Below are 56,382 nucleotides of genomic sequence, written 5' to 3' on the forward strand. Positions count from 1 at the left end.
GAACGCGATTCCTCGACCGACTCGGTGTCGGACCACATGCAAGGAGCCTGTCATGACCGAAACCCTGTGGTACACCCGCTGCCCTGTGCCCACCGCGAGTGGGCTCGCGCACAGCCTCGGCTGGCTCGGTGAGACCGCCGCGAACGCGGGCCTCGAGTTCGGCGTGCTGCAGGACGCGGGCCCCGAACTCGCCGGACACCACTTCCTGCACGATCTGTCCGGCCTGATCCGCGAGGGCGGAAACGTGCCGGCCCTCGCCGCACGCGCACAGGGTTCACCGACCCGCCTGATCGGTCTCACCTGGATCGACGAGTCCCAGGCGATCCTGGTCGGCCCCGATTCGTCGGTCACCGACGCCGCCGGGCTGGCCGGGCTGCGCATCGGCGTCCCCGCCTGGGCGCAGGACCAGGCCCGCAGCTTCCCGCGAGCGATGGCGCTGCACGGTTTCGCCAACGCCCTGCGCCCGGCCGGGCTGACCCTGGCCGATGTGCGCGTCGTCGAGCTGGCGGTCGAGCGAGACCCGCAGGTGCGCACCGAGATCCAGAGCACTCGTCGCTCGACGACCTGGGGTGTGGACGAACTCCTCGACGGCAAGGTCGACGCGATCTACGTCAAGGGCGCTCGGGCCAAGGAGGTGGCGGCCGAGAACGGTCTGCGCGTGGCGGTCGACCTCGATGCCTCGGCCACCAAGCACCTACGGGTCAACAACGGCACCCCGCGCCCGATCACGGTCCACGCCGACCTGCTCGAATCCCGGCCCGAGGTCGTCGTCGGTTTCCTCGCGCAGAGCCTGCGCGCCGCCGACTGGGCCGCCGGTGACCTCGATGGCGTCCGCGCGGTGCTCCAGCGCGAAACGCTGTCCGGCCCGGCCGGTGTCGTCGCTGCCTACGGCGCCGAGTTCCACCGCGGCCTGCATCCCTCGCTCACCGACGAACGGGTGGAACTGCTCGGTGTGCAGAAGCAGTTCCTCTACACCTACGGCTTCCTGGCCGCCGATTTCGATCTCGAATCCTGGGTCGACGCTGAGCCGTTGGCCCGTGCGCGCGAGATCGTCGCTGCCGAGCGGGTGCCGGCATGACCGATTTCCTGTGGCGGCTGCCCAGCCGTGGTGACGGACGACGCGCCGCTCCGGCGCTGCGCGGGCGCGGCGGGTTCGGACCGCCGAATCCGGTCGTCGAGACCACCGATCTGCGGCCCGGTCGCTTCGGCCCGTTCGACGACCTCGCCCAGATCGTCGGCGCCGCCGAACTCACCGGCTTCGACGGCGTGCTCGCACCCTACGACCCGCTCGGCGAGGAATCCTGGATCGTGGCGGCCGCGGCCCTGCGCGCCACCCGCCACACGCGCGTCACGGTCGAATTCCAGCCCGCGTTCGGCACCCCGGTATACGCGGCCAAGGTGTCGGCGACCCTGCAGCGGCACTCGGCGGGGCGGCTGAACTGGCGGCTGGCGGTCGACACCGATGCAGCCGAGGCGCGCACGCGCGGCGACCGGGTCACCGGTGACGAGCGCTACGACCGTGCCGCGGAATTCCTCACCGTGGCGCGCGGAGTCTGGAACGAGAACGAGGTCGGCGCAGCGGGATTCGCGGGCACCGGTTTCGATTACGCGGGTCGCTACTACGACGTGGTCGACGGTGGCTTCCGTGGCATCCTGTCCGGCCTGCCGTTTCCGGCAGTGCAGCTGAGCGGGACCACACCCGCCGCGCTGGCGCTCTCCGCCGCACACGGTGATGTCCACCTGTTCACCGAACACGAGGACGGAATCACCGGCGCGGTCACCGAACTGGGGGAGCGGGCCGTCGCGGCCGGGCGCCGCGTGCGAGTCGGTCTCGAGCTGCCGATCATCGCCAGGGAGACCGAGGCCGAAGCCTGGGCCAGGGTGCGTCGTCAGTGGGCCGAACTCGACCGCCCCGAGACAGTCGCCGACCACACCCTCGGTGATGGTCGCTGGTCCGGGTTCCAGGCGTTCGGCTACGACCAGCGGATCGGCCTCGTCGGCAGCTACGAGCAGGTGGCACAACACCTCTCGGATTACGCGGCCGCGGGCGTGCAGACCTTCGTGCTGTCGGGCCACCCCGGTATCGAGGAAATCCACCGCGCGGGCGAGCATCTGCTGTTCCTCGCCGACCCGGCCACCCGCACCCTCGCTCAGGAGGTCACCACATGACCATCGACGTCTACTGGCGCATCGGCATGGAAGGCGATCACGCCTCGCTGCGGACCCCGCGCCGCTACAACCGGGGCAACGCGGGCGGCTACGGCCCGGGCAATATCGCCCCGGCCGTCCGGAACGGCGCGCTCGACGACTACACCTACCTCGATCACGTCGCCGCGGTCGCCAAGGCCACGGAATCGGCGGGGTTCCTCGGCGGCTTGCTGCCGTCGTTCCCGGTGACCGACGACCCGTGGGCCTTCGCCGCCGCGCTGGCCGCCGAGACGACCACCTACCGCTTCATGGTCGCCTTCCAGCCCGGCTTCCTGCATCCGGTACAGGCGGCGCGCATGTCGGCGAGCCTGCAACGCGCCACGGGTGGGCGGCTGGTCTACAACATCATCAGCGGCGGTGGCGGTCCGGCCCAATTGTGGTGGGGCGACAAGGTGTCCCACGACGACCGCTACGCGCGGACGAGCGAGTTCCTCGACGTGCTGCGCGGGGTCTGGGATGGTGAGCCCTTCGATCACGACGGCCGCTTCTTCCGCACCGAAGGCGCCGCATTGCCCCCTGGACTGGCCGGTCAGCCCTTCCCGGAGGTGTACTTCTCCGGTTCGTCGAGCGCCGCCGTGGCCGCCGCGGGTCGCCACGCCGACTACTACCTGTCCTGGCTCGAGCCCTACGCCGACCTGCGCGCCAAGTTCGACGGTGTCCGGCGCAATGCCGAAACCACCGGACGCACACCGAAGTTCGCCGTCCGCATCGACATCGTCGCCCGCCACACCGAGGAAGCCGCGTGGGCCGAGATCGAGCAGGGCTGGGCTTTCGTCGACCGCGACGCCGCCAACCGTGCGGCCCAGGGCGACTCGGTCGGCGCCGCCCGAATCAAGGGCTGGGTGCCCGAGAACATCACCGGCTACCGCGATCTGGAAGTCCAGCCCAATGTCTGGTGCGGTTTCAGCCTGATCCGGGGCGGCCCGGCCTTCGGCCTGGTCGGCAGCTACGAACAGGTCGCCCAGCGGCTCGACGAATTGATCGACCTCGGCGTCGACGCCTTCATCCTCGCGGGCAACCCGCACCTGGAGGAGGCCTACCGGGTCGGCGAGGAAGTTCTGCCGCTGCTCGGCCGCTCCCGGCTCACCACCCCACCCACCGACACCGTCCTGGCGACGGCCCGATAACCACAGGAGTCCCCATGACCACCACCGAAACCCTGCTGCCGGAGACCGTGACAGCCTTCGTCGCGGCGGCCACCCACGACGCCGCGACCGCCTTCCGGGTGTTCCGCGAGACCGGAACCGTCACCGGCAACGGCACCGTCAACTTCGTCGAGCGCGTGCCAGGTACCGAGATCGCCGTCGCCCTCAACGAACCCGGCCCCTGGGCCACCGACCGCACGGTCGAACCCGTTGTGGCGACCTTCGACGGAGAAGTGCTGTCCGGCAAGGGATCCGCCGGATTCGTCACCGGCTACGCGAAGGTCTTCCGCGCGCATCCGGAGATCACCTCGGTCGTACACATCCACACGCCCTGGCTGGGTGGCTGGGCCCAGACCCACCGCACCCTGCCCATCCGCTACGCCGCCTCCCAGCGGCTCACCCTGTCGCGCGAGATCCCGCCGCACATCGACCGCACCATCGGCGCGGGCGACTTCATCCTGAGCAAGCTCGAGACCGACCCGCATCTGGCGGCCATCTTCGAGGCGAACGGCGGGGCCAATGTGATCGGCCGTGCCGGTCTGCTGGAACTGGCGAAATTCGTGGTGCTGCTCGAAGAGGGTGCGCAGTATCAGGCGATCGCCGAAACCCTCGGCGGTTCGGTGGAATTCGACCCCTCGAACCTGGCGGTGCAGTGGCAGCGCAGCGGGCTCGCCGACGAAGCCCGCCGCCTCGGCCTGATCGGAGACGCGCGATGAGCATCCGGGTCGGCTACTTCCCGCACAACAACTCCCTGTTCGTCCTGCGCCACCGTGGCATTCTCGAACGGCTGCTGCCCGAGGTCGACTGGGTCGACCTGCGCGAGCTGCCCCGGCCCGCCCGGGTCGACCCGAAAACCGCACTGCCAGGAGAACATTCGGACTGGCTGTTCACCGAAGGTGGTTACGACATCATCGGCACCGGCTTCACCCCACCGCTCACCGCGCTCGCCAAATGCCGCGACATCGTCTACCTCGGCATCTCGGGCCCGCGCGTGGAGAACGGCAGGCTGGTCGCGACCGCCACGAGTGGCATCACCTCCGCCGCCGATCTGCGGGGCAAACGGGTCGGCATCGCCCACGGTTCGTGGCAGACGACGCTGCTGCTGTTCGCCCTCGACAAGGTCGGTCTGACCTGGGCGGATGTCGAGCCGGTCGACGTGGACGTGCGCGGCGGCGGTGCGGCACTGTTGGCCGGTGAGCTCGACGCCTGGGTCGGCACCTACCCCGGTCTGCACGAGATCGAGGCCGCCACCGAACTCACCACGCTGGTCGACACCGCCTCGGTCTTCAGCCATCCGTCCCTGTGGTTCACCCGCCGCGACCTGGCCGAAGATGATCCCGACACCGTGGAGGCGGTGCTGGCGGCGCTGCGGGAATCCGATGCCTGGATTGTCGAGAATCCGCGGGCCGCGGCGCAGTATTTCGTCGACGACGCACTGCGCCACGGCATCCCGGCCGATCTCGACGCGTGGGAGGCGGCACTGCGCGGGCGTCCGTTCGGCGTGCACCCGGTGAACGAGGGCTTCCTCGACGAACAGCAGCGCGCCGCCGACCTCCTCGCCGCGAACGGACTGCTCCCGCGCGCGATCAACGTGCGATCGGCAGTGCTGCCGTGGGTCGGTGAGCTGATCGGCGAACAGGCCACTTCCACGGTCTGAGCCGGCGAATCCGCGGCCCCGGACGGCCCGATTCCTGCCCGGGACCGCGCCGCACGACGTTGTGGTCGGCGCCGTGGACCCGGCCGGGTATCGCCCCGCCGGACACGCCGCTGGGGTATCACCCCCGCTGGGCACGCGGCTGGGGTATCGCCCCCGCCGAGCACGCGGCTGAGGGGTTCCGCCCGGATCAACTTCGCCGCGACCCTGTCACCCACACCGGTCCGGTGAGCAACCAGATCACCGTGATCACGCCGAGCGAACCGAAGATCCCCATCAGCTGTTCGCGCTGCTCGGCGTCGGCCACCGTGTAGCTCAGTGCCAGCGTGAGCGCCCCCGCGATGGCGGCCGCGCCGAGCCAGCGGGCGAAATCGGTCCACTCCTTGCGGGTGCGTTCGGGCCCGTATTTCGGGACCCGAACCGGTGCGGGTCCGCCGGCGAAGCGGTGGGCGAAGCGCTCGTCCAGCCACCGGATCATGCGCGGTCCGAACATCACCGTGCACCCGAGATAGATACCGGCGATCCGGTGCGCGAACGTCACTTCGCCGCCCCGGTGCAGGTCGATCGCGACGGCGACCACCAACACCACGTCCAGCGCGGGAACCAGCGCGAGGGTGACGGTGCTGGCGCGTCGCAACCGCAGCAGGTAGCGCAGGGCCAACCCGCCCACCACCAGCACCCAGAAGCCGATCTCACACCCCGCGATCGTCAGCAGTACCGGATTCGTCAGTTCGTTCATGTGCCTCAGAGTGCCGAACGGGGTGCGGCGAGCACATCCGGCTTCCGGTCGCGGGCGGGTCCGTCCTTCGGGGGACGTCTACCACCGCCCGATGTGCTGGAATGAGCAGATGCCCACCGTCCGCGCGCCCATGGACCGGCTCGTGGAAGCGTTCGACAGCGCCACCTCCGCGGCCGTCGGGGTCTTCCTCGTCGGGTTGCTGCTGTGGGGGGTCGGTGGCTGGTCCATCGTCGCCGATCGCGATCTCTATCCGCCCGCCGCGAAACTGGCCCTGCTGTTCGCCGCCCTCGCCATCCAGCTCACCGCGCAGCGCAGGCCCGCGCTCGCGTTCGGCCTGATGATCGTGTTGCTGGCGGGCGACTTCGTCTTCGGGCCCTCGCTGCCGCTGTGGATAGCGCTGACCGACGTGATCTTCCTGGCGGTGAGCAAGGGGTCGGCCCGCCTGTCGGTGGTGGTCGGCTGGTTCGCGTTCCTGGTGACCGTCGGCGGAGCGTTGCTCGCGTTGGCCCTGCTCGGAGTGCGTGCCGCGCTCTACGCCGGTCTGATCGGAGTAGCGCTCACCTGGTCGCCCCTCGGCTACGGCCGGGCCGTGCGTGCCTCCCGGCGGATGGTCGACGCCGAACGCGACGCGGGTCGCGCCGAACTCGCCGCGCGCGACGCCGAACGATCCGCCGCCATCGGGGAGGAGCGCAGGCGCCTGGCCCGCGACCTGCACGACGCGGTCGCCGGTCACGTCTCGGCCGTCGCCATCCTGGCCGAGGTCGCGCAGCGCGACCCGGGCAATATCGGTGTGCTGCAAACGATCCGGTCGAGCAGCCTGGCCGCCATGGAGGAGATGCGGACCACGATCGAACTGCTCACCGGACCCGACGACAGTGCCGTCACGACCCGGCTGGCCTCGCTGGACGGCCTGATCGAGGCGGCCGAGGCGGCGGGCGGGTCGGTATCGCTGCGGCGGCCCGCCGATCTGTCGATGCCGCTGGCTGTCGAGGCCGTGGTCACCCGGATCCTCGGTGAGACCATCACCAACGCGACCAAACACGCACCGGGCGCACCCTTGGACATCGAGCTGCGCCGGGAGGGCGCGGGGTTGGTGGTCGAGGCGAGCAATCCCCTCGGTTCCGAGGTGGCGACAGGCCACGGAAACGGGTTGCGCAACATGATGTTCCGCGCCGAATCGTTGGACGGCACCGCGACGGCGGGCGCCCGCGACGGCCGATGGCACGTTCGGGTCCGGATTCCCCTGGAGGCCAGATGACGGTGACCGTGCTGGTGGCCGACGATCACGCCGCGATCCGCGCGGGCCTGAAGATGTTGCTCGAGGCCACCGGGGAGGTGCGGGTGATCGGGGAAGCGGCCGACGGTGCCGCGGCTGTCCGCCAGGCCAAAGCGCTGAGCCCCGACGTCGTCCTGATGGACGTGCGCATGCCCCGCGTCGACGGCCTGGCGGCCACGGCGGCCGTCGTCGCGGAGACCAGCGCGAAAGTCCTGGTCCTCACCACGTTCGCCATCGACGACTACGTGCTCGGCGCGCTGGCGGCAGGCGCGAGCGGGTTCCTGCTGAAATCGGTGGGCGGTGACGACCTGGTCCGCGCCGTCCGGGCGGTCGCCGACGGTGACGCGGTGCTCGACCCGAAGGTGACCCGCGCGGTGATCGCCGCCCTCCCACGCACGGAGGAAACCGCCCCGCCCGACCTCTCGGCCCTCACCGACCGCGAACGGCAGGTGCTGGCCGGGCTCGGCGCCGGCCTGTCCAATATGCAGATCGGCACCCGCCTGCGAATCGGTGAGGCGACGGTGAAAACGCACGTCTCGCGGGTGCTGAGCAAGCTCGGCGTGCAGTCACGCGTGCAGGCCGCTGTCATCGCGGCACAGGTCGGTCTCGAATTTCCGTGACGCCAATTCGTGCCGTTTGAAACGGGCACGCCGGTTCAATACCCATGTCAGGGCGCGGAGGTGGCCTGCGGAGTGTCGTGCACGCCACCCGACCCGCCTGAGGTTGAATATTCAATAGATCTGGCTCTACCGCGTCACGCGTTCTCGACATCGGCGTCACAACGAACAACCGACGAAGGAGCAACGATCGTGAGCATGATCCTGGCCGCTGTGCACGACACTTATGGCATCGTTCTCGCGCAGGTGGGCAACCCGACGCCGGAGGCGCCGCCCATGGCCGACAAGGTGCTGCAGCTCGGCCGGTACTTCACCTGGATGATCCTGCTGTCCGGCGTCACCGCCATCACCTACGGCGGCGGCCGCTTCGCGTGGGAGAAGTGGAACGGCGGCGGCCTGCAGTCACCCAAGATGATCGCCAGCGCGATGGCGGGCGGCGCGGTCGCCACCAGCGCGGGCACCATCATGAACGCGGTCATCGGAGCCTGACACAGCTGCGAAGGTCGGAAGCCTCTGTTTCCGGAGAAGAGACCGACCTGCTGATTCAGGGCCGGAAGAGTCGCTCGTTCGGAGCGAGCGGGCGCAGAGTCTTCGATACCTGGGCGACCAGCTGCCACGGCCGGTCGGTGTCGGTGGAGGCTTTGCCACTGGTGAGAATCGCGCCGGACAGGCCGCGATCGGGGTCTGCCCACCCGTACTGGGTGGTCAGCCCGCTGCGGCCGAAATGATGGGTGGTGTCCGGCCCGAATTTGGAACGGCGAGCGCCCAATTCGAAACCGGCCCGGCTCACCCGGCCCGCGAGACCCGGCATCCGGTCGGCCGGCCCGATCGCGGTGCGCACGGTGTCGGGATCCATGATCCGCACACCGTCCAATTCGCCGCCGCGAGCGAGGATCTCGTAGAACCGTGACAGCTCGTACGCGGTGGTCACGAGATTGCCCGACGGCAGTTCGGCGGTGAGGAAGGCGTCGTTGGTCGCCTTGGACGCCTTGTCCATCCGCCCGCCGACCGCTTTGTTCGTCAGGAACAGCATCAGCCGGGACGGCGGGGGACCGGTTTTCACGCTCGGCACCACCTTGTCGACATCGGCCGGGTCGACGCCGAAGTTGTTCCACCGGAAACCCAGCGGTTCGAGCACCTGCTCGGCGAGATGCTCGCCCATCCGCTTGCCCGTCGCCCGCTGCACGAGCAACCGCTGGACGAGTCCGCTGGTCAGCGCGTGGTAGACACGGAAGCGCCGCGGCGGCCAGCTGGGAACCAGCGCGGTGAGTGCCTCGAGCGCGAGATCCTCGTCGATCACCAGCTCGGCCCCCTGGTACGGCGGGGTGATGAACGGGATACCCGCCGAATGCGAGAGCACGTCACCGATGGTGATCGCACCCTTGCGGTGCGCGGCGAACTCCGGGATGTAGTCGCACACCGCGTCGTCCGCCGCGAACGCACCTTGCTCGATGAGCATCGACATGACCGTCGCGGCCACACCCTTGGCGGTCGAGAAGCCACAGAACGGGGTCTCGGGGGTGACGAGGATCTTCTCCGCGTCCGGCTGGTCTCGCGGGGTATTGCCCCAGCCGTGCCCGATGGCCCGATTCAGCACGACCTTGCCGTTGCGGCGTAGACACACCTGGATCGCCGGGGTGGTCCCCATCGAATACCAGGACCGCACCGACGACCACAGTGCCTCGACATCGGCCCGCGAGGACCCCGCGTCGGCCGGATCGTCCTCGTGCCCGACCGTCGTCACCGAGTCCAGATCATCGGCAACCTGCACCAATGTGCCAGCGAGTGCGCTCATCGGGCCAGCCTACCGACACCGGCTGCGCGGTTTCCCGACGTCCGGTCGGCTGACACCACCCGCGGTGAGCGGGCAGCGTCGGCCGAGGAGTTGTCAGGCGACCGCATCGGCCGGCTGTGGGTCCGAGGCGGGAGTCCGGCCCGCCGCTGTGACCGCCCGACGGGCGTAGGCGCGGACGTCGGCATCAGGGTCGGTGACCGCCGACTCTAGGGCGTCGAGCGCAGTACTACTGTCCGGCCACGTGGACAGTGACAGGACCGCTGTCTTGCGGACATCGAGGTGGCGATCGGACAACGTCGTGCGCAGCGGTTCCACCGCCAGGTCCGGGCTCGCACCCGCCAAGCCCTTGGCCGCACCGACGCGCACCTGCCAGGCCGAGTGGCCCAGAGCCGCGACGAGTTCGGTGATGTCGTCGGTGCCGAGCGCGGCGTAGGCGGTGAGCGCTGCGGCACGGACCAGGGGGTCGGGGTCGGCGACCAATATCCGGATCACCTCGTGTCCACCCGTGCCGATCGATGCCAGCCCTTGGGCGACCGCGATACGCACCTCCCGATTGGCGTCACCGGCGATCGAGGCCACGGCTTCGGCATCGTCGAGCGAGACCAGCGCCCGCACCGCCTCGATCCGCACCCGATGATGCGAGTCACCCAGTGCCGCACGAAATTCCGGCGCCGTGCCCGCCCGCAACGCGCGCAGCAGATCGATGACCGTGGCGCGGACCAGTGGATCCGGGGAGCCGAGGTACCGCGCCAGCGCACCGGGCCCCGGTAACACCTCCACCAGCTCCCGCAGGCTCTCGGTGGCGGCCCGACGCACCGAGGCACTCTCGTCACCGAGCGCACGCACCAGCTCGTCGGCGAAACCGTCGGGGGTGTTCTCGGTGAGCACCGAAAGCGCCGCCACCCGGACGACCGGATCAGGATCGGTCAGGTAGCTCGAAACATCGTCGAGTACAGGCGAATCCAGCGCGAGCAGGCCGACCAGCCGGGGCGAGGACGGCGACACCGGCGCGGCTTCGGCGCGGACAGGCGCCGCACGCTGAGGTGCCCGGGTGCCGACCAGCTCCGGCTGGGCGATCACCTCGACGATCGGCTCGGCCGACGGCACGTCGTCGAGGCCGGGCACCGGCACCAGATAGGGCGCCACCGACCGTTTGACGAACTCCATCTCCCCATCGGCGGTCTTGCGCAGATTCAGGTGGAAATTCCACGACTCGTCGTCGCGGTCGGGCAGGTCGGCGCGATCGTGGTAGAGCCCCCACCGCGATTCGGTGCGCGTCAGCGAACTGCGCGAGGCCATCTCGGCGCAGTCCCGGATGAACTGCACCTCCACCGCGCGCATCAGCTCGTGCGGTGTGGTCGCACCGATCCCGTCGACCTCGGCGCGCATCCGCTCGAAGGTCTCCACCGCGATCGACAGTTTCGCCGCCGTCTTCGGCGGCGCCACATAGTCGTTCACGAACCGGCGCAGCTTGTATTCGACCTGGGTCTGCGGCGGACCCTCGGGCTGCCGCAGCGGACGGTAGATCAGTTCGTGTGCCTCGGCGAGCTGATCGGCGGGCAGCGAACCCGGCGCCTCGACCTCGGCCAGCGTCGACGCCGCGTGCGCACCCGCGAGGTCGCCGTAGACGAACGCGCCGATCATGTAGTTGTGCGGCACGCACGCCAGGTCACCTGCCGCGTACAACCCGGGCACCGTGGTGCGCGCGTTCTCGTCCACCCACACACCCGAGGCCGAATGCCCACTGCACAAACCGATCTCGGAGATGTGCATCTCGATGTCGTGGGTGCGGTAGTCGTGACCGCGGTTGGCGTGGAACGTCCCGCGAGTCGGGCGTTCGGTCGTGTGCAGGATCGATTCGAGGGTGGACAGCGTCTCGTCGGGCAGATGCGACACCTTGAGATAGATGGGACCGCGCGCGGATTCGATCTCCTGCTTCACCTCGGCCATCATCTGGCCCGACCAGTAGTCCGAATCCACGAACCGTTCACCCTCGGCATTGACCTGATAGCCGCCGAACGGGTTGGCCACATACGCGCAGGCCGGGCCGTTGTAATCCTTGATCAGCGGGTTGATCTGAAAGCACTCGATGCCCGAGAGTTCGGCGCCTGCGTGATAGGCCATCGAGTACCCGTCACCGGCGTTGGTCGGGTTCTCGTAGGTGCCGTAGAGGTACCCCGAGGCGGGCAGCCCGAGCCTGCCGCACGGACCCGTCGCCAGGATCACCGCTTTCGCGGCCACCTCGACGAATTCTCCGGTGCGCGTGTTCAACGCGGCAGCACCGACCGCACGGCCCTCGGCGGTGAGCACCCGCACCGGCATGAGCCGGTTCTCGATCCGGATCCGCTCGCGCATCGTGCGCTGACGCAGCACCCGGTACAGTGCCTTCTTCACGTCCTTGCCCTCGGGCATCGGCAGCACATACGAGCCCGAGCGGTGCACCCGGCGCACCGCGTACTCGCCGTACTCGTCCTTCTCGAACTTCACCCCGTAGCGTTCGAGTCGCTGCACCATGGCGAAACCTCTTGTCGCCGTTTGGTACACGGTGCGCTGGTCGACGATGCCATCGTTGGCGCGGGTGATCTCGGCGACATAGTCCTCCGGTTCGGCCTTGCCGGGGATGACGGCGTTGTTCACACCGTCCATTCCCATGGCCAGCGCACCGGAGTGGCGCACATGCGCCTTCTCGAGCAGCAGCACGTTCGCCCCGGCCTCGGCGGCGGTGAGCGCGGCCATCGTGCCCGCCGTTCCGCCGCCGATCACGAGCACATCGCAGTCGAGGCGGACGCGGTCGTCCAGATCGGGAATGTTCACAGCGACTCCAGGATTCGGGCCCGCAGCGCGCTCCGGTCGACCGGTTCGCGCGGGTCGGGCACCTCGACGACCGCGTGCAGCGTGCCGGCGCCGAGCACGGCGATCCGGTCGCCGAGCCGCAGCGCTTCGTCGAGGTCGTGGGTGACGAAAACGATGGTGGTGGGGTGTGCGCGCCAGGTGTCGACGAGCAGGCGCTGCATCTCGGTGCGGGTCTGGCTGTCGAGCGCGCCGAAGGGTTCGTCCATCAGCACCGCGCGCGGCGAACCGGCCAGGCTGCGGGCGAGTTGCACCCGCTGGCGCATTCCGCCCGACAGATCGCGAGGCAGGTAGTCGGCGTATCCGGTGAGGCCGACCTCGCCGAGCCAGCGCAGCGCCTGTTCCCGGCGCTCCGCTCGCGCGACACCGCGAAGACGCAGCGCCAGTTCGACATTGGCGCGAGCCGTGCGCCACGGCAGCAGCGCGTCGTCCTGGAACACCAGTGCCCGATCCGCCGACGGCCGGGTGACGACATCACCGTCGGCTCGGATCGTCCCACCGCTCGGCTCGCGCAGTCCGGCGATCGCACGCAACAGGGTGGACTTGCCGCAGCCGGACTTGCCGACCAGGACGAGGATCTCCCCGGCACCGATCGACAGATCCAGGTCACGGACAACGGTTCTGGTGCCGTAGCCGACGCGCACCGATTCCAGATCGAGGCGCATGCCGGTCGAGACGGCGGTGGCGATGGTCATGACGCGACCTCTCTCGGCAGCCAGCGGGTGGCCCGCCGACCGGCCAGTTCGACGATTCCGGAGGTGAGGAAACCGAGCACGCCGATGGTGATCATGCCGACGAACACGGCCGGGTAGTCCACGATGGTGTAGGACTGCCAGGTGCGGTAGCCGATCCCGAGGCGACCGGAGATCATCTCCGCGGAGATGAGGCAGATCCAGGCCACCCCCATGCCCACCGACAACCCGCTGAACACCCCGGGCAGGATCCCGGGCACCACCACCCTGGTGAGCACCTCACGTCGCGACGCACCGAGGGTGCGGACGGCGTCCTCCCAGATGGTCGGCAGCGCGCGCGTCGCGTGCCGGGTGCTCACCAGCACGGGAAACAGCGAGGCGGTGAAGGTGATGAAGACGATGCCCGACTCGTCGCTGGGGAACAGCAGGATCGCCACCGGGACCAGCGCGATCGCCGGAATCGGGCGGACCAGTTCGGCCAGCGGACCGAACACATCCGCCAGCAATCGCGACCGGCCGAGTCCGATGCCCGCCAGCACCCCGACGACCGCTGCCAGCCCGAACCCGGTGACGATCCGGATCAGCGACTGCGCCACATCCAGGTAGTACTGTCCGCTGCCCAGGTGCTCCCCGAATTCGGCGACGATCTCGGTCACCGTCGGCAGGGTGTCGAACCGTAGTCCGGCCCGCACATCGTTGGCGGTGAGCACCTGCCACAGCCCGATCGCCGCCACCACGGACCCGACCCGGATCAACCGCGACGTCCACCCCGAGGAGCCGGCGGTGGTTGCGTCGCTTCCAGTGGTGGACAGTGCGCCGACCGGCGTTTCCGGAGACGCGGGAGCTGTCGCGGCCTCGACTGTCGGGGTGGTTGCCGCGGCAGCGCGGGCGGTGGGGGTCATCCGCGGACCTCCGTGACCGCCCGGTCGTAGGTGACAGCGGTGGCCGACGGGTGGGTGCTCCGGTATCGGTCGGCTGCGGCCTGCGTGGTGAACGGCAGGTACCGGGTGCCGTCACGCAACCAGATCGCCTTGTCCGCGAACCAGCGGGTGCCGAGCTCCGCATCGGGAACGTAGGCCGCGCGAACGGTCTTGCCCTGCGCCTGGGCGGCCTGCACCGCCCGCAGCAGGCATTCGGGGTTCGCGGCGGGCTGCGGTTTGTCGGCGCCCTCGACCCACACCTCACCGGCCAGTGCTGGAGCAGTCACGGGCACAGCGCACACCGGGTCGGTGCCGGTGACCTTGCTGGGGTTCGTCGACTCGGCCAGGGTCGCTTCGTAATCGCGGCCGGTCTCGGCGAACGCCTGCCGCAGCGGCCCGTCCTCGACGAACGCGTCGATATCGAGGTCGGCGAAGTCACCGATCGACTTCAGATAGTTCACATCGCCTTTGAACGCCTCGATCAGCTTCGCCTTGAGAGTGGTGTCGAAGCTGGTGCCGCCCGGACCGTTGTAGAGGTATACGACTTCCTGCGGCAGACCTGAGCCTTCGGCAACGAGCGCGGCTGCCTCGAACGGCTTTTCGTTGAGGAAGGCAGTCGCGTCCAGTTGTGCGGCCAGGAACGCCTGCAGTACCTCGGGGTGCTCGGCCGCATACGCCCGCCGGGCCACCACCCCGTGGAAGGTCGGCACATTCAGCTCGGCACCGTCGTAGAGCAGCTTGGCCTTGTTCTGCTGCACCAGCAGACCCGGCCAGGCCACGAACTGCGACAGCGCGCTCACCTGATGCGATTCCAGTGCCGTCGCCCCGACCTGGGGTTGCTGGTTGAGCACCTCCACCCCCTTCGCCGGATCGATTCCCGCCCGGCTCAGCGCCTGCACGAGGGTGCCGTGGCCCGCCGAACCCACACTGGCCGAGATCTTCTGCCCGGCCAGGTCGGTCAGCGACCGCGCGGGCGAATCCTGAGGCACCACAACCATGTTCAGCGCACCCTTGGGGTTGTAGCCGGTGATCGACACCAGCTCGGTGCGGGAACGCTCGGCGGCCTGGGTGCGTGAACCGTTGATCAGCAAGGGGTAGTCGCCCATCGACCCGATATCGATCTTCTCCGCCACCATCTGGGCGGTGATCGGCGCACCGGTGTCGTAGTCCTGCCACTCCACCTGATACTTCGCGCCGCCCGCCTCGGTGATGCGCTGCAGCCGCTGTTCCAGGTAACCCTGCGCGCGCAGCAGCGTGCCCGCGGTGACGGTGTTGATGGTCTTGGACTGATAGCCGATGACGACCTTGACGGTGCCGGCCGGTGCGGCCGTCGAACTTTCCAGTGAGCACCCGGCCGCGGCGAGGGCGACGGCGAGGGCGACGGGCAGCAAACGAGTGATCTTCATGCGTGGGGTTCCCGGGTTCAGCGGAGCAGGTAGGGCATGTTGACGGTGACGGCGCCGGTGGGGCAGCGCGCGGCACAGGGGCCGCAGTACCAGCACTCGTCGACATGCATGTAGGCCTTGCCCGAATCCTCGTGAATGGCAAGGGAATCGAGCGGGCACATGTCGACGCACAACGTGCAGCCGGTGATGCACAGGGATTCGTCGATCGTCACGGGGACGTCGGCGCGCTGGGGCACGAGGGCCATCTAACGGACCTTCCATTCGGGTGCGCAGCGCACGAGGCTGCCGCGCATGGTGATTCGGTCGCCGCGCATGCGGATGTACTCGAGATCGACGGGTCTGCCGTCGTCGAGGCGGGTGAGCCGCTCGAGCATCAGCAGCGGCGCACCGGCGGGGGCGTCGAGGGTGACGGCGGTGTGCGGGTCGGCGGCCACCGCCTCGAGGGCGATCTCCGCGTCACCGAGCGAGCGGCCGGTGATCTGCTCGAGCAGAACGAACACATCGGTGCTCGCGAGATCATGGGCCAGCACCTCGGCACCGATGTCCGGGACGAGGTAGGTCAGGTCCAGGCTCAGCGGCAGGTCGGCGAGGAACCGCAACCGCTCGATGTAGACCACCTGCTCGCCCGGTGTGAGTCCGAGCCTGCGGGCCACGGCGGGCGGCGCGGTGACGGTGCCCGCCACGCGCACTTCGTTGCGCACCGTGCCGTGCTCGGCGAGGGTTTCCTGCAAACCGAGCAGCACGTCGAGTCCGTGGTCGAACTTGCGGGCCGCCACCCGGGTGCCCACCTTCGGGGCGCGGTCGATGAGTCCCTCGTCGCGCAGCAGCGCCAGCGCCGCGCGGACGGTATTGCGGGAGGCGCCGTGTTCGGCGGCCAACTCCTGCTCGCCGGGCACCGTGCCGTCGAGCGCACCCGACAGGATCTGGTGGCGCACCACGTCGGCGACGCGACGAGCCCGATCGGCGCGCCGGTCGTGCCCCGGCTCTTTCGTGCCTGTTCTCTCGCTGACCTGCATGAACAGCGACGATAGTGGCGATTACGCCGGTGCCCGCGGCGCGCGGAACGGCACGAAATCCTGCCGATCCGTTTGCGCCGGGTGGCGAGTCGCACGACCTGCGCGAACCCGGCCCGCTACGGGTATTGCGCCACCCGGCGGCACGCGGACGGCCTTGGAATCAGGCCGATCGTAATGTCAGGGCTGGCCCGGCTTGAGCACGATGAACAGCCCGTTGGCCTCGGCGCAGAGACGGTCGCCGTCGTGCATGGTCGCCTTCAGATACACCTTGCGGCCGTCGCGCCGTTCGGCGTGGGCGCGCACGGTGAGTTCACGCTCGAGCGGGGTGACAGACCGGTAGTCGACGGTGAGCGAGGCCGTGCGAGTCACCGCACCGGTGGCCAGGGCGGCGGTCATGCCGAGGATGTCGTCGAAGGCGAGCGAGATGTGCCCGCCGTGCGCGGCCTGGTTGCCGCCCAGGTGGAAGGTGCGGAAGGTGACCTTCGCGGTCACCCCGTCGCGGTCACCGCTGACCACCGTGTACGGCGGCAGGGTGATGTTGCCGCGCGCGGGTAGATCGGTGCGCGTCCAGCTCGGCGAGGACCACTCGTCGACCACGGCCTCGTCGAGGCGGGCATTGAGCTGCTCGAGCGCGACGATCGTCTCCTTGGCCAACTCGTCGGACGGGTTCGCCAGTCGCGCGCGGTCCATCAGCTCGCGCACCTGCTCGATGAACTCGCCGTAGTGCGGTCCGCCGATCAGGGTGTCGCTCTCGCTCGCGCGCGCTTCGATGAGCTCGGCCATCGGCCGGAAGCCGCCCTCGTGATGCGTCTGGTCGGGCCGCGAGTCGCCGACGTTCTTCTCGTCCATATGCAACACGTTATCGTTTCCGAGCTGGGCGTTCGCGCGGGGGACCGCCGCCGGTCGGTTAGGCTCGATGCCGATCATCATCGACGGCGAGAGGCTTGGTATGAGTATCGCGGCGGTTGTGTTCGACATGGACGGTGTGCTGATCGACTCCGAGCCCGTCTGGGAAAAGGTCCGCAAAGATTACGTCACCGTCAATGGTGGTCGCTGGCAACCGGATTCGCAGCAGCGCATGATGGGCATGTCCACCGTGGAGTGGTCGTCGTACCTGGCCGACGACCTCGGTGTCGCTCGGCCGGCCGACAAGGTCGCCGCCGATGTCATCGATCTGATGGCCGACGAGTACGCCCAGCACCTGCCGCTGCTGCCCGGCGCCGTCGACGCCGTTCGCCGCTGCGCGGATTCCTGGAAACTCGGGCTCGCCAGTTCTTCTCCCGCCTCCCTGATCGCGCTCGTTCTGGAGAAGGCGGGGCTGATGCAGAGTTTCGCGGTCGTGCTGTCCACCGAGGAGGTGGGTCGTGGCAAGCCCGCGCCCGATGTGTATCTCACGGTCGCGCAGCGGTTGGGAGTCGACCCGAAGAACTGTACGGCGGTGGAGGATTCGACCAACGGTTTGCGATCCGCGCACGCCGCGGGGATGCGGGTGATCGCGGTGCCGCGCCCGGAGTTCCCGGCCTCGGCCGAGGCGCTCGCCCAGGCCCAGGTGGTGCTCGACGGTCTCGATCAGCTCACCGCCGACGTGATCACCGGCTGATCAGAAACTGCCGGTCACACCGTCGATGCGTTCGCGCAGCAGGTCGGCGTGCCCGTTGTGGCGGGCGTACTCCTCGATCATGTGCAGATACACCCAGCGCAGCGTGTAGCCGTCGGAGCGCCACGGCACCTGGAACACATGGTCGAGGGAGAGGTCGGCGACCGCGGCGTCGCAGGCGGCGATCTCGGCGTGGAACAGGTCGAAGACCTCCGGTGCCGGACGCGAATCCAGGTCGTCGAAGTCGGCGTCGGGTTCGAGTTCGGAGGCGTACACCGGGCCGATGTCCTCGCCGGCGGCCGACACCCGGAACCAGCCGCGTTCGACCTCGGTGAGATGACGAACCAACCCGAGCAGCGACAGATTCGACGGCGGAACCGAACGTTTCGCCAGCTGCGCGGCGTCGAGGCCGCCGCATTTGTTGAGCAACGTCTGACGGTGGAAGTCCAACCAGGACTGCAACATCGGGCGTTCGTCGGCGCCGACCAGGGTGCGGGTCGGCACGAGTTCGGGCGCCTGCCAGGTCATGGGTGCGAGGCTAGTCGTCGTCCTCCGATCGCGCAGTCCGATTGCCGCGACGATGCCGGTCACGGGTCTCGGTGCGCTGTCCGGCACACTGGCCGGATGGGTGCCGAGCATGTCGACCTGCCCGAGGTCGTGGTCCACGTCGGTGACGGGTCGGGCGCACCACGCGCCGTCGACCCCGCGCGCCCCGGCGCCGATGCCGTGAACCCTGCCCCCGACCACCCCTTCCTTCTGCTCACCCGGGGTCCGGACCACATCCAGGCCCGCTACCTGCCCGACGGCACCTACGAGATCGAGCACATCGCGGGCACCGACCACCGGCACCTGTTCACCACCGATGCGGTGCTGGTGCGCGATGTCGTCTGGTCCTGGATCCAGCGCGACACCTGGTGGTCCGACACCGTCGCCTGGACGACCGTCGACCCCGCGCTCGCCGAAATCGACGCCCTGCGCGCCGAACTCACCGACATGCTCGACGGCATGTCCCTGCTCGACAGCGTCACCGACGACCTCGACGCGGCTCTCGCCCGAGCCGACGAACTACTCACCGCCGAACCGGATTTCGACGACGCGTGACGGCGGAAAGGTCGCCGCGGTGACGAACCCCGCGGCGACCCTCCCGTCAGTCCTCGTCGCCCTCGCACCAGTCGTCGAATGCCTCGAACTCGGCCTCGTACTGGGGTGGGACGGAGTCTTCGACCGCGTCCTCGATGGGATCCCATACCCGGTTGCAGTTCTCCGGGGCAGGTGGCCAGGACTCGATGTACTGGACCAGCGGAGTCTTCGGCGCTTCGGGTTCCTCGGCGTTCGCCACCGCGGCCGAACTCAGGGCGAAGGCACCCGCGACGGCCGCGGCGGTGACGATCCGGTAACCAGCTCTCACAACATCCTCCTGTCTTCGACGGCACTCCATGCCGGCTCGATTCTGCCTGCGCCTTACCCACGGACCGCTCGTCCAAGCACGCGGGCGCGGCCGTGTCGCGACATAAGCCACACTTATGTGCTCGTCGTGGATCGGGATCTACCCGGGGGTGCGTGGCCCGGCGATGGTAGGGAGGTGAATCGCGTAGGAACTGTCGCGCCGGGCCTGGCTCTGGCACTGCTGCTGGCCGCCGTCGCCACCCCGGTGGGTAAGGCGCTGCCGATGGTCGGCGCGCCGGTGGTGGCCCTGGTCGCCGGCGCGGTGGCCGGAATGTGGTTGCGGCGCCGGGGGAGTGCGAGGTTCGAACCGGGCCTCGACGTGGCCAGGCAGCGGGTGCTCGGATGGGCCATCGTGCTGCTCGGTCTCGGTCTGCCGATGGGTTCGGTGCTCGGTGTGGGGCGCGAGACCGCTGTCGTGCTGGTCGGCACGCTCGCCGCCGGTGCCGTCGCCGCGTTCGTCCTCGGGCGGATGCTCGCCGTGGATCGTGAGTCGGCGACTCTGATCGCCGCCGGGTCGACCATCTGCGGTGCCTCCGCCATCGCCGCCGCGACGGCGGTGCTCCGCCCCGATCGGCAACGGGTGGCCTACGCGCTCGGCACCATCTTCGTCTTCAATGTCGTCGCGGTACTTGTGTACCCGCCGCTGGGCCGGGCGATGGGGATGTCGCCGCAGGCTTTCGGCCTCTGGGCGGGCACCGCCATCAACGACACCTCCTCGGTGCTGGCCGCCGGTGTGGTGTTCGGGGCGGGCGCCGCGCAGTTCGCCGTCGTGGTGAAGCTGGTCCGCAGTCTGGCCATCGTCCCGCTCTGCCTCGGCCTGCATCTGGGGCGCCGACGGATGGCCGAGCGAACGGGCACATCCCCCGGCTCCCTGCGTGAGAGCTTCCCGCTGTTCGTCGTGATGTTCGTGGCGGCGTCCATCGTCGCCGCCACCGGGATCCTGCCCTCGGCTCTCACCGAACCACTCGCCGCGACGAGCGGCTGGCTGATCACCGCCGTCCTGGCCGCCATCGGCACGTCCCTGAGCCTGGATCGCCTGCGGTCCGCGGGCCCACGTCCGCTGCTCCTCGGCGGTGCCATCGGCGTGGTGCTCGGCACCTCGAGTCTGGCGCTGATGGCGCTCACCGGCTGGTGCTGAAACCCGAGGTCAGGCGCGTATTCGGCGCCCGGCGGAGATCATCGTGGTTTGCTGGAGAGGTGCGCACACGAAGCCGGATCGCCGCCGCCGCCCTCGGCATCATGCTGTGGGGCGAGTGGGTGAACTGGCGTGCGTCCCGGACCGAGGCGCGCCCCGACACCAGCGGATCGGAGGCGGTGGTCGTGCTCGGATACCGCAATGCCGGTCGCAGCGCCAACGCCATGAACCGATGGCGAGTACGCGCGGGCCTGCGTTCCCTCGACCCGGGGGCGAGCGAATCACGGCTGGTCCTGTGCGGCGGTGCCTGCGCGGGGCCCGACACCGAGGCATCGCTGCTGGCCCGCTACGCGCGCGAACGCGGGTACACCGGTGAGCTCGTGCTCGAGGAGCACAGCCGATCCACCTGGGAGAACATCGCCTTCGCCCTCCCTTTTCTGAAGGACGTCGATCGGATCAAGATCGTCTCCCTGCCGTCGCACGCCGCCGTCGCCCGCCGCTACCTCGCCGAGCAGAGTCCCGACCTCGCTACCCGACTGGTGCGCGGGCGCGACTACCGATTCGGGGAGTGGATGCCGCTCAAACCGGTGATCGCGCTCTACGGGGTCGCGAAGAACCTGCGCCACACATCGGCGACCGGTGCGTGATGCTGCCACCGGGAACACCCGACCTCGACGTCCTCGATCTGCTGGTGTCGGTCGCCGAGCTGGGTAGTCTCGGCGCCGCCGCGCGCCGACACGGCATCACCCAGCCCGCCGCGAGCATGCGCATCAGCGCCCTGGAACGACGAATGCGGGTCAAACTGCTCGACCGTGGCCCGACCGGGTCGGAACTCACCGACGCGGGCCGCGCCGTCGTCGAGCACGCGCGACCGGTGCTCGCGGCCGTGCGCGACCTCGTCGACGACATCGACCGGCTGCGTGCCGCCCAGGCCACACGCCTGCGGATCGCGGCATCGAAAACCATTGCCGATCATCGTATTCCGCATTGGCTGGCGGCCTTGCGCACCGACCATCCCGAGGTCGTCGTCGCCCTGGATGTCGAGAATTCCACCCAGGTCGCCGCCCTGGTCCGCGACGGCGCCGCCGACGTGGGTTTCGTCGAGGGCCCACACCCGCCCGCCGGGCTCGGCAGCCGGGTGCTCGGCTCCGACGAACTGGTCGTCGTCGTGGCGCGGGACCACCCGTGGGCGCGCCGCAAGACCCCCGTGACGCTCGGCGAGCTCGCCCGCACCGCCCTGCTCTGGCGTGAACCCGGCTCCGGCACCCGCGACACCGTCTGGGACCTGCTCAGCAGCGAGGGCGCACCGGCGGGCCCGGCCGCCGAACTCGGCTCGGCCGCGGCCATCGTCGCCGCCGCGCGAACCGGGATGGCCCCGGCGGTGCTGAGCCGCCTGATCGCCGCGCCGGATCTGGCCACCGGCGCCCTGGTCGAGGTGTCCTCGACCGATGCCACCCGCCTCACCCGCAAGTTCCGGGCCATCTGGCGGCGTAGCAGCCCACCGACCGGCCCCGCCGAGCTCCTCGTCGAGCGCGCCGCCCGCCTCGAAGAGGCCCGCCGCTAGCGAATTCGGTCGGTGTGTACCGCTCGGTCCAGCGAAATGGTGCGTCGGCGGCACGGACAGCTCTAGGCTGTATTCGCTACACACTGTGGAGGTTGGATCTATGACGGTCGACATCGTGACCGAACCGGCGCCGGAGGAACTGTGGACCGGATCGGCCCGCTCGGCCGGGACACCGCCCACGTCGATGATCGAGCGGATGACACTCATCCTCGACGCCTTCGACGCGACCACCCCGACCCTCACCCTGCTCGGTCTGGCCGAGCGCACCGGCCTGCCGAGGTCAACGGTGCATCGCATCCTCGATCAGATGATCCGATTGCGTTGGCTCGCACACACTCCCGGCGGTTACCGCCTCGGGCTGCGGGTGCTCGAACTCGGCGGGCTCGCCGCCGAACACAACGAACTACGTGAAGTGGTCGGCCCGCTGCTCTACGACCTCAGCCAGCGCACCGGTCTGGTCGGGCACCTCGCCGTGCTCGACGGCCGCGAGGTGCTGTTCCTCGACCGCGCGGGCAGGCGTGGGCAGGTGGCGATCCCCACCCGGATCGGCGGCCGGTTACCTGCCCACTGCACGGCTCTCGGCAAAGCGCTGCTGGCCACGCTCGAACCCGGCATCGCCGAGGCTTCGCTGCGCGGCAACACCGTCGCCCGCACGGCCCGCACCATCATCGACCGGGTGGAACTGCACCGAGAACTGGCCCGCATCCGGCACCGTCAGGGCGTCGCCGTCGACACCGAGGAATCGCTGCCCGGTGTGGGCTGTGTCGCGGTGCCGATCCGTGGCCGAGGGGTGGCGGTAGCCGCGATCTCGTTGTCGGGCACCGTGAACGGCGACCGTGCCGCCCTCGACACCGCCCGGCTGGCGCGCGCCCTCGCCGAGGTGGCCAACGAGGCATCGCGCGCGCTGACACCCCGGCACGGGCGCGGCTGACTAACTCCGGCGCGCCATCGCCCGGCCCGCGGCGCGGCCGGAGAAGATGCAGCCGCCGAGGAACGTGCCCTCGAGCGCGTTGTACCCGTGCACACCGCCGCCGCCGAACCCGGCGACCTCACCGGCCGCGTACAGACCGTCGAACACCGAACCGTCCGGGCGCAGCACCTGCGAGTCGAGGTCGGTCTGCAAGCCGCCCAACGTCTTGCGGGTCAGCACATTGAGCCGCACCGCGATGAGCGGGCCGTGGGCCGGATCCAGGATGCGATGCGGGGTGACCACCCGCTGCAACTTGTCACCGATGTACTTGCGGGCGGCGGTGATCGCCGCGATCTGCGCGTCCTTGGTGAAGGGGTTGGTCACCTCGCGATCGCGAGCGACGATCTGCCGTTCCAGGTCGGCGGCATCGAGCTCGGGTCCGCGCGCGATCTCGTTCATACCGTCCACCAGGGCGGGCAGCGAGTCGGCGACCACGAAGTCCACACCGTGCTGTTTGAATGCCTCGACCGGACCCGGTGCGCCCTTGGCGAGGCGGCTGCGCAGCGTGAGTTTCCAGTCCTTGCCGGTGATGTCGGGGTTCTGCTCCGAACCGGAGAGGGCGAACTCCTTCTCGATGATGGTCTGGTTCAGCACGAACCAGGAGTAGTCGTAGCCGGTCGACAGGATCTGGCGCATCGTGGCATTGGTGTCGAAGCCGGGGAAGCACGGTGCGGGCATGCGTTGGCCGTTCGCGTCGAACCACAGCGGCGACGGACCGGGCAGGATGCGGATGGCGTGGTCGGGCCAGACCGGATCCCAGTTGTTGATGCCCTCGGTGTAGTGCCACATGCGGTCGCGGTTCACCAGGGCCGCGCCCGCGTTCTCGGAGATGCCGAGCATCCGCCCGTCGACGTAGGCGGGTACGCCCGAGATCATCGTCTCCGGGCACGGGCCGAGGCGCTCGGTCGGCCAGTTGCGCCGGATGATGTCGTGCGCGTGCCCGATGCCGCCCGTGCTCACCAGCACCGCCGGTGCCTGGAAATCGAAGTCGCCCAACACGTCCCGGTTCGAGGCGACACCACGCTCGGTGTCGCTCGGCGCGAGCACGCTGCCGCGCACCCCGGTGACCGCGCCGTCGGTGACCACCAGCTCGTCGACCCGGTGGCGGAACGCGAACCGCACCAGGCCCTCGGCCTCACCGGCCAGCACGGGCTCGAGGAACACCCGCAGGACCTCCGGACCGGTGCCCCAGGTGAGGTGGAAACGGGGGACCGAATTGCCGTGGCCGTCGGCGAGGGAGCCGCCGCGCTCGGCCCAGCCGACGATCGGTGTGATGCGTAGACCCAAGGCGCGCAGGTAGTCCCGCTTCTCGTCGGTCGCGAAGCGCACGTAGGCGCGCGCCCACTCCACGGCCATGCTGTCCTCGCCGTCGAGGCGATCGAAAGCGGCCGACCCCATCCAGTCCTGCAGGGCGAGGTCGTAGGAATCCTTGATGCCGAGGCGGCGCTGCTCGGGGGTGTCGACCAGGAACAGCCCACCCAGCGACCAGAACGCCTGCCCGCCCAGGTTGGCGCGGTTCTCCTGATCGACCACGAGCACCTTGCGTCCGGCCAGCACCAGCTCGTGGGTGGCGACCAGGCCCGCGAGCCCGGAGCCGACCACGATCGCGTCGGGGGAGAAATCATCGGTGGCCTGGGGTGCTGCGCTCGACATGTAGGAAAGCTAGCATTGCTGCGACGGTGACCGGGGGGAGTCCTGGAATTCACCTGACCAGCGATGTTCACCGAAGAAAGGCCCGAGAAACCATGAAGGTCCGGATCCGCGCGGGCGCCGCCGTGCTCGCCCTCGCCGTGCTGGCGTCCCTCGGCGCCACCTCCTGCGGCAAGTCACGCTGGTGCGAACGCGACCTCGGCGATGTGCACGTGGCCGACTCCTACTGCGAGAAGAACACCCCCGGCTACGAGTGGGAGCCCGACAACGACAAGCCGAAGTACAAAAAGAAGTCCAAGAAGAAGTAAATCCCTCGGGCGGCCCTGTGCCGCAGGCGATCCGAGACGCAACCGTGGCGCAAGGGATGCGCAACGCATGCCGTGCCGATGCCGATGACCGGGTATTCCACCTCTGAGCACCCCGAATGCCGTTGAGGCAGACGGTAACTGCTCGGTTCTCTAATCCTCACAACGGCGTGAGCAGGTGGTCCCCATGGCCTATCGGAAGGTAATGCGTATCGGTTGGAAGCGCACAGCGACAATGCTGTCGGTGTTGCTTCTCGCCACGGGAATCGGTTCGGCGATAACGCCCGGACCTACGGCGTGGGCACAAGGTTGTGCCGCAGTGGACGTCGTCATCGCCCGTGGCACAACGGAACCCGGCTATCTAGGGGCCGCCGTCGGGGATCCGCTCTACGCGGTCCTGCGCGAGCAGCTGGCGGTGGACACCAGTGCGCACCGCGTGGAATACCCCGCCGACCTGCTGGTGCCGTCCTCGGTGAGCGACGGAACCCGCGCCATGACAGGTCATCTCGTCGCCCGCTCGGCGGCCTGCCCGGACCAGCGTTTCATTCTGGCCGGCTATTCGCAGGGCGCGGTGGTCACCCACGGTGTGCTGGGTTCCCCTGCCGCACTGGCACTCCCGGGTATGTGGACCCTCCCGCCCGAACTGTCCCACCGTGTCCTCGCGGTGCTGCTGTTCGGCGACCCGCTCCGCCTCGTCGGTGGCACCGTCCACCCGTGGTACGCGGACCGCACACAGAACTATTGCGCCGCAGGCGATCCGGTCTGCGCGGGCGGCATCTTCCCCGCCGCCCACGGCACCTACGAATGGGCCTTCGCCGACGCGGCGGGACAGGTGAACGCCCGGCTGTGAAGTCGCCCGCCGGGGTCGGCGGCCGGTGGTCCAGAATCGGGAGATGGCGAGCGAGAACATGATGCTGATCCACGATCCCGAGCTGCTGGACCGGGGCGAGCGGGTGCTGGGCGAGGAGTTCCGGGCCATGCACGAGCGGGTGCTCGCGGTGACCGCGATGACGTCCCGGCTCAACGCACTGCCCTTCGACGACGAAACGGGAAAGGCGGAATTGCTCGAGCAGATCCTCGGGCGTCCGCTGCCCCCGAAGCTCACGATCTACCCGCCCTTCTACACCGACCACGGACTCGGCCTCGACATCGGGGAACGCGTCTTCGTCAACCAGGGATGCACGTTCCTCGACTACGCGGGGATCCGGCTGGGTTCCGGCGTGATGATCGGCCCGAAGGCCACCTTCATCACCATGGGACACCCGGTCGACCCCGAGGAGCGGCGCCGGTTTCTCACCGGCGCACCGATCGATGTGGCCGACAATGTCTGGATCGGCGCCGGGGCGACAATTCTGCCCGGCGTCGGTATCGGACGCGACTCGGTGGTCGCGGCGGGCGCGGTGGTCGGTGACGACGTGCCGGAGCGGAGCCTGGTGGCCGGTCCCAAGGCGTCGGTCCTGCGCACGTGGTGACACCGGCATTCGCGGACGGAAAGTGACCGCGATGGCTTCTATCGTGCGGTTATGGGAAATCGAACGAAGAGGATCGTGGTCACCACGCCCACCGGACACGTGGGGTCGCGGGTGGTGCGGCAGTTGGTGCAGGCGGGAGTGCGGCCGCGGGTGCTGATGCGGCACCCGGGGCGGCTCGACGACGCGGTTCGGGAGCTGGTCGACGTGGTACAGGTCGATCAGGGGGACGCGGACGCCGTGGTGCGGGCCACCGAGGGAGCCGATCGATTGTTCTGGGTCGACCCACCCGCGCTGGTGGACGGTGATCCGGTGGCCGGGTACGCGCTGATGGGTGCCGCCGCGGCGCGGGCCGTCGTCGAGAACAGCATCGAGAAGACGGTGTTCCTCAGCAGCGGGGGCGCCGAGAAACGTTCCGGCGCAGGGGAGATCGACGGACTCGCGCGCACCGAGGAGCTACTCGACGCCACCGGTGCCGATGTGCTGCATCTGCGATGCGGGTACTTCTTCACGAACCTGCTGCCCCAACTCGACGAGATCCGGGCGGGCACCCTGTCCACGCCCTGGCCGCTCGACCACGCCATGCCGTGGGTCGATCCGCGCGATATCGGCGAGGTCGCCGCGGTGCGATTGCTGTCCGACGACTGGTCGGGCCGCCTCGTCCAGGCGGTCCAGGGACCAGAGGATCTCACCTTCGCGCGCGTGGCCGAGATCCTCGGCGCACAACTCGGGCGCGACGTCACCCCGATCCACCTGTCCGACCGGGAGTTCCGGAACGCCCTGCGATCAGCGGGGCTCGGTGACGGCCAGATCGACGGAATCGCCGGAATGGCAGCGGGTCTCAGCACGGACTACATCCCGGAGGACCCCCGAACCCTGCTCACCACCACGCCGACGACTCTGGCCGAGTGGGTCTGCCGTCAGCTGCGCTGATCACCCGGGTGATCCCGCCCCACACCGCGTGGGCGAGGCCATCAGCAGCCGCGGAATGTGCGGCCGACCCGACCCGGTCACGACACCCCCCCGACGAAGCGAGTGTCGTGACCGGGATCAGCTCACCAGTGGACGCCGGGCAGCATCCGGCTCATCCGCGCGGCCGGACTCGGAACGACCATCAGCGGGGCGAGGACCGGGCCGAGGACCGTGAGCGGTCCGCGCGACGGTTCGGTGGTCTCGGCGGGTTCCGCGATGACCGGTTCCTGCTTGCCCTGCGCGGCGGTCGATTCACCGAACAGGCGGTACCCGGTGTGCATGATGGTTCGTTTCAGCGACGGCAGGAACATCTCGACCGCCTGCGAGAACGTGCCGACAGGCGTGTCGATGCGGTCGGGTCGTTCGAGCAGGGCACGGACCACGATGCCCGCGGCCCGCTCCGGATCCGGCAGCGGCAGCGCCCGGTAGAGCTCGGTCGGCGCGATCATCGGGGTGCGGACCAGCGGCATCCGGATGGAGGTGAAAGTGATTCCCGCGTCACGGTTTTCGACCGCGGCGATGTCACTGAAGTTGTCCAGCGCCGACTTGCTCGCGGCGTACGCGGCGAAGCGTGGCACCTTGGTCTGCACGGCGATCGAGGAGATGTTCACGATGTGACCGAAGTGGCGTTCCCGCATCGACGGCAGCAGCGCGAGGATGAGCCGCACCGCACCGAAGTAGTTCACCGCCATGGTCCGCTCGAAATCGTGCATGCGGTCCACCGAATTGGCCACCGAGCGCCGGATCGAACGGCCCGCGTTGTTCACCAGGTAGTCGACGTGGCCGTGCTCGGCGAGCACCGTCTGCACCAGCGCGCCGACGGCCGTGGCATCGGTGATGTCGCACGGGTAGGCGAAAGCCGACCCACCGTCGGCACGAATGGATTCCGCCGCGGCAGTGAGATCCTCGACGCCGCGCGCCACCATCAGCACCACCGCGCCACGACGCGCGACAGCATGCGCCGTGGCCAGGCCGATGCCCGACGAGGCGCCGGTGATGAGCACCGTGCGGCCCGAGAGCGGATGCGCCCCGGACTCGACACGGCCACGCTGCGGATCGAGGTTGGCCCGCCAGAATTCCCACAGCCGGGCGGCGTAGGTCTCGAAGGCGGGCACCGCGAGCCCGGGCAGCAGCGCCCGCGTGGAGTCCGAAACGAACTCGGCGGTGAAACCGACATGCGGCGCCACCTCCGCGGGAATGCCCGCCTGCTCGAACAGGAAGTCACGCACCGCGTGCGCGCCGGGCACCTGACCGAGCCCGCGCAGCGCGAACGCACTGCCCGGCACGGTCCCGATCCCGGTCGGCCCGCCCGCCGCGCTCGCCAGCGCACGGTAGATCTCACCGAACGGCTGCGGCTGCGGGTTGACCAGGTGGAATGTGCGCCCGTCCAGCCCCGGGCGGCGCACCAGGCGCACCATCGCCTCGGCCACGTAGTCGACCGGAACCACATTGGTGGCACCCAGATCGGGCAGCGGCAGCGGCAGTTCGGCGGGCAGATCCGACAGTGCCGCGATCGCCGGGAAGAAGTAGTACGGGCCGTCGATCTTGTCCATCTCGCCGGTGCGCGAATCGCCGACGACGATCGCGGGGCGATACACCCGCCACCGCACGTCGCCTGCCTCGCGGACCAGCTTCTCGGCCGCGAACTTGGTGCGGTGATAGGGCGAGGTGAGGTTCTGGCCGAGGTCGAAATCCTCCTCGAAGAACTTGCCGTGATGATCGCCTGCCACCGCTACCGAGGACACGTGGTGCAGCACCGCACCGAGCCTGCGGGCCAGCTCGATCACCGCGCGGGTGCCGTTCACATTGGCCGCGTGGGCGGATTCCTCGTCGGCGGTCATGTCGTAGACCGCGCCGAGGTGCAGCACGTGGTCGGCGCGCGGCGGCTCGTCGCCCAGGCCGAGCCCCTCGGCGGTCAGGTCCCCGACCAGCGCGAACACTCGGTCGCCATCGGGGTGCTGCGCGTTGAGCGCGGTGAACTTGGCCAGCGACTCGGCGCGCACCAGCACGTGCACGATCGCGGCCGGGTCGGCCGCGAGCAGCTCACGTACCACTCGCCGACCGAGAAAACCGGTACCGCCCGTCACGATGTAGGAAACCATCGCCCCTCCTGAAAATGTCTCGAAACACGGTGTGCGCAAAAGTGATCCGGCATGCGGCGGTGGATGTGGGGATCACGAGAACCCGGGAACGTCGTCGTCCGGGTGCGGCTAACCGTACTCGTCGGTAACAAAGGGGGCAAGCGACGGGGTGTCTGTCACCATGTGGGAATTGTCACCTGTCGTCGCAGGTCAAAGGGTATGTGTGACAGCTGATTTCCGTAACTCCGAGTTTCGGGCAACTTCTCGCTAACGGTGGGCGGCGAGTACTCCGGCGACGGTGTCGGCCATCCTGGCGCGGAATCTGTCGGGGGCGAAGCTGTCGGCGTGTGCGCGGATCTTCGCGGCATCGTAGGTGCCCGGATCGAAGTCGCGCATCCGTTCGGCGAGGGCGGCGACGACCGCGTCGTCGTGGCCGGGCGGCACATATTCGCCGGTCACGCCGGGTCGCACCGTGTCGAGCGAGCCGCCCGCGCCGACCGCGAGCACCGGCGTTCCACAGGCCATGGCCTCCACGGGGACGATGCCGAAGTCCTCGATGCCCGGCATCAGCAGCGCCCGGCAGCGCCGGTACATGTCCTGCAGGACGTCGGCGGAAGTAGCTCCGAGGAACGTGGTCTCCGGTCCGGCGAGCTCGTCGAGCTGGTCCCGGAAACGGCCTTCGCCCAGGACGACCAGCCGAACGCCCGCGCGTTGGGCGGCGCGGATCGCCAGATCCGCGCGCTTGTAGGGCACGAGCCTGCCTGCGCACAGGAAGAAGTCCTCCCGCGCGACCCCAGGATCGGGCGTGAAGCGGGCGACCTGCACCGGCGGATTCACGACGGAGGCGGGCAGACCCCACCAGTCCCGTACCCGGTCGGCGACGGCATGCGAGTTGGCGACCACATGGGTGAGCCGGGGTGCGGCGCGCAATTCGCCACGGCGAGCGAATGTTCCGAGCGCACCGAGGGCGAGCTGACCCAACCGGCCGCCCGCCTCCTGGGCGCGGAATTCCCGATCCCACGCCCACCGCGCCGGGCTGTGCACATAGGCGACCACGGGTGCGTCGGTGGCGAGCGCGGCCTGGGTGGCGAAGGCGTGGTGACTCACCACGACCACGTCGAAGTCGCGAAGCGGCATGCGCCGCAACGCCCGTGGCACCAGCGGTAGCAGGGGAGCGTGCCTGCCGCCGGTGACGGTGTGGGCGCGGCTGAGCCAGGTGTCGTGCACCGCGCGCACCGGCTCGCGCAGCCCGCCGGGCGCCACGATGGGCGCGAAAACCGCGGCGTCGGGCCAGGTTTCGACGAACTCGCCGACCACGGCCTCCGAGCCGCCGAATTCGGTGAATCGTTCGTGGACGATGGCGACACGGGTCATGGGAAGGTTCTCGTTTCGATCTGACGGGGTGCGGCGGTGCGGCGCAACGCGGGCGCGACCGGGCGGCCACGCAGCAGCCCGTCGACGGAGCCGCGCTCGATCGCGCGGCGATACACCTCCGCGGCCCTGGCGCACGCGGCGACCGTGTCGGCGACGGCCTCGGCGTCGTGGGCGGCGGAGGTGACGAAGGACTGTCCGAGCACACCGTGCTCGAGCAGTTCCTGAAGGAACAGGGTCCGAAACGCCTGCGACGGGCTGCCTTCGGCGTCGAGGGTGCGGAAGATCAGGCACGACGGGCGCCCGCGCACCTGGAGGTGGTCGGTGAGGCCGTGCTCGGCGGCGACGGCGTCCACTCCGTCGGCCAGGGCCCGGCCCGCCTCTTCCATGCGGGCGATCGGGTCCTCGGTGCGGTAGGCGTGCACCACGGCGCGGAACGCGGCGAGCGAGGCGGTTTCGGGGCCGTGGGTGGTGGAGAGCAGGAACACCCGGTCGCGATCGGTGCGCAGGCCGCCGAGCTCCATGTACTCGCGTTTACCCGCGAGTGCGGACAGCGGGAATCCGTTGCCCATCGCCTTGCCCCAGCACGACAGATCGGGTGTCACCCCGTAGACCGCTTGGGCGCCGCCCGCCGACCACCGGAAGCCGGTGATCATCTCGTCGAACACCAGCAGCGTCCCGTGCTGATCACACAGTGCGCGAACACCTTCCAGATATCCGGGTAACGGCTCGGCCAGCGCGGTCGCCGCCTCGAGGAAGACCGCCGCTACCGTGTCGCCCGCAAGGACCGCCGCGAGCGCGTCGAGATCGTTGTAGGGGAATGTCACGGTGTCGACGGCGGGGATGCCCGCGGACATCTCGGTGGTGCCGATGAACCAGTCGTCGACGGAGAAGAACGGCTGTGCGCAGACCGCGACGGTGGTGCGCCCGGTGACCGCGCGGGCGAGCCGAACGGCCGCCGTGGTGGCGTCGGAGCCGTTCTTGGCGAACTTCACCATGTCGGCGCCGGGCACCAGGTCCAGGAAGTCCTGCGCGGCGAGCAGTTCCAGTTCGGTGGGGCGGGAGAAGCTCATGCCGTGGGCGGCGGCCTCGGTGGCCGCGCGCAGGACCGGTTCGTATCCGTGGCCGAGGGTGACCGACCGCAATCCCATCCCGTATTCCACGAACTCGTTGCCGTCGGCATCCCAGACGCGAGCACCCTTGCCGCGCACCAGTATCGGCGCCATCGACTCGGGGTACTGGTCGGCGCCACGGGCATAGGTGTGCGCTCCGCCGGGGACGAGGTCGTGCAGACGCGCCTGGATCTCGGTGCTGCGGGTGAAGTCGCGCATCAGGTGAGCCCCCAGAGATCGTGTTCGGCACACCGTCCGCTCGGCCCGCGATGGGCCCTCAACAGCCCCTCGTGGGCGAACCCGGCGGCGGCGACCACTGCGGCGGTGACGGTGTCGCCGACGGGAATCTCGGCCGTCATCCGCTGCACACCCAGCTTCGCGAAAGCGTGCTCGACGACCGAGCGCAGGGCTGCCGCCCACAGTTCGGGTTCGACCCGGAGTGGATCGACCCAGGTGTAGAGCCCGGTGGCCTGGCACGGCAGCGGTGAATCGTAAAGGTGGAATTCGCCTGCGTAGGCGCCGTTCACGTCGAGTACGAGGCGCAGTCCACTCGGTGATCGCAGGCCGAATCGGGTGTGCCACAGCGTGCGATACCACTGGGCGCGGCTCTTCGATCGGACTTGCCCGGCCGAGGAACCTTCCTCGGTGCCGAGCCCCTCCTGCCTGGATCGGGGGAACGAACTCGTCGTCGTCACCCTTGTGCGTCCCACCCGACTCCACTGCGCCCTGTCCATGCGAGTCAGGGTGCGCACCACCGTGTTCGGACGATCCCGGACGATCAGCGAAACCGGGGCGGCGGGATGGTAGTGCCGCAGCGTCTCCCGCACAGACCACACCGACCATCGCAGAGCGGCCAACGCGACCACCCCGTGCGGTACACCGCGATTCGCCGAGCCTGCGCCCGGAGTGGTGCTCGGCGGGTAGGTCGGCCAGGAAGTTCTCGGTTCCACGATAGGAACGTCCGCTGGATCGGCCGGAACGAGCGGCGGCAGTTGCGCGGCGGCCAGATCGGCGGGGGTCAGTGCCCACAGCGTGTGGTCCTTGCGCGCACCGCCCGCGTCGTAGGCCCGGACCATCGTCGCCTCGTGCCGGAAGCCCAGTCCCCGCAGACAGCGCAGCGCGGGGTCGTTGTCGGTGGACACCGGAGCGAGCACCCGCGCCACACCGTGCACGCGGAACATGTAGTCGCACAACAGCAACAGGGAACAGCCGATCAGCCCGCGACGGGCCGCGCGGGCATCGATCCAGGCGCTCGCCTCCGCCGTTGCCGAATCGGCGTCGATGATCGCGTACTCGACCTGCCCCGCGAACCGCCCGTCGACCTCGATCACGCCGACGAACCGGCGACCGGCCCGCATATCGGCCCACGCCACCAGACACTCGCGCGCCCAGATCCGTGCCGTGTGCCGCTGCTCCCAGCTCAGTGGTGAGGTGCCCCAGTGCGGTTCGATCCAGGCCCGGTCTCGCAACCTGATCTCACGCCACCGGTCGAAGTCCGACAGACGCGGCGGGCGCAGGCGAACGAGACTGTCGCCGTGGCGGATCGGGCCGAAGGTCAGGCTCGACATCGGGGTCGGCGCCTCGGTGGTCGTGCGCGACACTGCGCCTCAGTTCTCGCGCGGACCGGGGGACTTCGGCACCGGTGCCGCCCGCACCGGCCATTGCCGTGGCAGCACCGTCGTCTCGGGGTCGTAGTGGACCCGCGCGCTGCCGGTCACGTGCGGCACAGTCGCGGTGTCGGTGCGCGCCGGTGGTGTCGGCGTGGCGGGCGGTGACTCAACGGGTTCCGGTTTCTTCGGATCCGGTGTCGGCGAGGCTTGTTTCGCCGGGTCCGGTTTCGTCCTGCCGCGCCGAAGACCACCACGCCGGACGATCGCGCCACGAGCAAGCACCACCGACTCCGCGACGATGATCACTGTGGCCAGCGCCGCGAACAGGCCCTCCTGCACCGGATGCGGGGCGACGAGTTCCGAGCGGGGATTGGCCACCACCGTCAGGCGCGGCATACCGAGCACCTGCCGGAATTCCATCTCGCGGGCCACATCCCTGGCATCGAAGCTCAGTTCGGGGCGCAACGGGTCGTCGGCGAGGCGTTTGGTGAAGGTGTCCTCCACCGCGCGCCGATGCGTCTCGAGATCGGCCGCCGAACGAGCGATGGCCTCGGTGCGCATCTGCGAGGCGACACTGTCCAGAGACTGCTGCACCGCGAAGACCAGCTTCTCGGCTTGCTCGGGCGACCCCGCCTGCGCCTTGATGATCAACAGCGAGGGCGCGGGACCGGTCATGGCCGAAACCCGTGGCCGCAGATCCTGTTCCGACGGCGCGAGCCCGTTCTTCACCACATCCGAGAGCACTCGGCTCTCGGTGACGAGCACGATGTAGGGCTGGGTGAGTTCGTTGAAGACCGCACCGATCGACTGCTGCGAGATCTGCGCGGTCAGGCTCGCCTCATAGGTGCGTGGACTGCCGTCGCGCACCACCCACACCACACCACCGACGATCGCGGCGACGACCAAGGCGATCGGCAGGGCGCGCAGCAGCTTGCGCAGATGGTCGGCGATGTTCACCCCGGACATGGCGGGGGTATCGGCGCCCGTGTCCGCCGGGTCGGTCTCGCTCACGCTGTCCCCACATTTCGCCGATCTTGTGCAGCGATGTTAGCTGGGGTTCCACTGTCTAGCGAACTCTGCGCACTGTGGCGAGCATCATGAGTACCCGTCCTGGGAATCGTGAAACATTGTCGCCCGTCGTCTCGATGTGAATGTCGATTGCTCGGCGGGTACTGTGCACGCAAACGGGCACCCGGCGCGCGACGCGGGCCTGCTGAATGTCTTGGAGGATGTGCTGTGGTGGGGGTGCCTGTATCGGTCTGTGTCCCCGCATTCAACGCGGCGCGCACCATCACCGAGACCATCGATTCGATCCGTGCCCAGGAGTTCGGGGATTTCGAGATCGTCGTCCTCGACAACGCCAGCACCGACGGCACCGGTGAACTGGTCCGATCCATCGACGACGAACGGATCCGGCTGCACACCAACGACACCGTGCTCCCGATGACCCAGAACTGGAACCGGGTGATGAGCCTCGCCGGTGGCGAGCTGGTGAAACTGGTCTGCGCCGACGACCTCATCACCCCGGATTGCCTGTCGGCACAGGTGGAGACGTTGCGCGACCCACGAATCGCCGTCGCGGGCGCGAAATTCGACATCATCGACGACGACGGCACCGTCCTGGCCAGAGCTCGTGGGCTGGCCGGGCTGATCGGGCGCAAGTCCTCGGCAGCGGCGGTACGCACCTTCGTGCGCCGGCTGCCCGACGACCTGTGTCCTACCGCCGCGTTCCTGTTCCGCCGCCGCGAGTTCGAGGCGACCGGGGGCTTCCGCACCGATTTCTTCTACGCCATGGACATCGACCTGATCGCGCGGCTGTGCGCGCACGGCGGGTTCTACGGCCACAACCGCCCGCTCGCGGTGAACCGGGCGTCGATCTACAACCATTCCTCCACCACCTCGACGCTGAGCAAGTTCTCCGACGTGGTGCGCTTCAACCATCACGCGCGCCGCGAATACCGGGATCTGGTGCGTCCGGTCGACGTGCTCGCCGGCGATGCCACCGTGGTCCGGCAGGCGCTGGTCCGCCTCGGCGCGCGGGCCAGGCAGCTGGCCGGGCGGGGCTGAGGCGCGATGAGCTCGCTGCTGTACCTGGCCGCCGTCCCGGTGGGCTGGGTCTTCCTGCGCTGGATTCGTTTCCGGCCCCAGCGCGGGGTGCTGCTGGTGGCGGCGCTCGTCCCGTTCAACGGTCTGCTCGAGATCGCTCCGGGCTGGATGCAGGTGGCGGGCTGGAAAGAGGCGCTGCTGTGTCTGACGCTGGCCGTGGCGCTGTTCGTTCCGCACCGGCTGACCGAGCCGCGCCCGACGCTGCCGTGGGTGCCCTTCGGTGCCGCGCTGTGCGTGTTCGGTGTGGTGTCGGCGTTCGTCACGGCCGGAACGCTCGGCCTGTTCGCCATCAAGATCACGTTCTTCTACTTCGTCGTGGTCCCGCTGATCCTCTACCTGCGGCCCTTCACCCCCCGCGACCGCGATCTGCTGGTGACGATCATGATGGTCGAGTCGGTGGGTATCGCGTTGTTCGGCCTGGCCCAACAGGTGATCGGCGGTGCCGGGCTGGCGAAGATGGGCTACGAGTACAACGAGACGATCCGCTTCGCCGGTGGTCTGCTCCGCTCCTTCAGCACGTTCAATCAGCCGTTCCCCTACGCCTTCTATCTGGTGACGGTGTTGCTGGTGGGCGGTTCGGTGGCGCTGGCCGATCCTCGGCGCGCGCGCAATCGGATGTTCATGATGGCCACCCCGATCCTGGTGCTCGGCGCCGCCGCGAGCGTGGTGCGGGCGGCGCTGGCCGGCTTGCTCGTCGGGGCGTTGCTGCTGGCGGTCGTGCGGTATCGCCGTCAGCTGATGCCGGTGATCCTCGGGTCCGTCGCGGTGGTCGTCGTCGGCGGGATCGCGGTGTCCTCGCAGGCCAGTAGTTCGCTGTTCTCCTCGTCGAGCCTGGCCGACCGCAGCACCGGCTGGAACACCGTGATGCGCACCGTCGGCAGCCATCCCTTCGGTGACGGACTCGGCTCCACCGGTGCGGCCGCGGCGCGGCTGCTCGTCGAGGAACTAGGGCCGATGGCGGGGGAGATGCCGTACGCCACCGGCGAGGTCCAGATCTACGGGCGTCCCTATCAACCCGACAACTACTACGTGAAGCTGCTCATCGAGCTCGGGCCGATCGGGGTGTGGCTGTTCTGCGCCATCCTCGTCGCGATCTTCCTGCTCGCGTTTCACGGTGCCCGTGCGCTGCGCGGACCGGATTCGGCCCTGGCACTCGGTGTCGCGGCGTCGGTGCTCGCCAGCGCGGTAGCGGCGGTGGCCTCCAGCTACTTCGAGATCTTTCCGACCGACTTCTATTTCTGGCTGCTCGCCGCGGTCGTCGGGTGTGCCGTCACGCAGCGCCGACCCGAGCCGGTGTCCGCCGCGCCGGACCCAGTCCCCGAACAGGTGCCGTCATGAATGAATCCTCCAGTAGCGCGGTATTGTTCGGGGCGCTGGCGTTCCGGCCGAACGGTGCGGGCGTCGCCACTTACCAGCGCGAACTGCTGGCGAGGATGGCCGGGCTGATGCCGGGAACCGCGCTGTCGGCGCTCGTCCAGGCCGATGCCGCGCCCGTGCTGCCCCAGGGCATCGCCCCGGTGACGCGACCGGTCGCGGCGGGGGCGCGCCGGGCCTGGCACGGCATCGCCCCGCAGCGCGGTGCCGACGTCTTCCACGGACTCGATGTCGACATCCCGCTCACCGGTCCGAGGGCCACGGTCAGCACCGTGCACGACCTGTCGGTGTTCGACGTGCCGTGGGCGTTCAGCCGCTACCGGGCCCGCGGCGAGCAATTGCTGCTGCGGATGTCGCTGTCCCGCGCCGACCTGCTCATCGCCGTCTCCGAATTCACCGCCGAGCGCATCGCGGACCGCTTCGGACGCGAGGCCGTCGTCGTCCCGCTCGCCCCGGCCGCCTGGGCCACGGCGCCCGACGAGGCAGCCGTGGACCGGGTGCGCGCCCGGTACGCGCTCCCGCCACGCTTCGTGCTGCAAGTCGGCACCGTCGAACCACGTAAACAGGTCGCGATGCTGGCGCAGGTGGCGGGCGACCTCGACATCCCGCTCGTGCTGGCGGGCGCCGGATCCGACGGCCCGCAGGCACCGCCCTCGGCGATCGGGCTCGGCTACGTGGACCTCGCCGACCTGCCCGCCCTCTACGCGGCCGCGACCGTGGTCGCCTACTGCTCGGAATACGAGGGCTTCGGGCTGCCGCCGGTGGAGGCGATGGCCTGCGGTGGCGCGGTCGTCGCCAGCGCGGTCGGCGCGCTACCGCAGGTCTGCGGTGACGGTGCGGTCCTGGTCGAGGGCGCGAACCCCGAGGCGTGGGTTCGGGCGATGCGTCCGCTGCTGCACGACGAGGCCACCAACCGGGAACTGCGCGACCGTGGCCTGGTCGCGATGACGAAACTGAGCTGGCAGGCCACCGCCGAGGCCACCGTCGCCGCCTATCGCACGGCGGGACTGCTGCCGTGAGCGAGCAGACCGCCGCCATCGACGAGCAAGCCGCGAGCAGGCGCCGCGCCCGATCGGGTCGCGCGGCGGCCAACAACACCGCCGCCATGCTGGCCGCCCGGATCTTCGCCGCCGCGCTCGGCCTGCTCGGCACCACCCTCATCGCGCGGTCGCTGCCGACGGTCGAATGGGGCTACTTCTCCTTCGTTTTCGGGCTGCTCGGCATGCTGGCGATCGTCACCGACCTGGGTGTCGGGCGGGCGGTCATCGGCAAACTCGTGCACGGCGACCCCACCGAGGCCTCCGAGGTGGCCGCCTCGTTCATCGTGCTGCGCACCGTTCTCGGCCTGGTCGGCTACGGCCTCGCCATCGGCTATGTCCTCGTGATGCGGTGTCCCACACCGGTTGTCGCGGCCACAGCGCTGGCCGGGCTGGTGGTGGTCATCGCCACCCCGAGCCACGCGCTGACCATCCTGTTCCAGTCGACGATGCGCCTGACCCTGGTGGCCGCCGCCGAATCCCTCGCGCGCTGCGTCCAATTGGCGCTCACGGTCGCCGCGGTGCTGTGGGCGCCGACGCTGCTGTGGGTCGTGGTGCCTGCCATCGCCTACGAGGTCGTGGCGGTCGCGGTGAAGATCGTCGCGGTGGCCCGCGGCCTCGGCGGACCCGTTCCCGCGCGGCGCGTCGAGCTGCGCTGGTGGGGGCCGATGTTGCGCGAGGCGCTGCCGCTGAGCATCGGTCTGGCGCTCATCATCATGTTGCAGAAGGTCGGGCTGCTGTTGCTCGGGCACGCCGACAGCTTCGAAGCCGTCGGCCTGTTCGCCGTCGGCATGAAGTTCGCCGACCTGCTCGACACCGCCGCCGTCTCGGTCGTCGCGCCACTGACGACCCTGCTGATCGCGCTGTGGCCCGACGACCCACCCCGCTTCCGGCGCTACTTCCGGCAGGCGAACGTCGCGCTGATCGCCCTCGGTCTGCTCGCCCTCGTGGCTTTCTGGCCGGTCGCGGGCCAGGTGATCGGGTTGCTGTTCGGCGAGAACTTCGTCGAGGCGGCGGACGCGGGCCGCATCCAGGTGGCAGCCGGTCTGCTGGGCGCCGTCGCGAATCTCGGCCTGGTCGCGCTCATGGCGACCGGACGCAACACCCTGATCCCGTGGATCGCCGCGCTGGCGCTCGCGGTGAACCTCGGCGTCGCGTGGCCGTTGATCGATCGGATGTCGTACGAGGGCGCCGCGATCGCCGGGTTGATCGCCCAGGTGGTGCTGCTGATCGCGGTGTGGACCGCGGTGCTCGCGACGGTACGGCTGCGGCGGCTGCTCCCGATCACGACGGTGGCCGCGCTCACCGGTGTCGCCGTCGCCGTCGTGGTCGCCGCGAGCCTGGCCCAACGGCACTGGGCGCCCCCGTGGATTCTCACCTGCGCTGCGGCCTGCCTGATATACGTTCTCATCGCCGGAAGCATCATGCGAAGGACCGAGGGATTGACCATACGAAGCTTGCGAGGACCGGAAACCGATGACCTTGCGAGGACCGGAAACCGATGACACTGTGGCGAATCGCTCGGGCGGGACTGACCGCCGTGGTCGTCATGGCGACAGTCCTCGGGTGCGCACCGGAGCCGACGGCGAGCACTGAACCCGTGACGCCCGGCGGTCTCGGCATCTCGGGCGGACACACCTGGCTGCAGCTCGACGCCGCGGAACTGGACCGGCAGATGGGCATCGTGGCGCGGACCGGCGCCACCTGGGTGCGGATCGACATCGACTGGTCGGTCATCGAACCCGTTCGCGGCGAACAGGATTGGTCGGCGACCGACCGCGCCGTGCGGGCCGCGCGCGCCCACAATCTTTCGGTGCTGGCGATCCTGACCTACGCGCCCGCCTGGGCCGGCCCGCACGGCGGTGACGGCGGCAGCAAAACCGCACCGCAACCGGTGTTGTTCGGGCGGTTCGTCGGTGACGCCGTGGATCACTATCGCGACCAGATCTCGCACTGGGAGGTCTGGAACGAGCCCAACGTGACCGCGTTCTTCGCGCCGAAGCCCGATGTCGCCACCTACGCGCACCTGCTGCGCCAAGCCGCGCTCGCCGTGCGCGCTCGCCAGCCGCACGGGCAGATCATCGTCGGCGGCCTGGCTCCTGCCACCGACGACGGCCGTGACATCGCCCCCGCCACCTTCGTCGAGGCGCTCTACGCCATCGGCGCCGCTCCCGACTTCGACGCCGTCGCCGTGCACCCGTACTCGTATCCCGAACTGCCGGAATCGCAGAGCTGGTACAACGCCTTCGGCAACCTCATGCGGATCCGGCGCATCATGGACGCCAACCATGACACCACGATGCAGCTGTGGCCCACCGAATTCGGTGCGCCGACCGGTTCCGGTGCGCGCGCCGTGAGCGAGGACGTGCAGGCCCAGATCATCGATCAGGGACTCGGCATGGTCGCCGCCATCCACGACGTCGGCCCCGTATTCGTCTACTCGCTGGTCGACGCGGGCGCCGACCCGCACGACCTCGAGGACAACTTCGGGCTGCTGCGCCGCGACTACTCCGAGAAACCGGCGGTGACCGTGGTGCGCAACCACGCGGAGGTGCTGCGTGCCGGGCGCTGATCGGGACCTGCTGTTCGTCGCCCACAGCGCGCAGGCCTCGGGTGCGGAGAAGGTGATGCTGGATCTGATCGAGGTGGCTGTCGCGCGCGGGTACCGGGTGCGGGTGGCGTGTCCGGTCGGCGCGCTCAGCCGGCGGCTGCCCGGCCCGGTGGGGCATGTGGCGATTCCGGAACTCGGCTTGTCGGGTCAGCAGGGCGGTGCCCGGTTCGTGGCGGCACTGGTGATGCTGTGGCACTGGGTGCTGGCTGCCGCCGCGTTGCGGAAGGCCGCGCGCGGTGGCCGGGCGCGGCTGGTGGTGAACTCGACGATGGCCCTGCCCGCCGTGGCGATGTCGGTGCCCCGGCGCCGTGACACGGTCTGGTTGGTACACGACATCCTGGCCAGCAGAAGGCAATTCGCAGTGGCGCGGATCGGTCGGGTGGCGCCGGCACGGGCCGTCGCGGTGTCCGAACGGGCGGCGGCCCCGGTGCGTGCGCTCGGGATCGAGACCGAGGTGGCCTGGCTCGGGGTGCCGTGGCCGGTCGAGCCCGCACCCATGCTGGATCGCTCGCACCCCGTGGTCGGCATCCTCGGAGTGATCACCGAGTGGAAGGGCCACCATGTGCTGCTGGAAGCCGTCGCGGCACTGCCCGAAGTGAGCGTCGAGATCGCGGGAAAGGCCCTGCCCGGCGACGAACCGTACCTGGGGCGACTCCGCGACCGCGCCGCCCAGCCCGACCTCGCCGGCCGCGTGCGCTTCCTCGGCCACGTCGACCCTCTGCCCACCATCCGAGGCTGGGACGTCCTCGTTTCGGCCAGTGTCCTCCCCGAAGCGGGACCACTGGTGGTGCTCGAGGCGATGAGCGTCGGCGTCCCCGTCGTCGCCACCGACCACGGCGGCAACGTGAGTTCGGAGGTGGCGGTGTGCGTCCGCCCCGACGACCCGGCAGCACTGCGCGATGCACTGCGCCGGACCGTCGACGACCACGACCTGCGCGCCCGGCTCCGCGCGGCCGGCCTGGCGAAGATCGCCACCGTGCACGACCGCTCCCGCACCCGCCCGCACATGTTCGAAACAGTTGTCGGCGAACATGACCGGACCCTGACCGGCTAGTCGGCCTTTCGGGGGCCATTGGGGTCGTCGACGAACCAGCGGTCGTCGAGTTGGGGGAGGGACGTCCGGACTTCGGGGAGGAGGTCGGGGAGCGTGAGCAGGACGGCGTCGGGTTCGGCCGCCACCAGGTCGGTGGGGGAGATGATGGGGACGTCGGTTCCCGGCATGCGTCTGCCCTGTTTGCCGGGCGAGGCGTCGGCCACTCCGGCGAGGAGTTCACGGTGCGCGTCCGCCATCGCCAGGAGGGCGACGGCGCGGGAGGCGGCGCCGTAGGCGAAGGTCCGAAGACCTTGGGCGGCACGGTCTTCCAACCAGTCGTGGAGAGCGTCGACGTGGCGATCCACCACCTGCTGCAGTCCGCTCGCCGCCGCGAGGACCCGCTCCTCGGCGGCCAGCAACTCCTCGACCGCTCGGTCGGCGGGTTGCGAGCCATGACGCGCCGCCACCAGCACTGTGCCACCGTAGAGATCGAACTCCCATGCCGTCACGATGCTCATCCCCGCCGCGGCCAGCAGGGTGCGCAAGGAAGCGAGGGAGTAATAAGCGAAATGGCCGTGCCGCAACGCATTCCATTGTCCCTGCGCGACGATGGCGGCCAGCGAATGGAACTGTACGAGCAGCACGCCCGCAGGCGCGGTCGCGGCGGCGCGGGCGGCGAAGGCGGCGCGCTGGTCGGGTTCGTGCATGATGCCGAAACAGTCGAGGACGACATCGGCGGGGCCGGTGGCTTCGGTGAAACCGGGCAGTGGCAACCAGGTGCCGCCGTGCGGACTGCCGAACTCGGTCACGGTCGCGCCGACGAGCAGACCGGCCGCACGTACCCGCCTGATCGCGTCGGCCGCCTGATCGCGCAGCGCCCGCGGTTCGATCCCGCGCGGTTCGGCGGTGACGGTGTCGTCGTCGGCGAGCTGCGCCAGCCCGCACGCCGCGCACCGGTCCATCCGCAGCGGATGCCCGGACTCGGTCGGCCGCACCGGGGAATCGCGAGGCGGGAAGTGGTCGGCGGCGGGCACCGTGCCCAGGTCGAGCAGGGTGCGCAGCGCGGTGTCACCGCAACCTCGGCAGCGGCGGGTCATGGCAGGATGTCCTCGTGCGTATCGAAACGACCGAACTGGCCGACGTGGTTGTGCTCGTCCCCGAGCCGCTCCGCGACGACCGCGGCCTGTTCACCCGCACCTTCGACGCCGAAGAATTCGATGCCCACCTCGGAATCGACGGTGCCGCAGCGACATTCGTCCAGGACTCGCAGTCGCGGTCGAAGCGCGGGGTGATCAGGGGTATGCACGGGCGCGGCGGTCGTGGCGAAGCCAAACTGGTGCGTTGCGCGCACGGCGCGGTGCACGACGTGCTCGTCGACATCCGCCCCGGCTCGCCCACCTTCGGTGCGCGGCAAGCCTTCCGTCTCGACGACGAGTTGTTCCATCACCTGTACGTGCCGCCGGGCTTCCTGCACGGTTTCCAGGCGCTCACCGAGGTCGCTGACGTGTGCTACCGCATCGACCGCCCACACGACCCCGCCGAAGATCTCGGGGTCGCCTACGACGACCCCGACCTCGACATCGACTGGCCGCTGCCGGTGACCGTGGTCTCCGACCGCGACGCGCGCGCGGGCAGCTGGGCGCGGCTGCGCGCTACGCTGACGCCCGCGCACTGATCCGGCGCAACCGCTCGTCGAGCACACCCGCCTCACACAGCCCACGCAGGTGCGGCAGCCGGGTGAAACGCTGGAAGAACGCCTCGGACGTGAGTCCCCGCGTGGTGTATTCGGTGAACAGCTCCTCGGCGCCCGCGGGCACCGTCCACTTCGCCTCGAAGCCGAGAACCTCGCGCGCGGCCGAGAAGTCGACCCGGTACGAGCGCGGATCGGCACCGCTCTCGCCGGTGATCACCAATCGCGAACCGGGAACCGCGTCCACCACGGCCCCCGCGATCTCGGCGACGGTGAGGTTGTTGACCTCGGTGCCGATATTGAACGCGCGGCACGAGACGTCGGCCGCGGGCGCGGTCAGGCACATCGCGAACGCGGTCGCGATATCCGCGGCATGCACCAGCGGGCGCCACGGTGTGCCGTCGGAGAGCACCTTCACCTCACCGGTGAGCACCGCGTACCCGACCAGGTTGTTGAGCACGATATCGGCACGCAGCCGCGGCGAGAACCCGAAAGCCGTTGCGTTGCGCAGGAATACCGGGACGAAGTCGCTGTCGGCCAGCGCCGCCACATCGTCTTCGACCCGCACCTTGCTCTCGGCGTAGGGCGTGATCGGGCGCAGCGGCGCCTGTTCGGTGACCAGCTCCTCACCCGCCGCGCCGTACACCGAACACGTGGAGGCGTACAGGAACCGGCGCACGCCGGCTTCCTTGGCCAGCCGCGCCAACCGGACCGAGGCGTAATGATTGATGTCGTAGGTGATTTCGGGCGCCAGCGCGCCGAGCGGATCGTTGGACAGGGCCGCCAGGTGGATCACCGCGTCGAACCCGCGCAACTGCTCGACCGTCACCTCCCGCAGATCCACGGCGAGTCCCGCCGGATCACCGGCGAATTCGCCCAGCACACACTCGGCGAAATACCCGATGTCCAGACCCGCGACCTCATGGCCCGCTGCCTGCAGCATCGGAACCATCACTGTGCCGAGGTACCCCTGATGCCCGGTGACAAGTACCCGCATGTTCACCTCTGTTCCCATCTGATGATCGCTTTGTCGAGCACGAACGCCTCGGCATACGGCGCGTGACACTGCACGCCACGCATCCGGGCCAACCCGAGGAAGGCCTGTTCGTCGAACCAGTCCCGGCCCGCCTGCGACGGATAGTGCTGGTGCAGCAATCGCGACTTGCGGTGCAGCAGTTCGGCATCCATCGGGTGGTACAGCGTCGGCGCCGGAGTGTCGGTCTCCCACTTGAGGATCTCGTAGCCGAGGATCAGGTGGTCACGGAACTCGGTGGGCACCAACTCGGCGAGCAACCGGTGATCCTGGTGAGCGTCACCGCGATGCGGCGCGAACACCACCTCCGGTTCACCGCCGCGGCGGAACGCGGCGAGCGCGTCCTTGATCCGGTCCCAGTGCGCCGGCGCGCGCCCGTCCGGCACGTCGAGCACCTCGAGCTGGGGTTTCGTCCCGGAACAGAACGCTGTGAGGGCCGCGCGCTCCTCGTCCTCGCGCGCGGTGCCCCCGCCGGAGAGCACCAGTGCCCGCACCTCGACCTCGGGGTCGGCGGCGGTGAGCGCGAGCAGGGTGGCACCCATACCGATGGCGATGTCGTCACAGTGCGCGCCGAGCACCGCGATCCGCTTCGGCGGACGGGTGAACAAACCGATCACGCCGACTCCCACACCATCCACGGCCGCGAACCGTTGCGGTAGGCGTCGTCGAGTTCGGCGCGCTCCTTGAACGTGTCGGCGGGCTTCCAGAAACCCAGGTGTCGATAGCCGAAGAGACGACCCTGCCCGGCCAGCGTGCCGCACGCGTCGGCGACCAGGTCGCCCCCGGGCGGCAGCAGATCGAAGATCTCCTGGCTGAGCACGAAGAATCCGCCGTTCTCCCACAGCGGCATCCGCGCCACCGGCATGATGTCCTTCACCTCGCCGCTGTCGGTGATGTTGACACAGTGGAACGACGACTGCGGGGGAACGACCATCATCGACGCCGCCGCCCCCGAGGCGTGGAAACGCTCGATCATGGTGTCCAGCGGTGCGTCGGTGAGCACGTCGGCGTAATTGGCCAGGAAGAACTCGTCACCGTCGAGATGCTCACGCACCCGGCGCAAACGTTCACCGATCGCCGACTCCACCCCGGTGTCGACGAAGGTGATCGACCAGTCGCTGATATCGGCGCCGAGCAGTTCGACCTGTCCGTCGCGGATGACGAAGTCGTTGGACGCCGTCTCCTGGTAGGTGAGGAAGAAGTTCTTGATGTGTTCGGCGCCGTAGCCCAGGCACAGCACGAACTCCTTGTGCCCGAAGTGCGCGTAGTACCGCATCACGTGCCACAGCAGCGGGCGCGGACCGACCAGCTGCATCGGCTTGGGCACGATGTCGTCGGACCCGCCGCGCATGCGCATGCCGTACCCGCCGCAGAACAACACGACCTTCATCGATTCACTTTCGTTTCCAGCTCGCCGCGGTGCAGCACCGGCAGCGGGTAGACCAGTTCGCCGCCCCATTCGCCCACGTGGCGCAGCTGTGCGCTGATCTCGGTTTCGAGGTTCCAGGGCAGCACGAGCACAACGTCGGGCCGGTCCGCGTCGATGCGCTCCGGCGGATGGATCGGGATGCGAGTGCCAGGGGTGTAGCGCCCGTGTTTGTAGGGGTTGCGGTCGACGGTGTACTCGAGCAGGTCGGGTCGGATGCCGCAGTAGTTGAGCAGGGTGTTGCCCTTGCCGGGAGCACCGTAGCCGACGACCCGCTTACCCTGCGCACGGCAGTCGAGCAGGAAGCGCAGCAACTCCTGGCGCACCGCCTCCGCGCGCGGCGCCAGGCCCAGATATCCGGCGGGGGTGTGCAGCCCGGCTTCGCGTTCGAGGTCGAGCACCTCGGCGACTCGCGGACCCGGCTCGGCGACGGCGTCCGGACGCGCCCACAGCCGCAGCGAACCGCCGTGGGTGTCGAGCAACTCCACGTCCACGACCGTCAGGCCGCCCACCGCGAGCGCGCGCTGCGCCGAATGCACGGTGTAGTACTGGAAATGCTCGTGATAGATGGTGTCGAACTGGCTGTGGCGCACCAGGTTCAGCGCGTGGTGCACCTCGATGCTCAGCCAGCCGTCGTCGCTGAGCAGGGTGCGCAGCGCCCGGGTGAAACCGCGCAGATCGGGGATATGGGCGTAGACGTTGTTGGCGACGACCAGATCGGCCGGTCCGTGCTCGGCCCGCACCCGTGCGGCCGAATCCTCGTGCAGGAACGTGGTTTCCGTCGGCACACCGACCGCGCGGGCGGCGGCACCGACATTGACCGACGGCTCGATGCCGAGACACGGGATCCCGTGCGCCACCGCGTGCCGCAGCAGATACCCGTCGTTGCTCGCCACCTCGACGACCAACGATTCGGCACCGAGTCCGAGACGCCGCACCGCGGTGTCGACGAAGTCCTCGGCATGACGCACCCAGCTGTCGGAGAACGACGAGAAATAGGCGTACTCGGTGAACGTGTCCTCGGGGGTGATCAGCGCCGGGATCTGCAACAGCAGGCATTGTTCGCACAGCCGCAGATGCAGCGGATAGGTCATTTCGGGTGACTCGAGCCGCTCGCTGTCGAGGAAGCTCTCACACGCCGGGGTGGCGCCCAGGTCGAGCACACTCGTGAGCTGCCCGGAATCACACAGCCGACATCGCAACGGGTCCACCTTCATCAGACGCGAGAATTGTCGCGGCCGATGCCGGACATGCCGGACTTCGGTCCTGCGGGATGAGACGTTACAGCGCGGCCCAGAATATAGCCGCCGGAAAATGTTGCGACCTGGGAAACACCGTGGGGTCCATATCGGGGATCAGGCCAGGTGAATCCGGGATCGGCTAATTTCCGGCGAAGATGACCATTCCTCCGATAGTTGTGATGTCAAACACTCGGGAAATCGGTTTTCCTGCCTTCATATCGAAATGCCATGGACTTCCGGTGATCTCGTCCACCGCTCGCCATACTCCTGGGCTAATCTCTGGATCGCGTTGTGGCGCTTGCGCTTCGATGTGGAGGAATTTCGGCGATGTGTAACGATCGTCCCACGGGTTTCGAATCGAGGGGCGTAGCGGTCATCGCAGTGGTCGCGTTCTGGTCGCCGGCGATCGGAAGGGTTCGACTCCCGATAGGGGAGGTGTGTCGGTTCATGAGCTACGAGCTCACCAGTAGTGGCGAGATGGATGCCGTCACCGGCGTGCACGCGGTGCGCGACTTGCGACGGGAAAGCTGGCAGACCGCGTTCGTGCGGCGCCTGGTCGTCACCGATGCCGTCGCTGTCGTTGGTGCCGTCGGTACGGCGCAGGTGCTGCGGTTCGACGGACCCGTCGACTCGACGCTGGCCTGGCCCTTGCCGTACGACATCGGCTACTCCGCGGTGTCACTCGCCCTGGCGCTCGGCTGGCTCGCGCTCTTGCACGGGTACGGCACCCGCGCACCCCAGGTGATCGGCACCGGCAGCGAGGAATTCCGCAGGCTGGTCTCGGCGAGCCTGCGCCTGTTCGGTGTGCTCGCCATCCTCGCGCTGCTGTTCCGCATCGAATTCGCCCGTGGCTACCTGGCCATCGCCCTGCCCGCCGGGCTGTTCGGCCTGATCGCCGGGCGACTGGCCTGGCGCCGGCAGTTGCGCAGCCTGCGGGCCGAGGGTCGCTGCCACACCGCGGTGCTCGTCGTCGGCTCGCCCGAAGCCGCGCACGCCATGGCTACGGCATTCACCGACGACCCGGCCTCCGGATACCGGGTGGTCGGGGTGTGCGTGCCGACCGGGTCGGGGGAGCGGGTCGAAACCCTCGGCGGCGCATCGGTTCTCGGTGACGACCGCTCCGTACTCGAGGCCGTGCGCCGCAGCGGGGCGGATTCGGTGGCCGTGGCCGCCACCGACCATCTTGGTCCGGCCGAATTACGGCGCATGGCATGGGAACTCGACCCGCTCGGCGTCGACCTGATCGTGGCACCGGGTGTCGTGGACATCGCCGGTGTGCGCCTCAACCACCGGCTGGTGGCCGGGATGCCGATGCTGCACATCGACCGCCCACGCTACGGGCGGGCCAAGTCCACTCGTAAGGCGCTGTTCGACTTCTGTTTCGCGGCCATGGTGGTGCTGCTCAGCGCACCGGTGCTGCTCGCCATCGCGCTGGCGGTGAAGCTGAGCAGCCCCGGCCCGGTGTTCTACCTGTCGGAGCGGATCGGTCGCGACGGCGTGCCGTTCCGGATGATCAAATTCCGCAGTATGCGCCCGGATGCCGACACCGCCGTCGACGAGCTCATCGCCGAGCACGGCGGAAACCCGGTGTTCTTCAAGGTCAAAGACGATCCCCGGGTGACACCCGTCGGCCGCTTCCTGCGCAAATACAGTCTCGACGAGCTGCCCCAGTTCTTCAATGTGCTGCGCGGTGAGATGAGCGTGGTCGGGCCGAGGCCGCAGGTGCAGCGTGAGGTCGACACCTACGACGGCGAGATGCGCAGGCGGCTGCTGGTGAAGCCGGGGCTCACCGGGCTGTGGCAGGTGAGTGGACGCTCGGATCTGTCACCGGAGGATTCGGTGCGCCTCGACCTGTCGTACGTGGAGAACTGGTCGATGGTGCTGGACGTCGCCCTCATCGCACGAACCATCGGGGTGGTCACCCGGGGCGAGGGTGCCTACTGAGCCGGTGCGCCGAACACGCACCGGCCCAGTCCGTTTCAGCGCAGATCGCGGCGACGGTAGGCGAACAAGCCCACGGCGATGCCGGTTCCCGCGACCGCGAGCAACCAGGCGATCGGGGTGGCGGTGAACTCCGCACCCGGCAGCTTCGGTGGATGCACGAACGGCACGAGATCGAGCACCCACTGCGGGAAGCTGCCCAGTGAGCCGAGCAGGAACCCGACGACCATCGCGCTCAACACGCCCCAGCTCAGCGGCGCGAACCGGGGCACGGCGCCGACGAGCAGCACCGCGACGGCGGTGACCACCCACACGGCGGGCAATTGCACGGCCGCCGCGGCGAGCGCCTGGCCGATCTTGCTTCCGGGATCACCACCGGTCGCGCCCCAGACCACACCGATCGCCAGTCCGGCGGCCAGCAGGCCCACTGCCGGTCCTGCGAGCGCGAACAGCAGATGGCTGCCCGCGTACCGGAGCCGGCCGACAGCGGCCGCCAGCACGCTTTCGGTGCGACCGGTGTTCTCCTCTTCGTGCAGTCGCAGCACGGCCGAGACCGAGTAGGCCGCAGCGGCGGCCGCGAGCATCGCGATCGCGTAGGCGATGAACGACTTCTCCAGATCGTCCGAACCGCCGAGCGAGGTGATGACATCACGCAGCGATTCGCTGCCGTCGAGCATGTCGCCGATGCCCGTCACCGCGCCACCGATGAGCAGACCGTAGAGGGCGAACCCGGTCGTCCACGCGAGCAGCGACCCGCGCTGCAGCCGCCAGGCCAGCCCGAACGGTCCCGACAGCGAGGTGCCCGCCGTAGCCGGTCCCGGTCGGTCGGCCAGCAGACCCGCGCCGAGGTCACGGGTGCGCAACAGCTGGTAGGCCAGCAGTGTCGCACCGGCACCGAGGACGAGCAGCGGCACGAGCACCCACCAGCGTTCCTGGGCGAAGGGCCGGATCTGCAGACACCAGCCGACCGGCGAAAACCACGTCAGCACACCGTTTCCCGCGTCACCGACGGCACGTACCGCGAACGCCGCACCCAGGGATCCCAGGGCGATGCCACGCGCGATCCTGGCACCCGTGCTCAGCTGCGCGGCGACCGCGGCCACCGCGCCCCAGACGACACCGGACCCGGCCAGTGCCGCACCGAACGCGACCGACCCGGCGAGGGGCAGATCTGTCGCCAGCAACGAAGCCGCACAGGCGATTCCGGCGATCGCCGACGCACCGTAGGTGAGCAGGAGCGCGCCGGTGAGGCCGGCGAACCGGCCGATCCTCGTCGCGCCGACCAGCTCCGCGCGCCCGGTCTCCTCCTCGACCCGGGTATGCCGGATCACGGTGAGCACGGCCGCGATCGCGATCAGCGCGTACATGGCCCCGGCCTTCCAGGTGCCGATCGACCCGAGGGCCGAACTGAAAACCGGGCCGTACATGGCGACCAGCGCGGGGCTGGCGGCCGTCGTCGTGGCGAAACTGTCGAGCTGTTCCTGGGTGGAGTAGAGATCCTTGATCGACACCACCTGGATCGCCGGCATCAGCCCGATCAGCAATGCCCACAGCGGGGCGACCACCCGGTCACGGCGCAGCGCGAGCCGCAGCATCTGACCGGTGCCGGTGAATTCGTCCGCGGCGCGCGATGTTCCGGTGAGGCGACCGGTGGCGGTGAGCGTGCTCATGCGCGCACCTTCTCGGGCTGATCGACGTGGTAGTGGCGCAGGAACAGGTCCTCCAGCGTCGGGGGAGTGCTGGTCAGGCTCCGGACGCCGGCGTCACCGAGTACCCGGATGAGCGCGCCCAGGTTGTCGGCGTCGACCTGGCAGCGCAGGGTCGAACCGTCACGCTCCACGTCGTCGACACCGGGTAGGGTGCTCAGATCGCCTGGGTCGCCGATCAATTCGGCCGTGATCGCGGTGCGGCTCAGGTGACGCAGTTCGTGCAGCGAACCGGATTCGACGGTGCGACCCGCGCGGATGATGGTCACCCGGTCGCACAGGTGCTCCACCTCCGAGAGGATGTGACTCGACAGCAGCACTGTCGCGCCGCGCGCGGCCGCGTCCCGCACACAGTCCTGAAAGACCTGCTCCATCAACGGATCCAGGCCCGACGTCGGTTCGTCGAGGATGAGCAGGTCGGCCTCGGCGGAGAACGCCGACACCAGCGCCACCTTCTGCCGGTTGCCCTTGGAATAGGTGCGCGCCTTCTTGGTCGGGTCGAGTTCGAAGCGCTCGATCAGCTCGGCTCGGCGCGTCTGGTCGAGGCCACCGCGCATGCGGGCGAGCAAGTCGATGGTTTCCCCGCCCGACAGCGAAGGCCACAGCGTGACATCGCCTGGCACATAAGCGATCCGCTCGTGCAGCGACACCGCGTCGGCCCACGGGTCACGGCCGAACAACTGCGCCGAACCGCCGGTCGCTCGGAGCACGCCGAGCAGAATGCGGATGGTGGTGGATTTGCCCGCACCGTTGGGTCCGAGGAACCCGTGGATCTCACCGGGCCCGACCTGTAGGTCGAGCCCGTCGAGAGCGGTGAAGCGACCGAAAGTTTTGCGCAGGTCGCGGGTTTCGACGACCTGCTGGGTGGGGGACGGCATTGCTACTCCTCGAGGAGAGAGTCGAGCAGAGACGGATCGGTCAGCATGCCCTGGGTGTAGAGCTCGACGGCCGGGAAGGTGAGTTCGGTGGACAGCTCGCGAATCGCCCTGCGGTAGTCGAGTTTTCCCTCGCGCTGACTACGCATCTGCAGATAGAGGTTCATGGCTCCGACATGGCAGAGCACCAGATAGCGGGCACGGGCCACGGGATCGTGGCTCGGTTTGATGCGGCCTTCGTCGACGGCGGTCTGGGTGTACTGCACGGCGTCGTCGATCATGTGCTCGAGCAGCGACTCGGCAAGCGGTCCGCCGGCCTGGAAGCTGCGCAGCATGTAGGCCACCAAGGGGGCGTAGATCTCGATCTCGGCCAACGCGTCGAGCATCCCGGTCGGACCGGTGGCGCGGATGGCCCGCAACTTCTCGTCGCGGATGATCTCGATCACTCGTTCGTCGCACGCCGCGCGCAGGCCGTCCTTGGACCCGAAGTGGTGATTGACCAAGCCCGGTGACACCCCGGCGGCGGTGGCGATGGCGCGCACGCCGACACCGAATCCCTGCTCTCCGAACAGGTCGATCGCGGCGTCACGGATACGCGCGGCCGTGCTCAGGTCGGTGGGGGATCCTTGCGAAAGGGGCTGTTGGTTAAACACATGTTCAATATACTAAACGAGTGTTCAATCGGTCCACAAGAGGGTGTGTGCCGGAGTTTCACCGCCGCCGGTACGTCGCCGACCGGGCTATGGTCGAAGGCATGGCTACCGGCACATCGACGACGGCAGAACACCTCCGCGCAGCGCTGGACGGACCGTGGCGCGCGGTCAGGGAACAGGCACGCACCCAGCTCACCGACGACCGCTTCACCGGGGATCCCGACCTCGATCTGAAGGACGCCCGCGCACGGGTGCTCGAGCAGATGCGGGTCATCGCGGGAATGGGGTACCCCGAGCGTGGGTTCCGCCCCGAGAACGGTGGCACCGGCGATCCGGGCGGCGCCGTCACCGGTCTCGAGATGCTGGCCTACGCCGACCTCTCGCTGTGGGTGAAATCCGGCGTCCAGTGGGGTCTGTTCGGCGGCGCGGTGGAGAACCTCGGCACCGAGCGGCACCGCGACTACATCAAGCGGCTCATCTCCCTCGACCTGCTCGGCTGCTTCGCGATGACCGAGTCCGGGCACGGCAGCGATGTGGCGGTGCTCGAGACAACGGCCACCTATGACCCGGCCACGCAGGAATTCGTGATCCACACCCCGACGCCGTCGGCGCGCAAGGACTACATCGGTGGCGCCGCCGAGCACGCCCGGATGGCGGCGGTGTTCGCCCAGCTCGTCACCGAGGGCAAGAACCAGGGCGTGCACTGCTTCTTGGTGCCCATCCGCGACGAGAACGGCGCCGACCTGCCCGGCGTCACCACCTCCGACGACGGCCGCAAGGGCGGTCTGCCCGGTGTCGACAACGGCCGCATCGTGTTCGACAACGTGCGCATCCCGCGCGAGAACCTGCTCAACCGCTACGCCGATGTCGCGCCGGACGGCACCTACAGCTCCGAGATCGAGAACCCCAGCAGGCGCTTCTTCACGACGCTCGGCACGCTGGTGCGCGGTCGGGTGAGCGTCGGTGGCGCCGCCGCGGCGGGTGCGCGCGTGGCGCTGAGCATCGCGGTGCGCTACGCCCTGGCCCGGCGTCAGTTCGCCGACCCCGACACCGGTGCGGAGACCCTGCTGCTCGACTACCGCAGCCACCAGCGCAGGCTGCTGCCGCTGGTGGCGAAGTCGTTCGCGCTGGCCTTCGCGCAGAACGACCTGGTGCGCCGGATGGACCTGGTCCAGCGCGGCGCCGAGATCGAGCCCGGTGCGCAGCGTTCGCTGGAGAAGCGCGCCGCGGGTCTGAAGGTCGCCCAGACCCGGCACGCCACGCGCGCCATCCAGGAATGCCGCGAAGCCTGCGGCGGCGCCGGGTATCTCACCGAGAATCGTCTCGTGACGCTCAAGGCCGACACCGACGTGTTCACCACCTTCGAGGGCGACAACGTGGTCCTCACCCAGCTGGTCGCCAAGGAACTGCTCACCGCCTACGCCGACGAGGTCCGCGACCTGGACGCACTCGGCTGGGTGCGCTTCGCCGCGACGATGGCGGGCGACGTGGTTCGCCGCAATACCGGTGTGCGCCAGCTCATTCAGACGTTGCGCGACCGCAACGACGAATCGGTCGACGAGGGTGACCTGTCCAAGCGCGACGTGCAGCTGCAGTTGTTCGCCGACCGTGAGGACTACCTGCTGCGCACCGCCGCGCACCGGCTGCGTGCCCGCGCCGAGGACACCGGCCCGTTCGAGGCGTTCAACAACGCCCAGGACCACATCCTCGCCGCAGGCACCGCCCACATCGACCGGCTGGTGCTCGAGGAATTCGTCGACGGGATCGCCGCCATCGAGGACCCCGATGCCAGGGCGCTGGCCGAAACCGTCTGCGACCTCTACGTGTATTCCTCGCTGGAGGAGAACCTGGCCTGGTACATCATGCACCGGTTCATGTCGGTGGAGCGGGCCAAAGCGGTTCGGCGCGGGGTGAACGAGCTCGTCGACCGGCTGCGTCCCGAGGCTCTCACGCTGGTGGAGGCGATGGGTGTGCCGGAGTCGATGCTGCGGGCCGAGATGTTGCACGACGCCAGCGTTTTCGACCGCAGCTGACAGCCCACACCCCCGCCACGGCGAGGGTGACCGCTGCCGCCGCGCCACCGAAGACATCGGTGGCGTGGTGGTAGCCTCGCTCGATCATCCCCAGGGTGACCGGGACGAGCATCAGCGCGGTGAGCGCGACGACCACGAGCCGGGCCCGGGCGCTCGTCACCAGACACGCGAATTTCGTTGTGACTGCGACCAAGTGGACCGTGTGGCCGCTCGGGTAGGCGAGATAGTCGTGTAACTGCCTGTCCCATAATGGTTTCAACAACCACGTATTGATCAGTACCGCGACCTCGGGGACGACGAGCATCGTCACCGCGCGCCACCACTGACGGCGCACCAGGAACCAGCAGCAAAACCCCAGCAACAGGATCAGCACAGTCGAACTGTTGCTCGGCGACACCAGAATCGAACCCCACTCCGGGGAGAGCGAACGCTCCACCGGCTCGGCGACCGCGCGGTCGATATCGGTCGCCCCATCGTCGGCCGGAAACGTCAGTGGAATCAGTGTGGTGACGCTCGCGCAGGCCGCGAGAACGGTCGTGCGCGCTGCCTGGCCGGGGTGGATCACGGCCCCGACGATAGCGCCCGGCTCAGGCGGGTCCGTAGGTGAGCACGGCGGTCACCACGAACCACAGCACCCACACGATCGCGATGACCATCCCGATGGCCAGCACGATCCGCAGGAACGCGCGCCCGAAATCGAGATCGCCGCCCACGCGGGGATACAGCTTCCACGGGCTGTACCAGGGCGCGACGAGACCGCGCCGCGATTGCGCCTCCTGCTCGAGCCGTGCCTGCTCCTCCGCGTACGCCTCGGCCTGGGCCTGAGTGGGCCCACCGTGCCACAGCGTCACATCGATCGGCCCGAGGAATCCCTCGTTGAGCAGATCCTGCGGGGCGGGCAGGTACGGCAGGATTCCGAGGCCACGGAACGCGATGGCGATGTCGTTGGCCGTCCACCGGTTGTGTTCCTTCTCGGCGAGCACCTCGAAATACTGCTCGAGCCGGTAGGGATCGTCGGTGACGACCACGTCGAAACTCGGGTCGTGCCATCCCTGATGGATGTCGATATCGGCGCCGGGCTGCGGCACGATCAGGCCGAGTCCGTGCACCGCACGCTGCCCGAGCCCCCGCGCGGCAAGGTAGTCCTGCAGCGCGAAGGTGTGCTCCCTCGAGCGTTCCAGCGGCGTCGACTTCTCACCACCGGCGAACTGCGCGAGTTCACCGGAGACCATCCACGGGCCGTTGAGCGGGATCTCGAGGACACCGTGCTGGGTGGCGGTGAACGTTTCGGCTTCGATCACCACACAGCTGGTCGGCGTCCACACCACCGCGTCGAACTGGTGCAGGCGATCGTTGTGGAACAGGCTGCAGTTGATGGTGGCGACACCGTGCGGACTCGCCGGGTCCTTCCAGGTGCGCAGCCAATTGATCAGTGCCCGCTCGGCATCGGTGCCTGCCGCATTCTGCACGCGCACGAGCATGGAGGTCCGCCCTTCTTGGTCGGTGGCGCCGCAAGCCGAGAACCGTTGGCGTACATCGTAGCTCGCCGGCGTGCCGATGCCGGTCAGGATGCGGCGGGCGCCCGGTCGGCGCCGCGCGGCTCAGCTGGGTTCGGCGGCGATCTTGCCGGCCTCGACGGCGGCGACGAGCTGCGCGTGATCGGCTTCGGTGCGGTCGGCGTAGCGCACCGCGAAGCGTGCCACGGCCTCCTCGAAACGGTCGTCGTCGGCACCGTCGCCGTCCAGATATCCGGCCAGCGTGCGCGGATCGAGCGAGCGCGCGTGCGCCCGCGCCAGCAGCGCACCCGCCAGCCTGCCGTAGTCGTCGAGATCGTCGGCGGACAACTCGGCCGGGTCGATGGCGCCCTTGAAGTTGCGGAACTGACGCACGATGAACGGCAGCGGCGTGTCGAACTCGATGGTCGTCCAGCCGAGCAGGATGTCGGTATCGGACTGCACGCTGCGCGCCCCGGCGACGATGCGTTCACCCTCGTGCCGGTGCGTGGTCGCGGGTAGGAACGGCG

The 56,382-nt window shown here is 69.2% G+C and carries 56 protein-coding genes (2 of these 56 only partly in view); 28 read left to right on the forward strand and 28 right to left on the reverse strand.

Translation table 11 applies throughout. The features are described 5' to 3' along the window. The 6 genes in view from AB0I35_RS21100 to AB0I35_RS21125 are tightly spaced (at most 14 nt apart) and all read left to right on the forward strand, a layout consistent with a single transcriptional unit that may run on beyond the window. Positions 1-56, forward strand: partial view of an ATP-binding cassette domain-containing protein gene (locus AB0I35_RS21100; protein ID WP_357397827.1) — the end only. It extends 700 nt beyond the left edge of the window; the window shows 56 of its 756 coding nt (coding positions 701-756); its start codon lies off the left edge, out of view; the stop codon is at positions 54-56. Further along, positions 53-1,078 (forward strand): ABC transporter substrate-binding protein, encoded by a 1,026-nt coding sequence (locus AB0I35_RS21105; protein ID WP_357397829.1) that lies wholly within the window; start codon positions 53-55, stop codon positions 1,076-1,078. Before AB0I35_RS21100 ends, AB0I35_RS21105 begins: the two co-directional genes overlap by 4 nt. Then, entirely contained in the window at positions 1,075-2,169 is a 1,095-nt protein-coding gene (locus tag AB0I35_RS21110) for an LLM class flavin-dependent oxidoreductase (RefSeq protein WP_357397830.1), read from the forward strand. Before AB0I35_RS21105 ends, AB0I35_RS21110 begins: the two co-directional genes overlap by 4 nt. Next, complete coding sequence (locus AB0I35_RS21115; RefSeq protein ID WP_357397832.1) at positions 2,166-3,335, forward strand: LLM class flavin-dependent oxidoreductase; 1,170 nt, start codon at positions 2,166-2,168, stop codon at positions 3,333-3,335. The genes AB0I35_RS21110 and AB0I35_RS21115 overlap by 4 nt, the downstream gene beginning before the upstream one ends. A 14-nt stretch (positions 3,336-3,349) precedes the next feature. Continuing rightward, on the forward strand, positions 3,350-4,069 hold the full coding sequence (locus tag AB0I35_RS21120; RefSeq protein ID WP_357397833.1) for a class II aldolase/adducin family protein: 720 nt from the start codon (positions 3,350-3,352) through the stop codon (positions 4,067-4,069). Then, positions 4,066-5,010: an ABC transporter substrate-binding protein gene (locus AB0I35_RS21125; protein WP_357397835.1), complete on the forward strand. Its 945-nt coding sequence runs from the start codon at positions 4,066-4,068 to the stop codon at positions 5,008-5,010. Before AB0I35_RS21120 ends, AB0I35_RS21125 begins: the two co-directional genes overlap by 4 nt. Before the next feature lie 187 nt (positions 5,011-5,197). On the opposite strand, the gene AB0I35_RS21130 is transcribed toward AB0I35_RS21125, so the two are convergent. Beyond that, the gene (locus tag AB0I35_RS21130; RefSeq protein WP_357397836.1) at positions 5,198-5,746 is read right to left on the reverse strand and encodes a hypothetical protein; all 549 of its coding nucleotides are present in this window, start codon (positions 5,744-5,746) and stop codon (positions 5,198-5,200) included. Positions 5,747-5,855: 109 nt separating this feature from the next. Between AB0I35_RS21130 and AB0I35_RS21135 the strand changes: the two genes are divergently transcribed. The 3 genes from AB0I35_RS21135 (at position 5,856) to AB0I35_RS21145 (ending at position 8,128) form a co-directional block, all read left to right on the forward strand. Next, positions 5,856-7,004 carry a histidine kinase gene (locus tag AB0I35_RS21135; protein ID WP_357397838.1) on the forward strand — a complete coding sequence of 383 codons (1,149 nt, stop codon included), beginning with the start codon at positions 5,856-5,858 and terminating at the stop codon, positions 7,002-7,004. Continuing rightward, entirely contained in the window at positions 7,001-7,642 is a 642-nt protein-coding gene (locus AB0I35_RS21140; protein WP_357397840.1) for a response regulator transcription factor, read from the forward strand. Before AB0I35_RS21135 ends, AB0I35_RS21140 begins: the two co-directional genes overlap by 4 nt. 195 nt (positions 7,643-7,837) lie before the next feature. After that, entirely contained in the window at positions 7,838-8,128 is a 291-nt protein-coding gene (locus tag AB0I35_RS21145; RefSeq protein ID WP_174550258.1) for a hypothetical protein, read from the forward strand. A 55-nt stretch (positions 8,129-8,183) separates the two neighbouring features. Here AB0I35_RS21145 and AB0I35_RS21150 read toward each other — a convergent pair whose 3' ends face one another. From AB0I35_RS21150 to AB0I35_RS21185, 8 genes are all read right to left on the reverse strand, one after another. Then, complete coding sequence (locus AB0I35_RS21150; RefSeq protein WP_357397841.1) at positions 8,184-9,434, reverse strand: serine hydrolase; 1,251 nt, start codon at positions 9,432-9,434, stop codon at positions 8,184-8,186. A gap of 93 nt (positions 9,435-9,527) precedes the next feature. Then, positions 9,528-12,248, reverse strand: a complete 2,721-nt coding sequence (locus tag AB0I35_RS21155; protein ID WP_357397843.1) for a fumarate reductase/succinate dehydrogenase flavoprotein subunit — start codon at positions 12,246-12,248, stop codon at positions 9,528-9,530. Further along, positions 12,245-12,979, reverse strand: a complete 735-nt coding sequence (locus AB0I35_RS21160; RefSeq protein WP_357397844.1) for an ABC transporter ATP-binding protein — start codon at positions 12,977-12,979, stop codon at positions 12,245-12,247. The genes AB0I35_RS21155 and AB0I35_RS21160 overlap by 4 nt, the downstream gene beginning before the upstream one ends. Further along, positions 12,976-13,878 (reverse strand): ABC transporter permease, encoded by a 903-nt coding sequence (locus AB0I35_RS21165; protein WP_357397845.1) that lies wholly within the window; start codon positions 13,876-13,878, stop codon positions 12,976-12,978. Before AB0I35_RS21165 ends, AB0I35_RS21160 begins: the two co-directional genes overlap by 4 nt. Then, entirely contained in the window at positions 13,875-15,302 is a 1,428-nt protein-coding gene (locus tag AB0I35_RS21170) for an ABC transporter substrate-binding protein (protein WP_357397846.1), read from the reverse strand. The genes AB0I35_RS21165 and AB0I35_RS21170 overlap by 4 nt, the downstream gene beginning before the upstream one ends. A 17-nt stretch (positions 15,303-15,319) precedes the next feature. Continuing rightward, positions 15,320-15,547: a ferredoxin family protein gene (locus AB0I35_RS21175; protein ID WP_019046727.1), complete on the reverse strand. Its 228-nt coding sequence runs from the start codon at positions 15,545-15,547 to the stop codon at positions 15,320-15,322. After that, complete coding sequence (locus tag AB0I35_RS21180; protein WP_357397847.1) at positions 15,548-16,318, reverse strand: GntR family transcriptional regulator; 771 nt, start codon at positions 16,316-16,318, stop codon at positions 15,548-15,550. Positions 16,319-16,495: 177 nt separating this feature from the next. Beyond that, positions 16,496-17,167 carry a PaaI family thioesterase gene (locus AB0I35_RS21185; RefSeq protein ID WP_356983240.1) on the reverse strand — a complete coding sequence of 224 codons (672 nt, stop codon included), beginning with the start codon at positions 17,165-17,167 and terminating at the stop codon, positions 16,496-16,498. A 100-nt stretch (positions 17,168-17,267) separates the two neighbouring features. On the opposite strand from AB0I35_RS21185, the gene AB0I35_RS21190 reads away from it, so the two are divergent. Continuing rightward, positions 17,268-17,918, forward strand: a complete 651-nt coding sequence (locus tag AB0I35_RS21190) for an HAD family phosphatase (protein WP_357397848.1) — start codon at positions 17,268-17,270, stop codon at positions 17,916-17,918. Here AB0I35_RS21190 and AB0I35_RS21195 read toward each other — a convergent pair whose 3' ends face one another. Then, a complete protein-coding gene (locus AB0I35_RS21195) occupies positions 17,919-18,443 on the reverse strand; it encodes a DinB family protein (protein WP_357397849.1) in 525 nt (174 codons plus the stop codon). 96 nt (positions 18,444-18,539) lie between these two features. Here AB0I35_RS21195 and AB0I35_RS21200 point away from each other — a divergent pair, with 96 nt between their 5' ends. Then, positions 18,540-19,016 (forward strand): hypothetical protein, encoded by a 477-nt coding sequence (locus AB0I35_RS21200; protein ID WP_357397850.1) that lies wholly within the window; start codon positions 18,540-18,542, stop codon positions 19,014-19,016. A gap of 46 nt (positions 19,017-19,062) precedes the next feature. On the opposite strand, the gene AB0I35_RS21205 is transcribed toward AB0I35_RS21200, so the two are convergent. Next, the gene (locus AB0I35_RS21205; RefSeq protein WP_357143516.1) at positions 19,063-19,323 is read right to left on the reverse strand and encodes a hypothetical protein; all 261 of its coding nucleotides are present in this window, start codon (positions 19,321-19,323) and stop codon (positions 19,063-19,065) included. Between the two features lie 174 nt (positions 19,324-19,497). Between AB0I35_RS21205 and AB0I35_RS21210 the strand changes: the two genes are divergently transcribed. The 4 genes from AB0I35_RS21210 (at position 19,498) to AB0I35_RS21225 (ending at position 22,991) form a co-directional block, all read left to right on the forward strand. Next, positions 19,498-20,499 carry a putative sulfate exporter family transporter gene (locus tag AB0I35_RS21210; protein WP_357397851.1) on the forward strand — a complete coding sequence of 334 codons (1,002 nt, stop codon included), beginning with the start codon at positions 19,498-19,500 and terminating at the stop codon, positions 20,497-20,499. A 59-nt stretch (positions 20,500-20,558) separates the two neighbouring features. Beyond that, a complete protein-coding gene (locus tag AB0I35_RS21215; RefSeq protein WP_357397852.1) occupies positions 20,559-21,143 on the forward strand; it encodes a YdcF family protein in 585 nt (194 codons plus the stop codon). Continuing rightward, a complete protein-coding gene (locus AB0I35_RS21220) occupies positions 21,140-22,060 on the forward strand; it encodes a LysR substrate-binding domain-containing protein (protein WP_357397853.1) in 921 nt (306 codons plus the stop codon). Before AB0I35_RS21215 ends, AB0I35_RS21220 begins: the two co-directional genes overlap by 4 nt. 100 nt (positions 22,061-22,160) lie before the next feature. After that, positions 22,161-22,991, forward strand: a complete 831-nt coding sequence (locus AB0I35_RS21225) for an IclR family transcriptional regulator (protein ID WP_067488737.1) — start codon at positions 22,161-22,163, stop codon at positions 22,989-22,991. Here AB0I35_RS21225 and AB0I35_RS21230 read toward each other — a convergent pair whose 3' ends face one another. Beyond that, positions 22,992-24,683, reverse strand: a complete 1,692-nt coding sequence (locus AB0I35_RS21230; protein WP_357397855.1) for an FAD-binding dehydrogenase — start codon at positions 24,681-24,683, stop codon at positions 22,992-22,994. Between the two features lie 92 nt (positions 24,684-24,775). Here AB0I35_RS21230 and AB0I35_RS21235 point away from each other — a divergent pair, with 92 nt between their 5' ends. The 4 genes from AB0I35_RS21235 to AB0I35_RS21250 all read left to right on the forward strand — a co-directional run bounded on the left by AB0I35_RS21235 (position 24,776) and on the right by AB0I35_RS21250 (position 27,387). Next, positions 24,776-24,988, forward strand: a complete 213-nt coding sequence (locus AB0I35_RS21235; RefSeq protein ID WP_067488734.1) for a hypothetical protein — start codon at positions 24,776-24,778, stop codon at positions 24,986-24,988. Positions 24,989-25,304: 316 nt separating this feature from the next. Further along, positions 25,305-25,835, forward strand: coding sequence for a cutinase family protein (locus AB0I35_RS21240; RefSeq protein ID WP_357397857.1), 531 nt, complete (start codon positions 25,305-25,307; stop codon positions 25,833-25,835). Positions 25,836-25,878: 43 nt separating this feature from the next. Then, entirely contained in the window at positions 25,879-26,457 is a 579-nt protein-coding gene (locus AB0I35_RS21245) for a sugar O-acetyltransferase (protein WP_357397858.1), read from the forward strand. A gap of 51 nt (positions 26,458-26,508) precedes the next feature. Continuing rightward, the gene (locus AB0I35_RS21250; protein ID WP_357397859.1) at positions 26,509-27,387 is read left to right on the forward strand and encodes an NAD(P)H-binding protein; all 879 of its coding nucleotides are present in this window, start codon (positions 26,509-26,511) and stop codon (positions 27,385-27,387) included. Positions 27,388-27,509: 122 nt separating this feature from the next. On the opposite strand, the gene AB0I35_RS21255 is transcribed toward AB0I35_RS21250, so the two are convergent. The 5 genes from AB0I35_RS21255 to AB0I35_RS21275 all read right to left on the reverse strand — a co-directional run bounded on the left by AB0I35_RS21255 (position 27,510) and on the right by AB0I35_RS21275 (position 34,611). Continuing rightward, on the reverse strand, positions 27,510-29,528 hold the full coding sequence (locus AB0I35_RS21255) for an SDR family oxidoreductase (protein WP_357397861.1): 2,019 nt from the start codon (positions 29,526-29,528) through the stop codon (positions 27,510-27,512). A gap of 246 nt (positions 29,529-29,774) precedes the next feature. Next, positions 29,775-30,881 carry a glycosyltransferase gene (locus tag AB0I35_RS21260; protein ID WP_357397863.1) on the reverse strand — a complete coding sequence of 369 codons (1,107 nt, stop codon included), beginning with the start codon at positions 30,879-30,881 and terminating at the stop codon, positions 29,775-29,777. Beyond that, on the reverse strand, positions 30,878-32,209 hold the full coding sequence (locus AB0I35_RS21265) for a glutamate-1-semialdehyde 2,1-aminomutase (RefSeq protein ID WP_357397864.1): 1,332 nt from the start codon (positions 32,207-32,209) through the stop codon (positions 30,878-30,880). The genes AB0I35_RS21260 and AB0I35_RS21265 overlap by 4 nt, the downstream gene beginning before the upstream one ends. Then, complete coding sequence (locus tag AB0I35_RS21270) at positions 32,209-33,591, reverse strand: GNAT family protein (RefSeq protein WP_357397866.1); 1,383 nt, start codon at positions 33,589-33,591, stop codon at positions 32,209-32,211. The genes AB0I35_RS21265 and AB0I35_RS21270 overlap by 1 nt, the downstream gene beginning before the upstream one ends. A gap of 6 nt (positions 33,592-33,597) precedes the next feature. Next, positions 33,598-34,611 carry a hypothetical protein gene (locus tag AB0I35_RS21275; RefSeq protein WP_357397868.1) on the reverse strand — a complete coding sequence of 338 codons (1,014 nt, stop codon included), beginning with the start codon at positions 34,609-34,611 and terminating at the stop codon, positions 33,598-33,600. 228 nt (positions 34,612-34,839) lie between these two features. Here AB0I35_RS21275 and AB0I35_RS21280 point away from each other — a divergent pair, with 228 nt between their 5' ends. The 6 genes from AB0I35_RS21280 to AB0I35_RS21305 are packed head-to-tail and all read left to right on the forward strand — an operon-like array spanning position 34,840 to position 41,782. After that, a complete protein-coding gene (locus AB0I35_RS21280; RefSeq protein ID WP_357397869.1) occupies positions 34,840-35,667 on the forward strand; it encodes a glycosyltransferase in 828 nt (275 codons plus the stop codon). Positions 35,668-35,673: 6 nt separating this feature from the next. Next, entirely contained in the window at positions 35,674-37,044 is a 1,371-nt protein-coding gene (locus tag AB0I35_RS21285) for an O-antigen ligase family protein (RefSeq protein WP_357397871.1), read from the forward strand. After that, on the forward strand, positions 37,041-38,099 hold the full coding sequence (locus tag AB0I35_RS21290; protein WP_357397872.1) for a glycosyltransferase family 1 protein: 1,059 nt from the start codon (positions 37,041-37,043) through the stop codon (positions 38,097-38,099). Before AB0I35_RS21285 ends, AB0I35_RS21290 begins: the two co-directional genes overlap by 4 nt. Further along, entirely contained in the window at positions 38,096-39,622 is a 1,527-nt protein-coding gene (locus AB0I35_RS21295) for an oligosaccharide flippase family protein (protein ID WP_357397873.1), read from the forward strand. Before AB0I35_RS21290 ends, AB0I35_RS21295 begins: the two co-directional genes overlap by 4 nt. Continuing rightward, the gene (locus AB0I35_RS21300; RefSeq protein ID WP_357397874.1) at positions 39,619-40,689 is read left to right on the forward strand and encodes a beta-xylosidase; all 1,071 of its coding nucleotides are present in this window, start codon (positions 39,619-39,621) and stop codon (positions 40,687-40,689) included. The genes AB0I35_RS21295 and AB0I35_RS21300 overlap by 4 nt, the downstream gene beginning before the upstream one ends. Beyond that, the gene (locus AB0I35_RS21305; RefSeq protein ID WP_357397875.1) at positions 40,676-41,782 is read left to right on the forward strand and encodes a glycosyltransferase family 4 protein; all 1,107 of its coding nucleotides are present in this window, start codon (positions 40,676-40,678) and stop codon (positions 41,780-41,782) included. The genes AB0I35_RS21300 and AB0I35_RS21305 overlap by 14 nt, the downstream gene beginning before the upstream one ends. Here the strand turns inward: AB0I35_RS21305 and AB0I35_RS21310 are convergent. Beyond that, entirely contained in the window at positions 41,779-42,858 is a 1,080-nt protein-coding gene (locus tag AB0I35_RS21310; RefSeq protein ID WP_357397877.1) for a methyltransferase domain-containing protein, read from the reverse strand. The genes AB0I35_RS21305 and AB0I35_RS21310 overlap by 4 nt on opposite strands. Positions 42,859-42,872: 14 nt before the next feature. Here AB0I35_RS21310 and rfbC point away from each other — a divergent pair, with 14 nt between their 5' ends. Next, positions 42,873-43,436 carry a dTDP-4-dehydrorhamnose 3,5-epimerase gene (gene rfbC / locus AB0I35_RS21315; protein ID WP_357397878.1) on the forward strand — a complete coding sequence of 188 codons (564 nt, stop codon included), beginning with the start codon at positions 42,873-42,875 and terminating at the stop codon, positions 43,434-43,436. On the opposite strand, the gene AB0I35_RS21320 is transcribed toward rfbC, so the two are convergent. From AB0I35_RS21320 to AB0I35_RS21335, 4 genes are read right to left on the reverse strand one after another with little or no spacing between them, the layout of a single operon-like run. After that, positions 43,414-44,448: an SDR family oxidoreductase gene (locus tag AB0I35_RS21320; protein WP_357397931.1), complete on the reverse strand. Its 1,035-nt coding sequence runs from the start codon at positions 44,446-44,448 to the stop codon at positions 43,414-43,416. The two genes, rfbC and AB0I35_RS21320, sit on opposite strands and share 23 nt — an antisense overlap. Before the next feature lie 2 nt (positions 44,449-44,450). After that, positions 44,451-45,101, reverse strand: coding sequence for a PIG-L deacetylase family protein (locus AB0I35_RS21325; protein WP_357397880.1), 651 nt, complete (start codon positions 45,099-45,101; stop codon positions 44,451-44,453). Then, on the reverse strand, positions 45,098-45,874 hold the full coding sequence (locus AB0I35_RS21330; protein ID WP_357397881.1) for a glucose-1-phosphate cytidylyltransferase: 777 nt from the start codon (positions 45,872-45,874) through the stop codon (positions 45,098-45,100). The genes AB0I35_RS21325 and AB0I35_RS21330 overlap by 4 nt, the downstream gene beginning before the upstream one ends. After that, on the reverse strand, positions 45,871-47,112 hold the full coding sequence (locus AB0I35_RS21335; protein WP_357397933.1) for a class I SAM-dependent methyltransferase: 1,242 nt from the start codon (positions 47,110-47,112) through the stop codon (positions 45,871-45,873). Before AB0I35_RS21335 ends, AB0I35_RS21330 begins: the two co-directional genes overlap by 4 nt. Before the next feature lie 486 nt (positions 47,113-47,598). Here AB0I35_RS21335 and AB0I35_RS21340 point away from each other — a divergent pair, with 486 nt between their 5' ends. Beyond that, positions 47,599-49,095: a sugar transferase gene (locus tag AB0I35_RS21340; RefSeq protein WP_357397883.1), complete on the forward strand. Its 1,497-nt coding sequence runs from the start codon at positions 47,599-47,601 to the stop codon at positions 49,093-49,095. A 35-nt stretch (positions 49,096-49,130) separates the two neighbouring features. On the opposite strand, the gene AB0I35_RS21345 is transcribed toward AB0I35_RS21340, so the two are convergent. The 3 genes from AB0I35_RS21345 to AB0I35_RS21355 are packed head-to-tail and all read right to left on the reverse strand — an operon-like array spanning position 49,131 to position 52,326. Further along, entirely contained in the window at positions 49,131-50,762 is a 1,632-nt protein-coding gene (locus tag AB0I35_RS21345) for an ABC transporter permease (protein WP_357397885.1), read from the reverse strand. Next, the gene (locus tag AB0I35_RS21350) at positions 50,759-51,676 is read right to left on the reverse strand and encodes an ABC transporter ATP-binding protein (protein ID WP_357397886.1); all 918 of its coding nucleotides are present in this window, start codon (positions 51,674-51,676) and stop codon (positions 50,759-50,761) included. The genes AB0I35_RS21345 and AB0I35_RS21350 overlap by 4 nt, the downstream gene beginning before the upstream one ends. Before the next feature lie 2 nt (positions 51,677-51,678). Then, positions 51,679-52,326: a TetR family transcriptional regulator gene (locus AB0I35_RS21355; RefSeq protein ID WP_357397887.1), complete on the reverse strand. Its 648-nt coding sequence runs from the start codon at positions 52,324-52,326 to the stop codon at positions 51,679-51,681. 101 nt (positions 52,327-52,427) lie between these two features. Between AB0I35_RS21355 and AB0I35_RS21360 the strand changes: the two genes are divergently transcribed. Then, complete coding sequence (locus tag AB0I35_RS21360; protein WP_357397888.1) at positions 52,428-54,359, forward strand: acyl-CoA dehydrogenase; 1,932 nt, start codon at positions 52,428-52,430, stop codon at positions 54,357-54,359. On the opposite strand, the gene AB0I35_RS21365 is transcribed toward AB0I35_RS21360, so the two are convergent. From AB0I35_RS21365 to AB0I35_RS21375, 3 genes are all read right to left on the reverse strand, one after another. Then, positions 54,274-54,924 (reverse strand): phosphatase PAP2 family protein, encoded by a 651-nt coding sequence (locus AB0I35_RS21365; RefSeq protein ID WP_357397889.1) that lies wholly within the window; start codon positions 54,922-54,924, stop codon positions 54,274-54,276. The genes AB0I35_RS21360 and AB0I35_RS21365 overlap by 86 nt on opposite strands. Before the next feature lie 22 nt (positions 54,925-54,946). Beyond that, complete coding sequence (locus AB0I35_RS21370; RefSeq protein WP_357397890.1) at positions 54,947-55,828, reverse strand: nuclease-related domain-containing protein; 882 nt, start codon at positions 55,826-55,828, stop codon at positions 54,947-54,949. Between the two features lie 132 nt (positions 55,829-55,960). Then, on the reverse strand, positions 55,961-56,382 hold the 3' portion of the coding sequence (locus AB0I35_RS21375) for a DUF2252 domain-containing protein (protein ID WP_357397891.1). It continues 976 nt past the right edge of the window; 422 of the gene's 1,398 nt are visible here — the last part of the coding sequence; its start codon lies beyond the right edge, outside the window; it ends in the stop codon at positions 55,961-55,963.

It is taken from the genome of Nocardia sp. NPDC050378 (assembly GCF_040655675.1).
Taxonomy (GTDB): Bacteria; Actinomycetota; Actinomycetes; order Mycobacteriales; family Mycobacteriaceae; genus Nocardia; species Nocardia coubleae.

Bases quoted from the DNA above. Each gene is read 5' to 3' on its own strand.
- AB0I35_RS21105 (WP_357397829.1), top strand. From the start codon at position 53: ATGACCGAAACCCTGTGGTACACCCGCTGCCCTGTGCCCACCGCGAGT.
- AB0I35_RS21110 (WP_357397830.1), top strand. From the start codon at position 1,075: ATGACCGATTTCCTGTGGCGGCTGCCCAGCCGTGGTGACGGACGACGC.
- AB0I35_RS21115 (WP_357397832.1), top strand. From the start codon at position 2,166: ATGACCATCGACGTCTACTGGCGCATCGGCATGGAAGGCGATCACGCC.
- AB0I35_RS21120 (WP_357397833.1), top strand. From the start codon at position 3,350: ATGACCACCACCGAAACCCTGCTGCCGGAGACCGTGACAGCCTTCGTC.
- AB0I35_RS21125 (WP_357397835.1), top strand. From the start codon at position 4,066: ATGAGCATCCGGGTCGGCTACTTCCCGCACAACAACTCCCTGTTCGTC.
- AB0I35_RS21130 (WP_357397836.1), bottom strand. From the start codon at position 5,746: ATGAACGAACTGACGAATCCGGTACTGCTGACGATCGCGGGGTGTGAG.
- AB0I35_RS21135 (WP_357397838.1), top strand. From the start codon at position 5,856: ATGCCCACCGTCCGCGCGCCCATGGACCGGCTCGTGGAAGCGTTCGAC.
- AB0I35_RS21140 (WP_357397840.1), top strand. From the start codon at position 7,001: ATGACGGTGACCGTGCTGGTGGCCGACGATCACGCCGCGATCCGCGCG.
- AB0I35_RS21145 (WP_174550258.1), top strand. From the start codon at position 7,838: ATGATCCTGGCCGCTGTGCACGACACTTATGGCATCGTTCTCGCGCAG.
- AB0I35_RS21150 (WP_357397841.1), bottom strand. From the start codon at position 9,434: ATGAGCGCACTCGCTGGCACATTGGTGCAGGTTGCCGATGATCTGGAC.
- AB0I35_RS21160 (WP_357397844.1), bottom strand. From the start codon at position 12,979: ATGACCATCGCCACCGCCGTCTCGACCGGCATGCGCCTCGATCTGGAA.
- AB0I35_RS21165 (WP_357397845.1), bottom strand. From the start codon at position 13,878: ATGACCCCCACCGCCCGCGCTGCCGCGGCAACCACCCCGACAGTCGAG.
- AB0I35_RS21170 (WP_357397846.1), bottom strand. From the start codon at position 15,302: ATGAAGATCACTCGTTTGCTGCCCGTCGCCCTCGCCGTCGCCCTCGCC.
- AB0I35_RS21175 (WP_019046727.1), bottom strand. From the start codon at position 15,547: ATGGCCCTCGTGCCCCAGCGCGCCGACGTCCCCGTGACGATCGACGAA.
- AB0I35_RS21180 (WP_357397847.1), bottom strand. From the start codon at position 16,318: ATGCAGGTCAGCGAGAGAACAGGCACGAAAGAGCCGGGGCACGACCGG.
- AB0I35_RS21185 (WP_356983240.1), bottom strand. From the start codon at position 17,167: ATGGACGAGAAGAACGTCGGCGACTCGCGGCCCGACCAGACGCATCAC.
- AB0I35_RS21190 (WP_357397848.1), top strand. From the start codon at position 17,268: ATGAGTATCGCGGCGGTTGTGTTCGACATGGACGGTGTGCTGATCGAC.
- AB0I35_RS21195 (WP_357397849.1), bottom strand. From the start codon at position 18,443: ATGACCTGGCAGGCGCCCGAACTCGTGCCGACCCGCACCCTGGTCGGC.
- AB0I35_RS21200 (WP_357397850.1), top strand. From the start codon at position 18,540: ATGGGTGCCGAGCATGTCGACCTGCCCGAGGTCGTGGTCCACGTCGGT.
- AB0I35_RS21225 (WP_067488737.1), top strand. From the start codon at position 22,161: ATGACGGTCGACATCGTGACCGAACCGGCGCCGGAGGAACTGTGGACC.
- AB0I35_RS21230 (WP_357397855.1), bottom strand. From the start codon at position 24,683: ATGTCGAGCGCAGCACCCCAGGCCACCGATGATTTCTCCCCCGACGCG.
- AB0I35_RS21235 (WP_067488734.1), top strand. From the start codon at position 24,776: ATGAAGGTCCGGATCCGCGCGGGCGCCGCCGTGCTCGCCCTCGCCGTG.
- AB0I35_RS21245 (WP_357397858.1), top strand. From the start codon at position 25,879: ATGGCGAGCGAGAACATGATGCTGATCCACGATCCCGAGCTGCTGGAC.
- AB0I35_RS21250 (WP_357397859.1), top strand. From the start codon at position 26,509: ATGGGAAATCGAACGAAGAGGATCGTGGTCACCACGCCCACCGGACAC.
- AB0I35_RS21255 (WP_357397861.1), bottom strand. From the start codon at position 29,528: ATGGTTTCCTACATCGTGACGGGCGGTACCGGTTTTCTCGGTCGGCGA.
- AB0I35_RS21260 (WP_357397863.1), bottom strand. From the start codon at position 30,881: ATGACCCGTGTCGCCATCGTCCACGAACGATTCACCGAATTCGGCGGC.
- AB0I35_RS21265 (WP_357397864.1), bottom strand. From the start codon at position 32,209: ATGCGCGACTTCACCCGCAGCACCGAGATCCAGGCGCGTCTGCACGAC.
- AB0I35_RS21285 (WP_357397871.1), top strand. From the start codon at position 35,674: ATGAGCTCGCTGCTGTACCTGGCCGCCGTCCCGGTGGGCTGGGTCTTC.
- AB0I35_RS21290 (WP_357397872.1), top strand. From the start codon at position 37,041: ATGAATGAATCCTCCAGTAGCGCGGTATTGTTCGGGGCGCTGGCGTTC.
- AB0I35_RS21300 (WP_357397874.1), top strand. From the start codon at position 39,619: ATGACACTGTGGCGAATCGCTCGGGCGGGACTGACCGCCGTGGTCGTC.
- AB0I35_RS21310 (WP_357397877.1), bottom strand. From the start codon at position 42,858: ATGACCCGCCGCTGCCGAGGTTGCGGTGACACCGCGCTGCGCACCCTG.
- AB0I35_RS21320 (WP_357397931.1), bottom strand. From the start codon at position 44,448: ATGCGGGTACTTGTCACCGGGCATCAGGGGTACCTCGGCACAGTGATG.
- AB0I35_RS21330 (WP_357397881.1), bottom strand. From the start codon at position 45,874: ATGAAGGTCGTGTTGTTCTGCGGCGGGTACGGCATGCGCATGCGCGGC.
- AB0I35_RS21340 (WP_357397883.1), top strand. From the start codon at position 47,599: ATGAGCTACGAGCTCACCAGTAGTGGCGAGATGGATGCCGTCACCGGC.
- AB0I35_RS21345 (WP_357397885.1), bottom strand. From the start codon at position 50,762: ATGAGCACGCTCACCGCCACCGGTCGCCTCACCGGAACATCGCGCGCC.
- AB0I35_RS21350 (WP_357397886.1), bottom strand. From the start codon at position 51,676: ATGCCGTCCCCCACCCAGCAGGTCGTCGAAACCCGCGACCTGCGCAAA.
- AB0I35_RS21360 (WP_357397888.1), top strand. From the start codon at position 52,428: ATGGCTACCGGCACATCGACGACGGCAGAACACCTCCGCGCAGCGCTG.